Raw genomic sequence first — 53,652 nt, forward strand, 5'->3', positions numbered from 1 at the left:
GTGAAATGCGATTACCAGCCCTATCCCGAACACCTTCTTGCCCGGCTCTTGCTGGTGATTTGAAAAATCCATACCTAACATCCTCCGAATACCACAACATATTATTTGTTGCTAATCGACCCAAGTAGATGAATAAACATCAATCTAAAAGAACCATAAAAAAATACAATTTACGCAGTCCTGACAGAACAATATTACTTAATTTTATGCAGCATATTTTTACTAAAAAAATGCATTATATGATTAAGCAACCGTTTGCGTACCCTTTCTTTCATCTTATTTTAAGCAAATAGAACAAAACAAACCTCCAGGAAATTGTTACGCTTTTTCCTTTATTTAGATTTAAATGCTTAGCAAAATACGCGCCATATCAAATCTGATCAGCTATTGATTCATAAGAAAGCATTTACGGCTTATCAATATGTAAAAAAAGCTGTGTTTTTGCCTAAAAAGTGAAAATGAAAGAATCAAAAAATTTCTGATGGCGCATGGAACCACTTCTAAGCTTGGCCTGTCAATACTCGATTTTTTTGATTTCCCTAAAAAACAACAGGCCACTTTTCATAGCTAAATCTCGACTTTAGCGACGCATTTAATTTGTGCTGTGCAGCAAAAATTTGGTGCGTAGATAGCAGAATTTTAAGAGAAGTCGTTTTTATTTTGCTGTGCACAAACAATCAGAATAAAATTTTTTTTCTCGCCTAAAACACTCGATAATCAGTTGTATATTGCGCGCTCTCAAATATTCATTTTGGTGCAGAACAACATCAAAACTTAGTCAACGGCTCTCTAATGTGATGTGTTTTTAATATTTCTGTTTAAATCGCGCTTTTTTAGTGCGGAAAAATAAGATAAATATTTTTACAGCATGTGTCACATCGCCGTGACTTACGCTATGGTTACGGATTTTTTAGGTTCTAAGTATTGATGCTCCTCCATCACGTCTATTACATAACACCTCAAAATAGCGTACGAAGTATCAGGATCGCAGCATCAAAGTCGGCATATTAGAGCCATGTTCATAATAAATGCCCGTTGCAGTAAAAGAGCCACAACCAATTAATCAAGAGGTGTTGCAAGATGCTGTATCAATTCAAATCAAAACTGCATGTACTTAGCCTCATAGGATTAATTTCTTTGAGCTACGCAACCGGGATTACACCAGCATCAGCAAGCAACCCAGCAGATCCCAATAAAATTGTGCGGCAAGCTTTTGAGGGTGCAGATGATGGTTTTGATATGGCAAAAACACAAAATCACTATTCTGGTTGGGTAGTTGATGCGATTTTTGAACCACTACTTGGTTATGACTATCTGGCACGTCCAGCTAAGTTAGTACCGAAGACGGTTGAGGCAATGCCGGAGGTAAGTGATGAGGGTAAGGTATTTATCTTCAAAATCATTCCTGGTATTTACTTCTCACCGGATGAGGCGTTCAAAGGTAAAAAGCATGAGTTGACTGCGCAAGACTATGTCTACAGCTTTAAACGCATACTTGATCCCGCTAACCGGTCGCCTCACGCCAGTTTCATTGATGGCAAAATTGTGGGCATGGATGAAGTTCAGGCGAAAGCGAAGAAAACTAACAAATTTGACTACGACATGCCAGTTGCCGGACTAAGGGCAATTGATAAATACACGTTGCGCATTGAACTGAAAAAAACTGACTATAACTTCTTATATGTAGTCGCCTACTCAGGCTTTGGTGCGGTGGCAAGGGAGGTGATTGAAAGTTATGGTAATCAAACTGGCATGCATCCAGTCGGTACCGGTCCTTATATGCTGGAAAAATATCTACCGCGTAGCAAAATATTTCTGAGCGCAAACCCTGAATACCGCGGTTATGTCTGGGACTTCAAGTCCTCTGGTTCAGACTGGGACGATCAAATAGTCAAAGTCATGAAGGGTAAGAAGATGCCGCAAGTCGGCAAAGTGGAAATCAGCATCATCGAAGAAGAACAATCGCGCTGGCTAGCATTCCAGGATAAGCAAATCGATGTCGACAAAATGCCGCAAATCGCTGCACCGGTTGTACTGAATGGCGATAAATTAAAAGCGTCTTTTATCGAAGAAGGCGTGAAGATGGAGCGCGTAGCAGATGCAGGCACGACATTCAGTTTCTTCAACATGCGTGATCCCATCGTTGGTGGTTATACCAAAGAAAAAATTGCCCTTCGGCGTGCGATTGCGATGGCATATAGCAACACAGACGAGATTGCGCAAATGCGTTTAGGACAAGCGATCAAAGCTGAAAGCCTGATTCCACCCGATGTCGTGGGCTTTGATCCCAAATACCGCAGCAGCCTGGCTTACGATATTCCCTTAGCAAATAAACTATTAGACTATTTCGGCTATAAACGCGGTGCTGACGGCTTCCGCACGATGCCCGATGGCTCACCATTAGTCATTAAAAAAACGATGGAGCCAGCTAATATTTATAAAGTACAGGCCGAGATATTTAAACGTGGGATGGATCAACTCGGCATTCACATGGATTTTTCGGTCAGCAATTTTGCAGACAATTTAAAAGCAGCTAGTGCTTGTAAACTCGTGATGTGGAGCGGCGCGTGGCTCGCTGACTATCCTGATGGCGAAAACTTCCTTCAATTACTGTACGGACCAAAATCTGGTCAAGGCAATCACGCTTGCTATGAGTCACCAGCCTACGATGCCCTATATACGAAAGCGATCTCATTACCGCCAAGTGAAGAACGCAACAAATTGTATTCACAAATGAGTCGTCAAATGGAGGCTGATACGCCGTGGATTATGCATTCCATCAGGGTGCGGAGCTATTTAATCAGACCTTGGATACAAGGATTTAAAAAACATCCTATCGTCCATTCAGACTGGATGTACCTTGACGTTGCTCCACATTAAGTACGAATTGTTAATCAAGTTAAACACAATCATAGTTAATATGCTGGCAGGCGAAAATATGTATGCCGCCCATATATGAAACCTATATATGACACCTATATTTATGCCAGCAAACTGTTGTATCAAATGTCCTAATCGGTCACTTAAGCAGGAGACCCAGTAATAATGAAATCCCAGTCAGTTATGCACACTTTCTTTAAAAAGTATCAACGCCATCTCAGCAAAATAGCGCTCTCTGCTAGCCTCATTTCCATCGGCTCATCACAACTAGCTGTCGCCGCTACTAATCCTGCAGATCCTGACAAAGTGTTGAAATGGGTATTCAATGTCGCTGAAACTGGCTTCGACCCCGGCGCGGCAAAAGACTTGTACTCAAACGGTGTCAACTATGTCATCTTTGAAACTCTGTACTCCTATGACTACCTGGCAAGCCCGGTCAAACTGATCCCCCGCGCAGCGGAGAGCATGCCAGAGGTTTCTGCCGACGCAAAAACCTACACCATCAAATTAAAAAAAGGGATTTACTTTACGCCTGATGATGCCTTCAATGGCAAAAGACGTGAATTGACCATGGCGGATTACATCTACACGCTAAAGCGATTGATGGACCCCAAATTATCTTCACCTCACTCCTGGTTATTGTCGGGGAAAATTGTTGGATTAGATGAATTGGCCGAGCAAGCCAAAAAGGCCAACAAGTTTAATTACGATACAAAAATCGCTGGTCTGGAGCTGGTAGACAAATACACTCTACGCATTCATCTCACCCGCCCGGACTTCAATCTTGGTTTGATCTTGGCACACAACCCGACCGGGGCGGTCGCGCGGGAAGTAATAGAAAAATATCAGGACTTACAAGGTCAAGTTATGGGCCACCCCGTTGGCACCGGCCCCTATATGGTGGCATTGGATGAATGGGTACGTGGCTCCAAAATCATTTTGTTAGCCAATCCAGATTATCGGGGCGATGTTTGGGACTTCAAAGGCGGAGCTAGTCCTGAGGATCAAAAAATCATGGCGGCGATGAAGGGCAAGCGCATGCCGCAGATTGGACGCATAGAAATTAATGTCATGATAGAAGATCAGTCGCGCTGGTTAGCTTTCCAAGGCGGTGAAATCGACATCTTTGAACTCGAAGGTCCGCTGGCACCTCAGGCGCTAGACAACGGCAAATTAAAACCTGCATTAGTCAAAAAGGGAGTCCAGTTATCACGCATCCCGGATCCGGAAACCAGTATTTATTACTGGAATATGCAAGACCCGGTTTGGGGCGGATTAAGTAAAGAAAAAATTGCCTTACGCCGCTCGGTAGCACTTGCACATAATATTCAGGAAGAAATCGACATCGTTTATAACGGCAATGCGGTCAAGCTTGATTACCCGATTCCACCTGGCGTTGTTGGATATGATGCCAACTATAAAAATAGCATTCAATATAACGTCGCAGCAGCCAATGCTTTACTAGATAAATTTGGCTACAAAAAAGGCCCGGATGGATTTCGTACCCTGCCCGATGGTAAGCCACTAGAAATCCGCTACACAGCCCGCTCCGGAGCAGTCGGCAAATTACAAACCGAGGTCTGGAAAAAAACCTACGACTCGATTGGCATCAAAATGAAAGAGGACTTAGTCCAGTTCTCTGAGATGCTAAAAGCGGAAAAAACCTGTCAGCTTCAAACTCGCAACTCGCCATGGATTGCTGACTACCCCGACGGTGATAATTTCATGCAACTGTATTACGGCCCGAATATTGGTAGCACTAATAATGGCTGCGTCAAACTGCCTGAATACGATAAATTGTATGAAGAATCTCAGAAACTCCCTCCCGGAGAGGAACGCGATGCGCTTTATCACAAGATGGCACGCATCATGGAAGTCAATACCGCACAAATGATGGGTTTCGCACGCTATAGAAATATGCTGGCACAAGCACGCGTTATCGGCTACAAGAAGCATCCCATCATTTATGGTGAATGGATGTTTTTCGATGTCGAAAAAAGTAAATAAATAAGCTCCTTTAGATCGTTAGAAAGTATTCCATGACAGCCTATATCCTGCGTCGCTTATGGCAAATGGCTCCCACTATGCTGGGGGTAATTTTGCTGGTGTTCTTCTTATTCAATTGGGTGGGCGGCGATCCCGCCTACATCCTCGCAGGCAAAATGTCGAACGCCGCACAGATCGCCAATATCCGTACTCAGCTTGGGATAGATCAGCCCTACTACGTACAACTGGGTATTTTCATTAAGCAAATTGTGACCTTTAATTTTGGTACCAGTTGGAGTACCGGTGAAGCCATCTCATCCATCATTACTACGCGCCTGGGACCATCGCTGACGGTATTAGTACCATTAACTATTCTCGAAACGCTATTTGCGATTGCGCTGGCGCTAGGCATTGCATTCAAACGCGGCAGTCTGACAGACCGTAGTGTGATGGTGGCATGTACGGTTGGCATGTCGATCAGTATTCTGGTCTATATCATTGTTGGCCAATACTTTTTTGCTTACAAGCTAGGATTGTTTCCTGTGCAGGGTTGGGGCAATAGCTTTGCAGAAAATCTTTTCAAGTATTCCGCCCTTCCGATCTTGATCGGACTGGCAGTCAGCGTCGCGCCGAGCTTGCGTCTATTCCGCACTTTTGTGCTGGACGAAGTTAACCAGGACTATGTGCGCACAGCACGCGCCAAAGGTGTATCCGAGAGCCGGATTAAGTGGGTGCATGTGTTACGCAACGCCTCTATTCCTATCATTACTCATGTGATGTCAAATTTGCCTGCCCTACTTGTTGGCTCATTTTTGATTGAGCGCTTTTTCTCCATCCCAGGCATCGGCCGCGAGGTGATTGCTGCCGTAGATAGTAGCGATTTTCCGCTGATCAAAGCAGTGACGGTGTACGTCGCCGCAGCCGCGATGTTATTTAATTTGTTAGCCGATCTGTTGTATCAAGCGGTTGATCCACGAGTTCAGTTGAAATAAGGCCAAAAAAGAATGTCGACGTCAATATCAACAAATTCAATGAATTCAAAAAATTCAACTGATCAAACAGTTTCTCCAGGTTTGTGGGCCTTAGCATGGCGTCGCTTACGAGCAGACAAAATCGCCATGATTGCCCTGTCCGTTGTGGCAGCTTTTTTAGTCGTGCTGGTGCTATCCGCCAGTGGCTTAATCGCCTCTGACTGGGAGCAAGAAATTGCGGTGAGCTATGCGCCGCCCGGTTTTATCGGTGCTGATGCCGTGAAAACTGAAGCAGTAAAAGCCGAAGCACCACCACCAGAAAATCCGCTTGATCCGTTAGCGGATGTTTTGCGCGAACTGCGTAAAACGCCGGGCAACCAACAACCACCTAGCGTCAATGAATACGGTGTTCCCGATCCTCTGGCAACAGAGATGAAAGAAATTTATACCGAGCTGGCGAAAAAAGGCAAAGCGGTCGTCGCAGAACGGGTACCAACCCTCCCCTTTGGTGCAGATAAATGGGGTCATGACATCATTAAGAAAACGATTAAGGGAGCAGAAACCTCGATTGTGGTCGGTCTGGTAGCGGCTTTTCTGGCGACTTTGCTAGGTACCTTATTCGGTGCTATCTCCGGTTATTTTGGTGGTCGTGTGGACGATCTGTTTAACTGGTTCTATAGCATCTTTACCTCTATCCCTTACTTGCTATTGATCTTGTCGGTCGCCGCCGTGTTGCAACAAAAAGGTGTGACGACCATCATTTTGATTCTGGCATTTACCGGCTGGACTGGACCTTTCCGTCTGATCCGGGCTGAATACATGAAGCATAAAAATCGTGAATACGTCTGGGCAGCCGACGCGATTGGTGCATCACATTTCCGTAAAATGTTTATTCATATCTTCCCTAATGTCAGTCATGTGGCCCTGGTGCAAGTATCTATTCTGGTAGTCGGATTTATTAAGTCTGAAGTGATTTTGAGTTTCCTCGGTTTTGGTGTCCCAGTCGGTGTGGTGTCATGGGGCAGTATGCTCAATGAAGCACAAAACGAACTAATCTTGGGTAAATGGTGGCAGCTAGTGGCTGCGACCGCAGCCATGGCGGTGCTGGTAACAGCCTTCTCGCTGTTCACCGATGCCTTGCGCGATGCGCTCGACCCTAAGCTGAAATAAGGACAGACCATGAGCCAAGAATCATTATTAAAAGTAGAAAATCTGCGCGTCTCTTTCCGTATCAATAAAAAAGAAAGCGTAGAAACTGTCAAAGGGATTTCCTTCGATATTCCGCGTAACTCTACCGTCGCTCTGGTCGGTGAGTCTGGTAGCGGCAAATCCGTCAGCTCGCTGGCGATTATGGGTCTGCTACCACCCGATACCTCCAGTATTGCGAAAGACAGCAAGATCACATTTGAAGGTCGCAGCCTGCTTGATTTAAGCCTCGCAGAACGTCGCCAATTATGTGGCAAAGACATCTCCATGATTTTTCAGGAGCCCATGACTTCGTTGAATCCGGTGTTTACGGTCGGCTTCCAGATCGGCGAAGTCTTGCAACTACATATGGGGATGAACGCCAAGCAAGCACGCGCAAGATCCATCGCCTTATTGGAAGAAGTCGGCATCCCCGACCCTGCTAATAAAATTGACGCCTACCCTAGCCAGATGTCCGGCGGGCAGCAACAGCGCGTAATGATTGCGATGGCAATTGCCTGCGAACCTAAATTGCTGATCGCGGACGAGCCGACAACCGCGCTCGACGTGACGATACAAAAACAAATCATCGATCTGATCGAGGCATTACGGGTAAAGCACAATATGTCCGTGCTGTTTATTACCCATGATCTGGCCTTGGTTGGCGAGATTGCCGATAAAGTGATCGTCATGCGCAGCGGCGAAATCCGCGAAGCGGGCGACGTCAAACAGATATTCCAGGCACCAAAGGATACCTATACCCAGGCGCTGCTGCATTGCCGTCCATCCTTATATTCGCGTCCATGGCGCTTACCGGTAATTGCAGATTTTATGAGCCATATCGAGAAAACCGGCAGCATCGTTATCGAACATAAAGAGCGGCCGCGTGGATTAAACGGCGACGAAGATATCGTGCTCGATGTGCGCGGTTTGGGTAAAAGTTTTTACACCCGTGAAGGCTTCTTCGGCAAAAAAGAATTTCGGGCAGTAGAAGATGTTTCCTTCAAACTGGCGCGCGGAAAAACTCTGGGTGTCGTCGGCGAATCCGGTTCTGGCAAGACAACCGTGGGCCTCACGCTGATGCGCTTGCACCAGGCAACGGCCGGTCAGGCGATCTTTGAAGGCAAGGATATTTTGTCCATGTCCAACAAAGATTTTATGCAGTACAAGCGCCGCATCCAGATCATTTTCCAAAACCCTTATGCGTCGCTCAATCCACGCTTCACGGTTGGACAAATTTTGATGGAGCCAATGCAAATCCATAGCATCGGTGCCAATGATAGTGAACGCGCAAAAATGGCCTATACCTTGCTGGAAAAAGTCGGTCTGCCAGCAATCGCCTTCCATCGCTATCCACACGAGTTTTCTGGCGGACAACGCCAGCGTATTGCCATCGCTCGCTGCCTGACGATGAAGCCAGAAATACTCATCTGCGACGAATCGGTATCCGCTTTAGACGTCTCAGTGCAGGCACAAGTACTGAACCTGCTGCAAGATTTACAGGAAGAATTTGGCCTGTCGTATATCTTTATCTCGCACGATCTGGCCGTCGTGAAGTACATTGCAGATCAGGTAATGGTGATGAATAAGGGCAAAGTCGTGGAGCTGGCAAATTCAGATGAGCTTTATCGCAATCCTACGCAGGCTTATACCAAGACCTTGCTGAATGCGATCCCCCGCGGCTTACACGCTTAGTTTGCAGACTTGTGTGTAAACTAAACTGAGCACTTCGGCAATCCGCTGGCATCGGACTTAGGGGGAAGTAGGAACTTGCGTAAAACGGACAATCTCCTTTAGCACCTCATTTTTTTGCACAAGTTCTATTGAAGAAATTAAGGATACTCCCCCTATTTTTTATAAAATACGCCCTATTGTCCAATAATTCTGTGGACAATTAAATATACTAATAGGGAGTATCAATATTTACCTGTATATAAGCTGATGAATACCACCTCAGATTCACTGCTGTAGTAGCTAACGCCAATTTTGGGCAGATACAAGAGTGAAAAAATTTGCCGACTAGACGACTACCATCTACAATTCCGTCCTGTTGAGGAGTTACTCTAATTTGTTCACAGTTGCATGCGAGTAAAACGAAGGCAATCTCAACGCTGAATACCCAAGGAGTTTTTTTAAAACCTATTGATCGAGATCGATTACTAACTGATACTCGATATGGATTTTAGAAGTTCCCATAACCTTAGTCCAATCAATATGCGCCTCCACAAGCCATTTTGGCCTGTAAGCCGCAGAAACAATGGACTACCCCATGGAGTTAATATGGCATTTCTGCAAGGCAAAAAAATCCTGATCACTGGTTTGCTCTCAAACCGCTCTATTGCTTATGGCATCGCCAAAGCCTGTCATCGTGAAGGCGCGGAGCTGGCTTTTACTTATCAAGGTGAGCGTTTCAAAGACAGGATTACCGAATTTGCGAAAGAGTTTGATAGCGCGCTGGTATTTGATTGCGACGTTGGTAGCGACGAGCAAATCAATGCAGTATTTTCAGATATAAGCAAATCCTGGGATGGTCTGGATGGTCTGGTGCACGCAATTGGCTTTGCCCCGCGCGAAGCAATTGCAGGTGATTTTTTAGATGGCTTGTCACGTGAGTCATTCAAAATCGCCCACGATATTTCCGCCTACAGTTTTCCTGCACTGGCCAAAGCCGCATTACCGATGCTGCGTAAAGATGCTGCTCTGCTGACCTTGTCTTACCTTGGTGCGATCAAAGCGATTCCTAACTACAACACAATGGGTTTAGCTAAAGCATCGCTGGAAGCATCGGTACGTTATCTGGCGGAATCAATGGGCAAGCGCGGCGTCCGCGTGAATGGTATCTCTGCCGGTCCGATCAAAACTTTAGCCGCCAGCGGTATTAAAGATTTCAGTAAATTATTAGGATTTGTGGCGGAACATTCACCCCTGCGCCGCAATGTGACCATCGACGACGTGGGCAATACCGCAGCCTTCTTGCTATCCGATCTGTCAGCTGGCATTACTGGCGAAATTACGTATGTTGACGGTGGCTTTTCGCATGTAATGGGTATCATCACCGAATAAGCAGTCCAGCTAAAAAACAAGGGAGCAAAGGCAAAGTAAATTCGCCCGCTCCCTTTTTTATTTGACCTAACGTTTGCGTTCAACCTAAAAACGGCAATAAAACACGAAACAGACTGTTCAGATCAGACTTGCCTAAAGTACACGATGCCTCGATCACTGACACCGGTAAATTCTGTAAGCCAGACTGCAAAGGATGCACCATCAACGGCAAGCTAAAAATCACCGGACCAGCGACCAAGCCAACAAAACTAAATATCAGTGTCCACCTAGCGCGATTTCCAGCCAGTGACCAAATACGTTGGGTGGGCTAAACTTTCGAAATCAAATTTCAAATCATCAAATGCAGATTGCACATTAGCCGCAACTGCGACCGAAATCGTATCAGCGGCAGCGACCTGCGCCACCGGGCTGGCGAGGGCAAAAAATATCACCTTAAAAAAGCTAGGGAAGATTTTATTTTCAGACTCTTTCAATATAAACTAGGTCAAACTTACGAAAATTTATCCCGGCAAAGTGTAGCGGCGAAGACGGTCTTTAGTACGACTAAACGCTGCAACGCAGTTGAATGCTTTTTCTTCAGTCGTTTTTCCGCAAACCCCTTTGCGTATGCCGTTTTGCGTAAGTTCGACTAGACGCTAAATGCCAACAAATGCCTTTGCATGCGACCAGACCAAGCAATTTCCTGAAACAAGATAATGACTGCTGCACCAGCCCCTCGATTTGGTACGAAGAACATGAAGAGCGCCAAGCTCAAACAAGCATTGCTCGTGCTGCACTACGCATATGGAAAATTTTTTGCTCGCTTACGACGATTACTATTCGCTATGAAGAGTTTTAGTTTATTGGTTTTATTCATTTCATTCTTGCCACAGACAGCGATCGCAGCCGGTAATTGTGAAAAAAACTGGCCAGCTTGGGATGCGTTCAAAAAGAATTTTATTAATGAAGGCGGACGGGTCGTTGATGCCAGCACACCGCGATTTCATAGTTCCTCCGAAGGGCAAGCTTATGGACTATTTTTTTCCCTGGTCGCTAATGATAAGAAGAGCTTTGATTTCTTATTAAAATGGACAGAAGCAAACTTGGCCGGCGGCGATCTTACCGCGCGTTTACCGGCCTGGTATTGGGGTAAAAAAGACGATGGTAGCTGGGGGGTAATTGATCAGAATTCTGCATCAGATGCCGATCTCTGGCTCGCCTATACCTTGGGTCAAGCAGGCACTCTCTGGAACGACAAACGATACACGGCATTATCAACATTGATCGGTAAACGTATTCTGCGGGAAGAAACCGCAGACCTGCCAAAGCTAGGACTGAGTCTATTGCCAGCACCATCGGGGTTTACGCCGACAACAACTAGCTGGAAGCTCAATCCTAGCTACACACCAATCCAAGTCATGCGCTGGTTTGCCAACAATGGTCAGGATGAGCGTTGGGAAAAGTTATTACATTCCTCGGCGCAAATCATTATCGGTGCGTCACCCAAAGGTTATAGCCCGGACTGGATTCTTTATGACAGCGCGAAAGGATATGTTATCGATAGCCAAGGTCAGGAAAAAGGTAACGGCGGCTACAATGCGATCCGTGTCTATTTATGGGCAGGAATGTTGCCAGAGAAGGAACCGTATAAAAAAGCGCTTCTTACAGCGCTCAAACCGATGGCAAGTCTGGTGGAGAACAAAGCGTTTCCGCCAGAATTTATTAACGTGAGCACTGGAGAAATCAACAAACCCGGCTCCACCGGATTCTCGGCTGCGATGCTACCGTTTTTAAAAACTACCGGTTATAAAAAAGCATGGGAAGAACAAAATCTGAGAATTTCTGCCTTGCTCATTAAACCAGACGCCTATTACGATCAAGTGCTTGCGATGTATGCACTTGGCTGGCAAGAACAGCGTTATCAATTTCACGCAAATGGCAATTTAATGCCTCAATGGAAATCCAGTTGCGGAAAATAAAACTGTTAATCTGACAAATTGGATTTATTCATTGCCTTCAATCACAAATCCGTGCTTTTTCTACAGAAATACTGTATTATAGCGTCCTTGCACTGCAGCACAAGTTTCAGTGTACTAAGTATTAATTTGCAGCACCGCAAACCCTGCACATTTGTGACATCACAAATGATGCGATGTAAAAGCCCTCCCGCCCTGCATGTCCAGTACGACCTTTTGGACATCATCCCGGCGCAAAGCTTTTTGTGCCGAAATTTCATCGTTTCCTTCTTGGTATTCTTTGTTCATTTCGTTTGGTTAGCGTTGCTTTTTTATGCGCATTGTATTTGCACTGCGCTGATTTTTAACGAAAGATTAGAATGACTTTTGAAGCATTAGGCCTACACACGTCCGTTATCCGCGCCCTGACTGACGCTGGTTATACAAAACCTACAAGCGTTCAGGAACAAGCTGTTCCTGCTGCGATTAGTGGTCGTGATTTGTTGGTATCTTCACAAACTGGTTCAGGCAAAACTGCCGCCTTCATGTTGCCAGCCTTGCACAAGTTCGCAAGTGCAGCAGAAACCGACTTAGAAACAGCCGGCAAAACGCCAAATCAAGCACAACAATCAGCACGTGCACGCGGTGATCGCCCACGCTTTGTTGCCGCGAAACCAAAAATGTTGGTACTGACACCGACACGTGAATTGGCTCTGCAAGTAACGACAGCAACTGATAAATACTGCGCCTATATGAAGCGCGTTAAAGCAGTGTCGATTTTGGGTGGTATGCCTTATCCAAAGCAGATGCAATTATTGTCCCGCAACCCAGAAATTCTGGTCGCTACTCCAGGTCGTTTGATCGACCATATGGAATCCGGCAAAATTGATTTCTCCGAATTAGAAATTTTGGTATTAGACGAAGCTGATCGCATGTTGGATATGGGCTTTATCGATGACATCGAAAAAATCGTTGCAGCAACACCAGCAACACGTCAAACCATGTTGTTCTCTGCAACATTGGATGGCGTAGTCGGTAACATGGCACGTCGCATCACTAAAGATCCTATGGTCATTCAGATCGCTGGCTCTGCAAGTAAGCATGAAAACATCAAGCAAAAAGTTCACTTTGTCGATGACATGTCTCACAAAAATCGTTTGCTAGACCACTTGTTACGTGACGAAACGGTTGATCAGGCTGTTATCTTTACTGCGACTAAACGTGATGCAGATACCATTGCTGATCGTTTAAACATCGCCGGTTTTGCTGCTGCCGCTTTGCATGGCGACATGCATCAAGGTGCACGTAACCGCACATTAGATTCTCTGCGCCGTGGACAAGTCCGCGTATTGGTGGCAACTGACGTCGCTGCTCGCGGTATTGACGTTCCAGCGATTACACACGTATTCAACTACGACTTGCCTAAGTTCCCGGAAGATTACGTCCATCGTATTGGCCGTACTGGCCGCGCTGGTCGCAATGGCGTTGCAATTTCTCTGGTAAATCATGCTGAAGGTATCAACGTTAAGCGTATCGAACGTTTCACTAAGCAATTGATTCCTGTCGAAATTATCGAAGGCTTTGAGCCGAAGAAAACAGCATCTACATCGCATAGTGCTGCACGCAAGCCAAGCGGCTGGCGTCCAGGCGACAGCCGTGGTAACAGCAGTGGTGGTGGCTATCGCGGCAATAACGCTGGCTCTGGCAACAGCAGCAGCGCGAACGGCAATCGTAGCGAAGGTAGTGGTTATGGCGCGAACAAACCAGCACAACGCACATTCAGCAAACCAGCTGGCAGCACGAGCGGCGCGCCACGTAGCGAAGGTGGTTACAAAGGTAATCGTACTGGCGATACTGGCAATGCACGTCGCTCATTTGGCGATCGTTAATACTGGTAAATGCATCGGCAAATATTTGTCGGCAGCGAACAAAAGCGACCCTTGTGGTCGCTTTTTTTATGGACATCAAAAGTAAACGTAAAAAAGTAATCTCGCCCGTCTCAGAGTATCCGCCAAGACTCAAAACTAATATACTCCCCTACCAAAATACATAAACACTGCCTACTGTCCAATTATTATATGGACGATTAAAATATACATACCCATAGTATATTTAATACCAAAAATAATTGCGGCATATCGACTGACGCACACCTCATCAAAAAAAACTCATAAACTGCTCCTACTACAAGCTTGATAACATCAATACACTATAAGATTTACGCAAAGTTATCCCGGCAAAGGCGCAGCGACGAAGGCAGTAGTTTAATGTATAGCTAGGTGCCGCAACACAGCTAGGGCGTTTTTGCGTAGTCCTACCTTGCCAGGTGCTTCAACTATGCTCTGCAAGCACTTATAGTGAGTATCACTGTGCAGCTTTGGACAGAGGCTGTGCATCTCGTTTAGTATGGTGCCTGTAATTCAACTTTGTCATCACTGATAAAACCAACGCGATTCTCTTTACTCAATTTATATGACATCAACAGTATTATCCGAGGCACCAGCATCCCCGATACGGCTTACCTCTTTTTCACACGGTGGCGGTTGCGGCTGCAAAATCGCGCCAGGCGTCTTGTCTGAGATTTTAAAAAAATCGACTGGCTTCCCCGTGCCGACTGCCCTGATGGTTGGCATAGAAACCGCCGATGACGCTGCCGTGTATAAACTCAATGACGAGCAAGCACTGATCGCCACTACGGATTTTTTCATGCCGATCGTGGACGATCCATATGACTTTGGTCGAATCGCTGCCACCAATGCTATCTCCGACGTCTATGCGATGGGCGGCACTCCGATTATGGCGCTGGCACTGGTTGGCATGCCTATCAATCAATTGCCAATTGAGGTCATCGGTAAAATCGTTGCGGGTGGAGAATCCATTTGTGCTGAAGCAGGTATCCCGATTGCGGGCGGTCACACGATTGATTCAGTCGAACCAATTTATGGTTTAGTCGTACTCGGTTTAGTGCATCCATCCAAAGTCAAACGTAATGCCGATGCCAAAGTCGGCGACAAACTCGTCCTCGGCAAACCGCTGGGTGTGGGCATTTTGTCAGCAGCGCTCAAAAAGCAAGCACTAGACGAGGCAGGTTATGCCAGCATGATTGCCAATACCACCAAGCTCAACCGGCCCGGCATGGCATTATCCAATATGAGTGCAGTACACGCAGTCACCGATGTCACAGGCTTTGGTTTGCTTGGACACCTGTTAGAAGTCTGTCGTGGCGCGAATGTGTCCGCCCAATTGACGATGTCGCACATACCGCTTTTACCGGATGTGCAGCAATTGGCAGAGGCCGGATTTATCACGGGTGCCTCCGCTCGCAACTGGGATGCTTACGGACATGATGTTGTGTTGGCGGAGGGTATCAGCCCAGTTCAACAGGCGCTGCTCAGCGATCCGCAAACCTCGGGAGGCTTATTAGTTTCCTGCTCGGCCGATGCGGTGGAGGATGTATTGGCTTTATTTAAAGCAGACAATTTTTTTGATGCTGCCGTCATCGGTGATATCGTTGCAAAATCTGGTGATGCAGCAAATGTCTTTGTTGGCTTATAGGAAGTATCTCGGTTTTTTATTAATCTTAGGACTCACGCAAAACCGCCCCAGCTGCGTTATAGCTCCTAGCTGCACCAAAGTACTATCTTCGTCGCTACGCCTTGCTGGGACAATTTTGCATAAGTCCTAAATCTTAATTTTTCAGAGCTTTAAAATAAATCATGATGAGTCAGCTAGAACAACTTAAAAAGTACACAACTGTAGTTGCCGACACAGGCGATTTTCAGTCCATGAAAGCCTATGCGCCGCAAGACGCGACGACCAATCCGTCGTTGATACTAAAAGCCGTCCAGAAAGCAGAATATCGTCCCTTGTTAGAAAAAATTGTCAGCGCGCATGCTGGCAAAGCAAGCGATGACATCATCGATCATTTGCTCGTCGCTTTCGGTTTAGAAATTTTGAACATCGTCCCGGGCCGGGTCTCCACTGAAACCGATGCACGTCTATCTTTTGATACAGAAGCCACGGTTGCGAAAGGGCGCAAACTCATTGCTTTATACGAAGCAGCAGGCATTACCCGCGAACGTATTCTGATCAAAATTGCCTCTACCTGGGAAGGCATACGCGCAGCAGAGATTCTGGAAAAAGAAGGTATACGCTGCAACATGACTTTACTATTCTGCTTGCCGCAAGCAGTTGCATGTGCCGAAGCTGGTGCGCAATTGATCTCCCCGTTTGTAGGCCGCATCTACGACTGGTATAAAAAGCAAACAGGACAAGAAATTTTCGGTGCCGATGATCCTGGCGTTCTGTCGGTAAAAAAGATTTATACCTACTATCGCAAGTTTGGCTATGACACAGAAATCATGGGCGCGAGTTTCCGTAATACATCACAAATACTGGAGTTAGCCGGTTGCGATTTACTGACGATCAGTCCAGATTTGCTGCAAAAATTAGCCGATACGACCAATACGATCAGCGCAAAATTAAACAAAGAAGCGGCACTAGCATCTGATCTGCAAAAAATTAGTCTTAATGAAAAAACTTTCCGCTTCCAGTTAAATGAAGATGCGATGGCAACCGAAAAATTATCCGAAGGGATACGTGCATTTTGTGCAGATACAGTGAAGCTGGAACAGATCATTGCTGAAATGGCTTGAAAACAATAGCTTAAAAATATGACTGTTTAAAGTAAATGGGGCAAACACTGCCCCATTTTTTCGTCTCAGTTTTTAACTATCTTTTGACTAAATTAAATGTAGTGGACGGAAGAATACATGAATAAAATCATAGAATTATCCACCTGGAACAGGCGAGAACACTTTAAGTTTTTTTCAAAACTAGATGAGCCTTTTCATGGGTTGGTAGCCAATATCGATTGTTCTCTCGCCTATCAACATTGCAAAGAGCAACAGCAATCTTTTTTTCTTTTCTACCTGCACAGCATATTACAAGCAGTTAACCAAACCGAGGCAATGCGCTACCGGATTGAGTCGGGCAAGGTGATTGATTATGCGGCCATCCACGCCAATGCGACGATTAATCGTGCTGATCACACTTTTGGTTTTTGTCAGATCAATTTTGATACCGACTTCATCAAGTTTACGCTTAGGGCAAAAGAGTCTATGCAAAAAATTAAAGAGACGAGTGGCTTGTGTTTGAATGAAGATACCAACCGTAACGACGTGATCCATTTTTCAGCCATGCCGTGGATCAGTTTTACAGGGTTGACACATGCCCGACATCTGGATGGTAAGGACAGCGTCCCCAAAATTTCAGTTGGAAAGTGCTTTCAGCAAGATGGCAAACTCATGATGCCTGTTGCGACTTTTGTGCATCATGGCCTGGTCGATGGCTATCATGTGCATCAGTTTTTACAAGGGCTGGAGCATTTGTTTAATACTGAGTATTAAACCGAATTTGCGCTAAGTTTGAAATAAACCGAGATTTTCCATTAGGATTTGAGTTGATGACGGATGTATTTTTCGAGGCAGTTTTGATCTGAGTTTATTGTAAATAAGACGCTCATGGCTAGCCATGAGCAGTAACGAAGAGCATCGAAAATGACCGAAAATGCGCCGTCAGCACTCAAATAGCACCTTTGGTACGCCTAATGGGAAATCTCGGTTAAATACCAGTGACGACAAAATGAAAAAGGACTATGAATTTTCATAGTCCTTTTTACCGATATGAACCGACAGTCAATCATCCCCGGCGAATTAAACCGCCAGCAGATAAGCTCCCGTCAATGCAATACCGCAGCCACCAAGCTGGATCAGTGACTTCATCCGTACGCTCTTGGCAAATAAACCGATACTCAATCCAGTAATATGCAGCAACAAAGTCGCTAGTACAAAACCTGCACCAGCCATCGCAATCGAAGCATTGGGCGACATTTCAGCACCATGTGCATAGCCGTGTAATGCGCCAAACACAGACACCATCGTTGCAGCCAGCCAGACCGGCATCTTGACTGCAAATGCAATCAGCAAACCTAGTATGGCAAGTGAACTCGCGATCCCCGTTTCTACCATCGGTAAAGCGACACCGGATCGCCCGAGCAGTGCACCTGCGATCATCATTAACGGAAAACTCAATGGTAAAACCCAAAGCGCCGATTGCCGGTTTTGTGCAGCCCATAAGCCAACCGCTACCATTGCCAGCAAATGATCAAGACCAGAAAAGGGATGCATAAACCCTTCCACAAAACCCATGGTGTCATGATGCACACCATCATGCGCAAATGCAGAGACGCTAATCAGGCACAATAGGCCGACAACGATCCCTCGGACTGAACTAGTTTGTGTCTTACTCACTTAGATCTCCTCAATAAAAATGCACCGGGTCGGCGCAAACGAATGTGATTTTGCAGAATGCAATTAACTTACGCAAAAAACGTGCCGCTGATTTCTTACAAATTTTTCGCTGGCCTCTCGCTAGCTTCTCGCTGATTGCGCATTGCGCCCTTCATCTCACAGTTTCTACACCACGGTTCGCCAGTTGATCCGCACGCTCATTACCCGGATGCCCGGCATGTCCTTTGACCCATTTCCATTCGATCTGATGAACACTGCGGGCGGCATCCAGTTGCTGCCATAAATCGACATTTTTTACAGGTGCCTTAGAAGCGGTTTTCCAACCTTTCGCCTTCCAGCCTTGTATCCATTCCGTAATGCCTTTTAACACGTACTGACTATCTGAATGCAGCACAATCTGGCATGGTCTTTTCAGCACAGCCAAAGCTTGGATCACAGCCATCAGCTCCATCCGATTATTGGTGGTATCTCGCTCACCGCCAAATAATTCCTTCTCTTTTTCGCCGGCGATTAGTAACGCCCCCCAACCACCAAGACCAGGATTACCTTTGCAGGCACCATCTGTAAAAATTTCTATCTTATCCATTTTTTTTGCTGCGATTGGCCACCGGCACGGCATTGCCTAAGGCTGCTCGTTTGTGCTTCCATGCAGGGCCAATCAAATGCATTCCTTTAATTCGTTTAATTGCTTGTATTGCGTATACCGCGCCGAAATACGGCCACCAGCGCTGGCCAGCATTCTCTATCAATCTGGCACGGTTGAGCCATTTTTCTGTGCGAAATGGAGGCGCATAACATCCGAAATCCGCATGATTGACTTCCATATTTAATAATTTTAGCCAATCCTTCATACGCGGCACACTAATAAAATCGCCTTCTTCCGGTAAAAAATAACTTTTACCGATGCGTCCGGCTGCCTGCCTTGCGCCCCATAAACTTGCGCGATTAAAGCCACAAATAATGACGCGCCCTTCTGGTATTAAAATCCGCTCTACTTCGCGCAATACCTGATGAGGCTCGGCCACAAATTCCAGTACATGAGGTAACACCACTAAATCGATGCTTTGCGAATGAAATGGTAATTCGCAAAAATCATGTGTCACAACAATAGGCGAGCGGCTATTTTTCTCTTCCGTTTGAGTATTGCCTGTGATGACAATAGTATTCTCTTGGAGTGGAACTAAGACGTTATTGGTGCGCCATTTATTCGGCATCCGGCTGGCGCTTAAGGCATCGATTTGTGGCAAACCAATCTGCAAAGCATTGAAGCCAAAAATATCCACCGTTAAACGATCCAGCAAAGCTTGCTCCCATTGCATGATGTAAGCACCGGACGGCTGTGCTAGCCAGGTGCCTAGGTCTATAATGGAATTTTTATCTGTATTCATTGTGGAATTTATGCTTAGTGCAACTAGTACAAATGGTGCAATTATGTCCGCCAGCGAGCTTACAAAAAACCGAGCCCTTAGTATATTGACTGTCCCGGCATTTGACGACAACTATCTATGGCTAATACACAATGGCACCTATGCAGTAGCAGTTGATCCTGGTGATGCAACGCCAATTTTGGCCGCATTGGATGAACACAATTTACGCTTGTCAGCAATTGTGCTAACCCATCATCACCAAGATCATATCGGCGGCGTCCCGGCCTTGCTCAGACATTTATCTGTACCCGTATTCGGCCCCGCAAACGACAATATACAAGCGGTAACTCAGCACTTAAATCAAGGTGACGAAATTACGCTGCCCGGCATCAATTTAAAGCTACAAGTGTTAGAAGTGCCCGGACATACTTTGGGTCATATTGCTTACTTCGCCAAAGAGCAGCACTGGCTGTTTTGTGGTGATACTTTGTTTGCCGGCGGCTGCGGCCGTTTATTTGAAGGTACGCCAGCACAAATGTTGGCGTCACTCGATCAATTAGCATCATTACCAGATGACACTGCTGTGTATTGCGCACACGAATACACGATGTCTAATCTACGTTTCGCCAAAGAAGTCGAGCCTGAGAATCTCGCTCTACTTGAACGCATCCAGCGCGAGCAAGATAAGCGCGATCATGGCATTCCGACCGTCCCTAGTCAGATCGGATTAGAAAAACAAACTAACCCTTTTATGCGTGTCCGAGAGGCATCTATTCAAGCGCGCCTGATCGCCGCTGGAAAAATTACTGCCGGTCAAGGCAATGCTAGCAATTTTGGTGCTTTACGTGAATGGAAAAATCATTACCGATGAGAGTATTTGAAATGGTATTCAAAACAGTATTTCAAATAGCGCTTGAGAGATCGGCAAAGTAATCAATTTAAGCATCAAAAATCCAACCATCAAAAATGTCTTCAGAAATCCCCTCAAAAAAACATCCGGCGACAACTCTCGCATTGTTTTGCAAAGTCGTAGATAACTATGGAGACATCGGGATTTGCTGGCGCTTTGCCAAACAATTAGAACAAGAGCATGGCATCCAAGTCACTTTATGGGTCGACGATCTACGGAGTTTTCAGCGGATTTGCCCTGAGGTTGCCATTGACCTAGACCGACAAAAAATTGCGAACGTGACAGTACAACATTGGCGCGATCAAGATGGTGTATTTGTCGCCGATGAGATATCAGATATTGTGATTGAATTTTTTGCCTGTGACATACCGCCTGCGTATATTGCGGCGATGGCAGAATGCAATCCGCGTCCGGTATGGCTCAATCTGGAGGGTCTTACCGCTGAAGAATGGGTGGAAGGTTGCCATATTCTGCCGTCCCCGCATCCAAGACTGCCGCTGACCAAATATTTTTTCTTCCCGGGATTTACGAACAAAACTGGCGGTTTGCTACTGGAATCAAACTTGGAGCAACAACGTCAAGAATTTCAATCTGATCAAACTGGCATGGCAGCTTTTCTTGGGCAATTTGGCGTTACAGAGAGCGAGATGAGCTCGCTGAAAGTATCGCTGTTTTGCTATCCGCAAGCGCCAGTGTCAGCATTGCTTAATACCTGGCAACAAAGTGACGTGGCAATGACTTGTCTGGTACCAGATGGTGTTGCTGCCGATGCGATTGCTGCATTTATAGGACAAGAGCCAAAGGCTGGCGCATCCTCAACGCGAGGCGCATTAACGGTGCGTGTGTTGCCATTTATCCCTCAAGCTGATTACGATAAATTACTGTGGGCATGTGATCTGAATTTTGTCCGGGGAGAAGACTCTTTCGTCCGTGCACAATGGGCGGGCAAACCTTTTATCTGGCATATCTATCCACAAGACGAAAACTTACATCACGTTAAATTGAAAGCGTTTTTGCAACGCTATGTAGGCACAGCAGCAGAAGCAGGTGCAGAAACTAATGCAGAAACTACAGCAAAAAGTTTGATTGAGTTCTTCCTAGCCTGGAATGGCGCTGCAAAAACGGAAAATAGTCATTTACCCGCCAATAGCTGGGAAAATCTCTGGCCACGATTCCAGGCTGACATGCCCAAAATTGCTGAAATATCTAATCATTGGCGACAGCAATTATTAGAAAATGGGGATTTAAGCACCAATTTGCTCAGGTTTGCTAAGGCGATTCAGCAAGCGGCAGTTTAGCTGCGGCTAAAATAGGTTAAAATACGCGGTTAATTTTCGACGTATTTTAAAACGACTTATCTAATTCAGTCAGATGTAGGCTTGCAAGGCTCATTATCTATCGTAGCCACTAAGTGACGACAGTAAGTGACACCAGCAAGTGACAGATGATTTTTATGCAACCACCTTTTTACGTATATTCACTATGAAACCTGCAAAAGAAATTCGTGTTGGCAACATTATTATGGTCGACAGCAAGCCGATGATCGTTCTGCGTTCTGATGTCAATGGCTCCAGCCGCACGGGCTTCACCTACAAGTGGAAGATGAAGAATCTGCTGACCAACAGCCCTCAGGAAAACGTATTCCGCGGCGACGACAAATTTGACGTTGTTGTACTGGATAAAAAGCCTGTCACATATTCTTACTTCGCTGATCCTTTGTATGTATTTATGGACGCTGACTACGAGCAGTTTGAGATCGAAGAAGAAAATTTGGGCGATGCCCTGCATTACCTCAAAGATGGCATGGAATGCGAAGCAATTTTTTATGATGGCAAAGCGATTTCGGTCGAATTGCCAACAACGATCGTTCGCCAAGTTGTCTATTCAGAGCCAGCAGTGAAAGGCAATACATCAGGCAACGTATTGAAAGAAGCCAAGATTGAAAATGCGATTGAAGCGCATAGCCACAGCGTTCAAGTACCGTTGTTTGTCAGCCAGGACGATATGATTGAAATCGATACCCGGACTAACGAATACAAGCGCGTAATTCGTAACTAAGACGTGATTAAGCTTTACTGAAGCTACAATCAAGATATAGCAAAAAGGCGATTCATTTCGCCGCAAATAAAAAATGCCACCGGTCGTAATAGCTAGACCGGTGGCATTTTTTTCGTCTTTTTTTACCAGAAAAAAATTGATCGCTAATTAGTGAAAAAATCGTAAAAAAACATCAATAAAAACAGCTAAATAATAGATACTCCCCCTCGATTTTCATAAATATAGTCGATTGTCCAGACTTTGATTGGACAATAAAATATACTAGATGAGAGTATATTCATTATCACTTTACAGCTTCATAAAAAATCCGTACTGAAAATCTGAATCAAAACCGCAAGCGTTTTACCTCGCAGCGTCCGCTTTACTCATCATGATTTCAGCCTTATACGCCTCGGGCGCTACATTCTCTCCGGCGACTTTCTTCGGCTCCAGATTCACTAAAGAAAATCGATATCCGCCGTAATTAGCGTCTGCCGGCAAATTCATTGCCGCTGGTGCGGGGGTGCCAATCACCAGCAATGCTTCCGGCGTGCCGGGCTGGCTGACTTTAAAACTCACTGTTGCCTGCCCTGCCCAAACACAACGCGTATTTGGCGGGCAACGACTATCAGTAACCTCGGTCACCTCTATCGTCATGCCCTGTTTGGCAAGCTTGGTTGCTTGGCGATAGCTCAGTATGATCGTCGTTGGCGCAACGTCAGACAAGGCAGAAGTGGCGGTGGCGGCGGGGGGGGCAACTGAAGCAGCTTTTTTATCGTTCATGTCAGTAGCAGGAGTAGCGCTGCAAGAAATTGTGGATAAGAGCAAACCAGCCATAGCAACACTGGTAACTAAACCTTGCACATTAGTTTGTGAGCGAGTTTTTAAGCGAGATACTATTTGAAGAGGCATTTCATATTCCTAGATGTCGGCTGTATTAATCAATGCTAAAAAATAGCGGCGTATTACAAAAATGATCGGCGTACACAAAGAAGAAATTCTGTAGCGAAACTGGAGCAAAACCAAAGTAAAGCATGAATAAGCCACCACACTACCACAAGCCAAACTCATTGCAAATTCAACATGACTAGGTTTGTCTAAACATCAACAGGCGCAAACACATACGTCAACCCATAGTCGAAAAATGGTTATCGCAAAACATATTTGGTCTTTTACTTTATGCTGGCGACAAATTAAGATTATTTTCAAAAGAAATAGTCTCACTAGGAGTTACGAAAAAAGCCTGCAGCAGTAGCGCCCACGTGCATCATCAAAAATACGCCTGCATGAACCTGCATGTGCACGCATATGACGAAGAAGCACAGGCTCGCTGAGGCAGTTTAAGTAAGTCCTGATAACGATAAAAACCTCAATGCTCAGCAACGGCCAATCAACATTCTGGCACCAGCGGGCATAGTCTTAAAAAGATAGAGAACCCTATGCGTATTTTTAAACGAATCACCTCTGCATTAGCCCGAGCCATCCAGCTCAAACAAAAAACGTACTTAGCTATTTGTACGGCCAGTTTGTTGGCCTTAACGCTGGGCTGGAGCACCCCAGGTATCGCCGCAGATTTACATTTACGTGTAGGTCTGGCTGCGGACGTAACGTCCTTCGATCCGCATTATTTAAATAGCGGCCCGAATAACGCATTCGCTTTCCATATTTTTGATGCTTTGGTCAATCTGGATAGCAATGGCCAACTGGTTCCCGGCTTGGCAACCTCATGGAAAGCGATTGACCCACTGACATGGGAATTCAAATTGCGCCATGGAGTCAAGTTCCACAACGGCACAGAGATGACTGCAGAAGACGTCATTTTCTCACTTGATCGCCCCGCCACTATCCTCAATAGCCCCGGCTCATTTACCAGTTACACCAAACAAATTATCAGCAAACAAGCGGTTGATGCTTACACGGTACGCTTGAAGACTGCGACCCCATACGGCCCCTTGCCTTTAGATGTTAATTCGATTTTTATCGTGTCAAAAAAAGTCGCACAAAATGCCAGTACAGACGACTTTAATACAGGCAAAGCGCTGATCGGTACCGGGCCATTTAAATTCGTTAGCGCCAAGCGTGGTGATCGTATTGAACTGGTACGCAATGACAATTATTGGGGCGAAAAACCTCATTGGGACAAAGTGACTTTGCGCATACTGACCAGCGGCGCACCCCGTGTAGCAGCCCTGCTGGCGGGCGATGTAGATGCAATTGAAAGTGTGCCACCCGCCGATTTACCTAAATTAAAAACGAACGTCAAAGTTAAATTAGAACAAAAAATTTCTTGGCGTACGATTTTTTGGGCGCTCGATCAACAAGCCCATGTGTCTCCTCATATCACGGATAAAGCAGGCAAGCCTTTAACCACCAATCCACTACACGATATCCGCGTGCGCAAAGCAATTTCTAAAGCGATTAATCGCCAGGCCTTAAGTGACCGCGTTTTAGAAGGTTTGGCAGTACCTGCTTCTAACATCGTAGCGCCAGGCATTTTGGGGTATGACGATACCGTTAAGGTCGAAGCTTACGACCCCGAAGGAGCAAAAAAATTACTGACAGAGGCTGGTTATCCCAATGGTTTTAATATCACTCTGCATGGCCCGAATAATCGCTATATCAATGACGAACAAATAGTACAAACCGTGGCGCAATTTTTAAGCAAAATCGGCATACAAGCCAAAGTAGAAACGATGCCGCTGGCGGTATATTTCCCCAAAGCCTCCAAGGGCGAATTCAGTATTGCCTTGTTAGGCTGGGGCAGCGTGGCAGGTGATTTTGCTTTGCGGACTTTGCTCGGAACAGCAAATCCAGAAACAGGCTGGGGCAGCTGGAACTGGGGCAAATACAGTAATCCGGCACTGGATGAATTAATCCGTAGCTCCTTAGCATCAGTGGACGACACCAAGCGCCGTGATTTTGCTAAAAAGGCCATGGGCGTGGCTTTGCGCGATTATGCGGTTATCCCGCTCCATCATCAATATGCTACATGGGCGTTGCGAAAAGGCCTCAAATATGCAGCCAGAACAGATGAATTTACCTTTGCGCAGGAGTTCAAACCCGAGTAATTATCATTTTTTCCCCAAATAAGGAAAATTTATGTAAATAATTTACCCGTTTCTAAGCAGCAAGAGTATTTTAGGAGGTGTACCAGTTTTTTACTGCAAGCAAGACTACAAGATTCAGGATCGTAATCGATGTGCCAGCTACTTGGAATGAATTGCAATAATCCCGCCGAGATCACTTTCTCATTTGAAGGTTTCTCAGCGCGGGGCGGCCTTACCGATGAACATAAAGACGGCTGGGGCATCGCTTTTTATAACGACACTGGCTGCCGCCTGTTCACCGACCATTTATCATCGATCAGCTCACCGCTGGCAGAAATGATCAAACGCAATCCGATCAAATCCTGCAACGTCATCGCCCACATACGCAAAGCGACACAGGGCAATATCATCCTTGAAAATAATCACCCGTTTATGCGCGAGCTGTGGGGAAAATCTTGGATTTTTGCTCACAATGGCGATCTGAAAAACTTCCATCCAACGCTTAATGGCCTCAATGGTATATATCACCCGGTTGGTGAGACGGATAGTGAGCGTGCGTTTTGTTATTTAATGGAAGGTCTGCAGCAGCGCTTCCCTTCTGCCAATGCGGATGATCTGCCGCCGACAGAAGCTTTGTTCAATGCGATTACCGAACTGACCAAGTACATAGCCTCGCACGGCATATTTAACTTTATGTTATCTAATGGCGATGCTTTGTTTGCCCACTGCTCCACCAATTTGCATTACGTCGTGCGCGAGTATCCATTTTCTACTGCCGCACTGATCGACTGCGACAAGAGCATCGACTTCAGCAAGTTTAATAAACCCGACGACAAAATCGCTGTCATCGCCACCAAACCGCTGACATCGGACGAATCCTGGTCTGCCTTTCATCCGGGTGAATTAAAAATGTTTTTAGAGGGACATCCAACCAAAGACATCTTGATCTCCGCAGAGCTGTATGAAGTCGCTGAAGCACTTGATTAGCATTAGGACTTACGCAAAACCAGTCCAGCTGCGTTGAATCTGCTAGCCGTAAACTAATGTCTTCGTTGCTGCGCCTTGCCGGGACAATTTTGCGTAAGTCGTAGTATTTCGTTAGGTCTTTAAAATCCAAGATGAGTGTTAGTGAGTGACGCGCGTTGTTCTGCCGTTAGACAACAAGCGGATACGATCACCAGACCGGAACAGTTCATCAGCATCCTGAGTAATTGCCTTCATCTCACCATTATCGAGTCTGACGGTAATCTCCAGTCCCATGGATTTATTCATATTGCCTTCAACTTTTTGACCGATTAATCCGCCTGCAATCGCACCAACGATACCTGCTGCGATAGCACCGTTACCACCTCCTATACTAGAACCAGCAGCAATCCCACCCAGCGCCGCACCAGCGGCAGTTCCAACACCGCTTTGGCCTTTGTCTATCGTCACCTCACGAACGGATTCGACCACGCCCATTCGCACTGATTGTTCATTTTGTGTTTGTCCGGGACGGTATACGCTATTGGACGTTGGAGGCACAGCACAAGCGCTGAGAGCGAGGACAGTACTTAGAACGAGTAATTTTTTCACGACAATCTCCAAATAGGGTCACAAATAGGAATGCATATAAATTTTGATTTGCCTAAAACTTTAATCAGCATTTTTTTGACAAGCACCAAGGACAGTGGTTCCAATTTCTGAGAGATTTTGCCTTAAATTCGATTTAGGATTTGTGACAAATTAATACCGTATGTTAAAACGACGATATAGAAATCCGAGGACAAACAAAGGACCAATCAGCAAGAAACGAATATCGTCAAAAAATGACGGCTTTTTACCTTCAATTTTATGTCCGATAAATTGACCTATCCACGCCAGTACAAAAATACACAATGCAGATGGCAATACCCAGGAAGGTGGCAAAAAATATATAGTGCCTAACATGCTACTTGCCATAAAAACCATACCAATGGCAAATGGAATGGATAATGATGCATAATAAATAATAGAAAGCCATGCGACGCCTACCGCAGCTAATGGATGAATTGCCCATAGCAGTCCCAATATCGTCCAGACAATCACTGGGACGCAAACAAAATGAATGATTTCGTTGGTAGGATTTTGATGACTTTCCGCATATCGCGCTAACAGTTGTTCAACTGTTCTGGTATTGCTCTTAGATAAAGACTGAAAAGGCGTATTTAGTTCGTTCACAACGGTTCTCCTGGATATTATGATGATGAATTCCTAAGGTCTTTATGCCTTATCTATGATCATTTTAATCTTAATTTTTACCAAGAAAAATTATTTAGTCTAAGACCTATGACCATCCTATTATCAGGATTTCCGCCAGTAATTGATCATCAAACGCATACGTTAATATTGGGTAGTTTTCCGGGTGCAAAATCACTTGAAATACAACAATATTATGGCTATAAACATAACCAGTTCTGGCGTTTAATATCGTCCGTACTGCATGAGAATCTGAGCGTATTACATTATGAAGATCGCCTGCCACGTTTGCTAGCGCATGGTTTTGGTTTATGGGATGTGATTGATGCTTGCGATCGAGTGGGCAGTCTGGATTCGAATATCCGACATGCCAGAAGCAACGATTTTTCTTTTTTACGAGACCGATATCCTGCTTTAAAACTGATCGGATTTAATGGCAAGACTTCCGCTAAGTTTGAGTCTCAATTCTTAGCGGCAGGGTTTAATACAATCGTATTACCTTCTTCTTCACCAGCGTATGCTATCCGTACTTTTGAACAAAAGTTGGTTGACTGGAAGCAGTTATCTCGCTCGTCTGAGTAAAAACAAAAATGATAGTTGATTAAAAATAAAACTCGGACTAGCCGCCCGAGTTTTTCATCAATCGAATTTAACCCAGATTTTCCATTGGAACAGCGACAAGTGTGCCTTTGGCGAACTGACTGGCTAGACGCGACGACGACGCAAGCTGCATCTTGCTAGGAGGAGCAACAACGCCAGGCAGTTCGCCAAAGGGGCAATTGTCGCTGTAGCGTTTCCACTCAAATCGCGGTGGTGCTATCCCTCTGAAGACCGCACGCCGTCTGCGTTTTTTGCGAAGTGGTAGCGGTCCAATGGAAAATCTGGGTTTAACTTACCAAAGAATGACGCGCTTTTCCGGCGGCAAATACATCTTGTCACCCTGTTTGACATCAAACGCTTCGTAAAAGCCTGGCTGATTTACCATCGTTCCATTAGCACGAAATTGTCCAGGAGAATGAGGGTCAGTTTTCACTTGCACAATCTGTTGCTGATCGCGCATTTTGCTACGCCATACTTGACCAAAACCCATGTAAAAACGCTGGTCACCCGTAAGACCATCAATCACGGGTGCAGGCTTACCATTGAGCGATAATTTATACGCCTTAAACGCAATCGCAATGCCCGAGTTATCTGCGATGTTTTCGCCTAAGGTCAATTCACCGTTGACGTTATAACCAGGTAACGGACTATAGCTGTTGTATTGCGCAACTAGCATGTCAGTCTTGGTGGAGAAATTTTTACGATCTTCTTTCGTCCACCAATCACGCAAATTACCGTCACCATCAAATAGACTACCTTTATCATCAAAACCGTGACTGATCTCGTGGCCAATTACTGCACCGATTGCACCATAATTAACCGCATCATCAGCACCCATATCAAAAAATGGTGGCTGCAAAATAGAGGCCGGAAATACAATCTCATTCATACTCGAATTATAGTAAGCATTGACGGTTTGTGGTGTCATGCCCCATTCTTCCCGATCAATTGGCTTACCTAATTTATCGACACGACGCTGATATGAAAAGGTATTGGCACGCATCACATTGCCGACCAGGTCGCCATTTTTTATGCTCAGCGCAGAGTAGTCACGCCACTTATTTGGATACGCGATCTTAGGCGTAAATTTAGCAAGTTTGGCTTGTGCTTCTCTCTTAGTTTCTGGACTCATCCAGTCCAACGTATCAATACTTTGTTTGTAAGCGACCAACAGATTTTTAACCAATTCTTCCATGCGTATTTTGCGCTCAGCAGGAAAGTACCGGGCAACGTATTTCTTCCCAACCGCTTCACCCAAAGCAGATTCGACAACGGTAACCCCGCGTTTCCAACGTGGGCGCATTTCTGTCACACCCGTGATCGTGGTACCGTAGAAATCAAAATTAGCGTCTACAAAATTCTTGGATAAATACTCAGAATAGCTGCGCAATAATTGCCATTCAAAATAAGATTTCCATGTTGCCAAATCAGTTGTCTGTATCAATTGATTCAGACCCGTAAAGTAGCTAGGCTGACCGACGATGACATAATCCACCTTACTTGCGATACCTGCAGCACCTAGTGCCATTTGCCAGTCATAGCCTGGAGTAATCGTATCTAAATTTTTTATTTCTATCCGGTTATAGCGCTTGACTGGATCACGATTTTCCACCTTCGTCCACTGCACTTCAGCGAGGGCTGTCTCTAGTCCAATAATAGCCTTAGCGTTAGCTGCCGCATTTTTTTCACCGGCTAAACTTAGAATTTTTTCTATATGACGTTCGTACTTGGCTCGCACATCAGCCAGCTTGGTATCATCTTTCTTAAGATAATAATCACGATCGGGCAAACCTAGTCCGCCTTGGCTAATATGAGCCGCATATTTAGTAGAAGCACTGGCATCTTGTCCGACATAAATTGAGTACGGTGCAGCTACGCCGATCTGGTTCAGATGGGCAATCAATGCAGGGATAGCTTTTTTATTTTTGATGACGCGAATGTGCTGTAATTCTGCTGCCAATGGCTGATAGCTAAGTGCCTCTAGTTTTTTTTCATCCATATAACTGGCGTAAAAATCACCCATTTTTTGCTCTTCAGAACCGATCTTTTTATGCGTATCTTTTTGTGCCGCTTCGATCAAGTCACGCAGTTGTGGTTGCGTGTCGTCGCGCAATTTAGCAAATGCGCCCCAACTCGATTTGTCGGCAGGAATTTCTGTAGTTTTAAGCCATTTACCATTCAAGTAACTAAAAAAATCGTCCTGTACCCTGACAGAAGGATCAATATACTGAATATCAATACCAGAGCTGGTTGCAGAGCCAACGGGTTTAGCTGGTTCATCAGCGATTACAAGGTTGGAACATAGAGCCAATACACTTAATGTAACGCTACTTAAAGCAAAACTACGCAGAAGGTGTTTTTTCACGAATTAATCCCTGTCAAAAAAGAAAAATGGCAAATAGCCATTACAAAAATATAGCATGGGAATAACTTTCTCACAGTTCAAGTAACTATCTCTCTGTCCAAAATTGGTCTTGGCAAGGACTTACGCAACATTGCCACGACAGAGCTTGGCAACTAAGACCTTACTCTGGTCTGTAAAAAATCCGCTGATATTTCTATGTAGTTTTTTGTAAAGAGTAGAGATGAAATATTTTTTTATTCTCTGGACTAGGTAAAATACTTACATGCTAATCAAACGAAAATCCATAGAAGCCGAAGCCAACTATCGCTCCGGCCCCAGAGCTGCTGGTAGTACAGCACAAAAACCAGCACGTAAAGCCAAATTTGCCCCAATCACTTTGTCTGAACTGGATGGCGTGCGCTATCTGCATTTTGGTACGGAGTGGGTACAAGGTGCGATGCGCTTGCGCAAACCCGACTGGCTGGAGCTGGAATACGCGCAACAAATGATGGCCTGGATGTTGTTCGCCACCGACCCTAAGTACATTGTGCAATTAGGTCTGGGCACGGGTGCATTGACCAAATTCTGTTATCGCCAGTTTCCCATGGCGCGGATTACCGCAGTTGATCTGAACCCGGCTGTCATCGCCATTTGCGAAAGCATGTTTAAGTTGCCGGCCAATGATGAACGTCTTCATGTTGTTGAAATGGACGCCTTAGATTTTGTCAATGATCCGTCCAATGAAGGACAAATCGATATCATGCAAGTCGATTTATATGACGCGACGGCTAAAGGTCCGGTATTAGATACCGCAGAATTTTATGAAGCCTGCGCTGCTTGCCTGACACCAAACGGACTCTTAACGGTGAATTTATTTGGCGACCATCCAAGCTATGCTAAAAATTTAAAAGCACTACGATTTGTTTTTGATCGCGTACTTTGTTTGCCAGAAGTACACGATGGTAACGTCGTCGCTATTGCCTTCAAATCTGCCATCAAACTCGATTTTCCGGTACTGTATGAGCGTGCAGCAATCATCAAAGAAATCAGTAAACTCCCCGCAAAATCTTGGGTGGATGGATTAAAAGAAACCACAAAGTCCGCCTGAACATTGTCTAGATCGAGTAAAAAATGACTAAGTCGCCACAGCAATCTCTGAACATGCAGCAAATTTTCACATGGTTGATGGCAGACGGTATTATCCTCAAGGAAAATGCAAAGGCAGAATTCAATAGCGCCCAAGCGATTCTGAGAAATGGTCCTGCAGCGATGCACACGCTAACAGCAATCGCGCAGGCCAAGCTGCACTCGGTTAAAAAACCAAACCAGCAATTAACTTTGGATTGGCTAACAGAGTGGACTGCGCACAAGGTTCAGTTACCTTTTTATCGGATTGATCCTCTAAAAATTGACTTCACCAAAGTATCTGATGTGATGTCGTCCAACTACGCGACTCGCTTCAATATTTTGCCCGTAGAATCCACTCTGGACAGCGTCACGATTGCGACTACAGATCCTTTTAATACCGAGTGGCAGCCAGAAATTGCCAAAATCACGCGTAAAGAAATCCGTTTAGTGCTCGCCAACCCGCTCGATATTTCTCAGTATATTGCGCAATTTTTCTCATTAGCGAAATCAATTAAAGACGCTAAAAAAGCCAGCAAAAATGACCTTTCACTCAGAAGTAATTTTGAACAACTAGTCGAGCTAGGTAAGGCTAATAAGCAAGTCGACGCCAACGATCAGCACATCATCAATATTGTTGACTGGCTCTGGCAATTTGCATTTGATCAACGCGCCTCCGATATCCACCTCGAACCCAAGCGTGAAATGGCCTTAATCCGTTTTCGGATCGATGGTGTACTGCATCAGGTGTACCAAGTCCCTGCAGCGGTTATGATTGCGATGACTGCGAGGATCAAATTGCTGGGACGTATGGATGTGATTGAAAAACGCCGGCCACAGGATGGTCGTATCAAAACCCTTACCGCTGACGGACAAGAGGTCGAGCTCCGTTTATCCACATTACCAACGGCGTTTGGTGAAAAAGTGGTAATGCGTATTTTTGATCCGGAAGTGGTGGTAAAGACCTTACCAGAACTGGGTTTCCCACCACTGGACGCTGGTCGCTGGGATCAGCTCACGAGTAAACCGCATGGAATTATTTTGGTCACTGGTCCAACCGGCTCTGGCAAAACCACAACGCTCTACACCACCTTAAAAGCCCTCGCCACTTCAGATGTGAATGTCTGTACGGTAGAAGACCCGATCGAAATGGTAGAGCCTTCTTTCAACCAAATGCAGATACAACCATCGATTGACCTGAACTTTGCCGATGGCGTGCGCGCTCTAATGCGGCAAGATCCCGATATCATTATGGTGGGTGAGATCCGTGATTTACAAACGGCTGAAATGGCCATCCAGGCAGCATTGACCGGGCATCTGGTGCTATCAACCTTACATACCAATGACGCGCCATCCGCCATTATGCGTCTGCTGGAATTAGGCGTTCCCTATTATCTACTGGAGGCAACCATCATCGGGATTCTGGCGCAACGACTGGTGCGAACGCTATGCTCGCATTGCAAATCAGGTGATGGTGAAATAGCTGATGCTGTCTGGAAAAGTCTGACCGAAGAATGGAACCTACCAAAACCGACAACAATTTATCGACCAGTAGGATGCCCTGAGTGTCGCTTGACAGGCTACAAAGGTCGTACCGGCTTATATGAATTGTTGACTGTAACGCTGCCATTCAGCAAACTCATCAAAGAAGAGTCAGATATTCATGCACTGAGAAAGCAGAGCATTGCAGATCAGATGAAACCTTTGCGTATCGCAGGTGCTTATAAGATTATCGAGGGACTCACCACCGCAGATGAGGTATTAAAAGTAACTTCATCATTGATTTAAATAGCGAACTGACGCAAAACTATCCAAGCTGGGTTGCAAGCTCTATCCGGAACAATCTTGCGTGAGTTTTAAATACTGCTTGGCTAATATAATTATCAGACAAATTATTGATAAACTCAGCAATAGAGCAATATATACTCCACGTAGGTATATATTGATCGTCTATATATTTAATGGTCAGAACGGCATATTTAAAAAAAATAATGGGGAGTATATTTATTCTCTATAAAATATGTGACACAAATATCGCTCTGGGTGCTCGAAGTTTTGAATATTTCTCAGCTCTCGACCGCGGAAAATACTGATAACAAATACGCTAAAAGAATAAGCAAAAATAAATAGAAGTTCATAGCAACATCACCGCCAAGGAATCCCAATGCAGGTTGCTGTAAAACGCATGTCTGACGGTCTAAGATCCAGCTTATTGCTCCAAATTTTATGTTTGACTTTGGTGTATGCCATATTGGGACGCTTGTCTCTGCTTCTAGCGATTCCTCCTGGTTATGCCGTTGCGATCTACCCACCAGCAGGTATTGCGCTCGGCATAATTCTGACCCGAGGATATCGTCTGCTACCTGGCGTTGCACTGGGTTCACTGATTGTGAACTTGCTCATCGCTTGGGAACCAGCTCACAAGATTACAAGCAACAATTTGCTGCTTGCCACAGTACTAGCCAGCGGCGCTTGTATGCAGGCTTTCCTCAGTAGCTATCTAGTTCAAAAACAATTAAATAAGCAATTACAGAAACATACAAAGAAACCAATACAGTTCAGCAATGAACTTGCATTAGATACCGATCAGGATATTTTTACCTTTTTTATCATGGGTGCAGTTTTAGGTTGTCTGGTTAGCGCTAGCTGGGGTGTAATCGCTCTCTATGGATTTGGGATCATATCCTTATCCGATATCAGCAGTCATTGGCTGACATGGTGGATAGGCGATACTTTGGGAGTTTTGATTACCACGCCACTCATCCTGATTTTGTTTGCCAGACCAAGAGAAATTTGGCAATTCAGACGCTACGGAGTCATGCTCCCTTTGGTTATTTGTCTGATTACTGTCATCATCGCCTTCGTTTTTATCCGTAACAGAGAAGACCAAAAACAGCGACTTGAGTTCCGTTTGGAAGCAGAGAGAATTAGCCAGAAACTACAAAATAACCTTAATGCGCATGCAGATGCGGTCAAAGATTTAGAACGCCTGTATTCAGCATCAGAAAAAGTATCCCGCACTGAATTCCATATTTTTACTGAACATCCGCTCACCACACTAAAAGAAATTACTGATCTGCTTTGGGTGCCTAGAGTGCTACGCGCGGATAAAACGAAGTTTGAAGAATCCGTATTACGTGAAGGCTTTATCAGCTTCCAAATTACTGAAAAAAATAGTAACGGAAAAACTGTCCCCGCAGAAGACCGTGAGGATTACTTCCCTATCACCTACATAGAGCCATTTGAAAACGGTAAAAGAGTATTTGGTTTTGACATGGGCAGCACCGCCATCAGGCGCAATGCGATAGAAGAAGCGCGAGATAGCGGCAAACTTGCCGTCACCGATCCCCTGGTACTTCTGTCGGGGGACGACAAGTATTTTTCCGTCTTGTTATACGCACCTATTTATGCACGGGGCAAGTCCGTGACCAATATACAAGAAAGACGTGACGCATTTCGGGGTACCGCAGTCAGCGTTGTAAGAATAAAAAATCTGGTCGGTGATTTATTGAATGAAGAAAAAAAAGCCAATCTCTTACTTGAATTTTATGACCTGTCTTACCCTGGAAGTAATGGTGTTTTTTATGACTCAATCAAAGTCATCGACGCCGCTCATGTTTTCCAATCCACGATTGATTTTGGTAGTCGACAATATGCGTTTCTGGCGCAACCATCAGCGACCTATTGGGCGGCTCATACATCATGGATCACCTGGTTCACCAAATTTGGCAGCTTACTGTTTTCCGCCTTATTAGCTGTTTATGTACTGGTAGCGACCGCACATACTTTTAATGTAGAAAAATTAGTCGCGCAACGCACCAGTCAACTGCATGAAAGTGAAGCCCGCTTGCGTGCCATCTTAGCCAATGCCGCAGAGGGGATCATCACAACAGATGCGCACGGACTAATCACATCCGCCAATCAATCCGCAGAGATATTGCTCGATTATTCAACAGGTGCATTATTTGGACGTAATATTCTGGAGCTTTTCCCAGAAGTAGAATCAGCCACTTTTTTAGCAGCCTATCTGAATGACCATATAGAATCTGACATGACAGGCGACAACACCATCAGCACCGCCACAGCGGCACGTAAAGAAGTGGTCGCTAAAAAAAGAACTCATGAAGAAATTCCGCTAGAACTAGCGATGGCTAAAGTAGCGTTAGGAACACAAAATTTAGTGGTTTTAATTTTGCATGATTTGTCTGAACGAAAACGCATAGAAAAACTTAAAAGCGAATTTGTCTCCTCTGTATCGCACGAGTTACGTACACCACTCACCTCCATCCGTGGTGCACTTGGCTTGTTGGCGGGTGGTGTTGGCGGAGGATTGTCAGATCAGGCAAAAACTTTAGTCACGATGGCAAACAACAATGCTTCTCGCCTGACCTTGTTGATTAATGATTTGCTGGATTTTGAAAAATTAGAATATGGCGGTATCCAATTCAATATAGAAAAAATTATCTTGCGTGACCTAGTCAAACAAAGCATTGAAGCGAACCAGGGATATGCTCAAAACTTCTCCATCAAAATGCAGTTTTTCTACGAAGCCTCACCAGCGTCGATGGTCAGTGTTGATACCCAGAGATTAATGCAAGTATTGTCCAATTTACTTTCAAACGCGATCAAATTTTCCCAACAAAATGGCGTAGTAGAAATTCATATCCGTCAGATTGCAGATTGGGTCAGACTAGAAGTTGTGGACTTTGGGATTGGAATTTCTGCGGACTTCCAAAAAAACATTTTCCAAAAATTTAGTCAGGAAGACGCTAAAGCAACCCGTAAATATGCGGGCACTGGCTTGGGACTGAGCTTGTCTAAGTCAATGATAGAAAAGATGTCTGGCAAAATTGGCTTCTATAGTGTGGAGGGTCATGGCTCCACTTTTTACGTTGAATTACCGTTGGCGTCGTAGTGCCTTTGAATGCACTATTCTCTGCATCAGACTATCCGGTTAAAGATAATTTTTTCGCAGCTCTTACGTGAAGTATTCGCTTCAAAATTTCTCTTTTCTACATCTCCTTCAATACCCATTTCAAGCACCTACTCCAGAAATTTGCTAAGCCGCTCGACTTTATATTTTGATCAAAATATGGTTACAGTAATGTCATCGCGCTGTCATAGCAGCACTTTATATTTGCTGCCTTCGCAGTATTTTTTTGTCAATACTGTGATATTTTTGCTAGCGCTTATTCTTAAGCTCATTTCTTAAGAATAAGTTTCCCCTCCCCCCTAACATTCGTTTTAGGAGAATCACATGTTGAAGCTTTTCATTAAAACTGTAGTGAGCTTGATTGCTGTCGTTGCCATCAATACAGCGGCGCAAGCGCAGACGTACGACTATTTTTTGTTGGCAGCACAGTGGGAACCAGGATTTTGCGCAACTAGTAGCGGCAATTCTGAATGTGCCAATTTAAAAGGCAGCTATGCGGCAAGTAACTTCTCTCTGCACGGTTTATGGCCTAATGACTACACCGGAACGCAACCGTTTTATTGTGGAGTATCGCAGAAAGAAATTAATTTAGATAAGTCCAGTACATGGTGCCAAATGGATGCTTATGGTGTCACCGCAGCAGGCTTTAAAAAACTGACGCCGTATATGCCGGGCGTTGCAGAATGTCTGGATAAGCATGAGTATTACAAACATGGATCTTGCTCTGGCATGGCGACACCAGATGCATTTTGGGGTGCGGCAGAGCAATTAGTACAAGGTCTAAACAGCACAAGCTTTAACAGTTTTATACAAACGCATTTGGGTCAATATGTCACTCGTGCACAAATGTTAACCGCGTTTGATAATGCTTTCGGTAGCAATACACACACGGCAGTGTCATTGAAATGCGTCACAAGTGGCGGTAAAAATTATTTTACTGAAGCGTGGATTTCGATCAATAAAGACCAGTTGGCACAATTCCCTAGCGGCTCGTCTTTAGTCCTGGATGGAAATGTTGCCAGCACTTGTCCTAAATCGAATATCTATATTGTGAAGCCATAATTTATTTTGTCGTAATTAGAGTTACGACATCGTTTTATGTTGGAATGAAACAGATGCTCCGGTTCATTCCAAATACGTTCTTATAAATGAATATGTCCCGCTCTGTTTAAAGCGGGACATATTTTTTTAGAACATTGACCGTCACACTAATTCGGCATGCAGCTTAGTTTTGATTCAGCGCATTCTCATCATGTTTACGCTCGGACTTATCACGGTTCAATGTTTTTCCATCATATTTCACAGCTTGCTGATCACGTGCAACACCAGCCGTATTTCCGGCAGCTTGATCCGCCACTAAATCCTTACGATCACGATTTAAATCATGGCGATCATGTACGACGGCAGTTTGATCACGGTTGATATCTTTCTCTGCATGGCCAGCCTGGCGTGCCGAGTTATAGACACCGTTAGCAGCGTCTTGTTTGTCTTTTGACAGATTGCTGCGGTCGGCATTCAGATGCGCTTTTTCACGACCGACTTGTCTGCTGTCTAATTTCAATGCAGTTTGATCACGTTGGATTGCCGCTTGATTACCATTGGCTTCCGCTGCATTAAGATCTTTTTTGTCGCGGGCAACATCATGGCGATCATGCGTTAAATCAGTCTTGTCGCGATGTACATCAGCGCGATCATGATGTTCGGCTTTTTTATCGCGCTGTACGTTGGTTGCAGTATCTGCAAAACTTGGGCTGCTATATAAACCAAGCATGCCAACAGTGAGGATTGCTGTGAACAGTGTGGATGTAGCGAGGCGATTTTTTTTCATGATTTTTCTCTTTTCATGTTGAGTGGGTAGTGCTCATAAAAACGCGGGCTGGCATGGGATCGTTGACCCGATCCGGTTTGAACACTGTAAGAAGTGCAACAAACTGAAACAAGAAATGCGTATGTTCAAGTTGCGTAGATTGCTTAGCAAAGGTTCACAATCGCAAAAGAATAAAGTACAGTCTGCGTTCGATCGCTGTTCATCAAGAAGAAACGTATGAGCCTGAAATCAACTGAACTGCTGCGCCCGGTAAAAGTAACGGTAAAGCGCGGTGCTATACCAACTGACGAAAAAATCTATAACTCTGTACTAAAAGCCGTCATGAGTCAGCGCTTGCCGCCGGGTACAAAGATGACTGAAACCAGTCTTTGTGAACTTTTTTCTGTCAGCAGAACGGTGGTAAGAAAAGCGCTACAACGACTAGCGCATGACCATATTCTTGAGATGCGACCCAACCGGGGCGCCATCGTGGCGCAGCCAACTCATCAGGAAACTCGCGACATCTTCGCCGCTCGCAGAGCAATAGAGGCAGCGATTGTGCCCCTGGCGATTAACCGTGCGACACCTTTGCAAATAGCCAGATTAAGACAATTAATTATCGACGAACATCATGCTTATCACACACAAGACTACCCAAAGTGGATACGTCTTGGAGGCGATTTTCACGTCTTGCTAGCGGAAGTCGCCGGTAACACTGTGCTAATCCGTTTTTTGCAAGAACTGGTTTCTCGCTGTTCGCTAATTATTGCGTTATACCAATCGCCAGAGACGAATACCTGCCCTAACGATGAGCATAGTCGTTTGATTGATGCGATTGCCGCAGGTGACGTGACGCTGGCATGCCAGTTAATGGATCAGCATTTGTTAGATATAGAGAATGCTCTACAACTCAAAGATGAGGAGCCAGAAATTAACTTAGCCGAAATATTGGAAATCAGCTGATGGTTCGCTAAATGATCACTTAAAAATTGAAACCACTTAGATCACTTTCTATTGTGTCTTATATTTATTTAGTCCTGATCGAACACTTATCTGCATCCAGAGAGATCTTTGAACAATTGTATACAATTGTTTTTTCCATAAAATCATTCTTCTTCAAGAATATTTTCTCTTTGCACCAAAATCAAACAATAAGTAAGCCTTACTTGGTCTAAATTGATGCGGACTCTAATTATCTGAATGCCTGAATCGATAAAATTTTAGATTTAAGTGAAGAAAATTTAGCAAGCCAAATGTAGTTTGGCGAATAAAAATACAACTAACTTGTATACATTTTTTAGTTTTCATTTATTTTCCTCCCCAATTCTGGCATGCTATTTGCCTATATAAAATTAACTTGTGGTTGCACAATAAAAAGCGCGAAACGAGTAAAAAAGTTTTTTTACTTATAAAAAAGTGAGGGTTGGGAAATGAGCAAGAAATCGAAAACTTTGCGTCGGTTAAACCGAACGCGCGGAATGATGTTGACACTAGTCGCATTGCCGTTTGGTTGTGCAATGGCACAAACAGCGGTGCCAGCAGACCCAGTGAAGGCACCAGGACAATTAGAAATTGTTACCGTAACTGCCGAGCGTCGCCAAGAAAATATGAAAGATGTTCCAAGCTCCATCTCGCAATTGCGTGGAGAAAAATTGGACGTTCTGACATCTGGTGGCGGCGATATTCGCTTGTTGGCAGCTAAAGTGCCAAGTTTGAATATTGAGTCATCTAATGGCCGCACTTTCCCACGTTTTTATATCCGTGGTTATGGTAATACCGATTTCAGTACATTCGCTTCCCAGCCAGTTTCTTTGATTTACGACGACATCGTGCAAGAAAATGCTGACTTAAAAGGCTTCCCGATTTTTGATCTGGCCGGCGTTGAAGTTTTGCGCGGGCCACAAGGTACTTTGTTTGGACGTAACACACCAGCCGGTGTAGTTAAGTTTGACTCAGCCAAACCAATCCTGAACCGCACTGAAGGCTACTACAGCGTATCTGAAGCTACCTACAACACGGTCAACGTTGAAGGCGCCGTCAATGCGCCAATCAACAAAGAATGGGCAATGCGTTTTTCGATGTTAGGTCAACATCGTGACAATTTTGTGGATAACACATTCACTGGTCAAAAGAAATCTCTGGAAGGTTATAACGAGAACGCAGAACGTCTTCAGTTTTTGTATGCCCCTAACACGACCTTCAATGCACTGTTCAATATTCATGCCCGCGATACTGATGGCAGTGCCCGCTTATTCCGCGCCAATATCATCAAAAAAGGTAGCAACGATCTGGTCGATGGTTTTGACCCAGACAAGATTGCTACTAACGGCAAAAACTACCAAACTTTGCGCACCAACGGCGCGAGTGCACGTTTAACCTGGAATCTGGACGGCATCAAACTGTTCTCCATCACGGGTTATGAAGCTATTGGCAGCTATTTCAGCCGTGGCGACATTGACGGTGGTAATCCAACTGGACCTGGTTTCATTCCTTTCCAATCAGAGACTGGTGGCGGCATCCGCAATCATCGCCAACTCACGCAGGAGTTCCGCGCAGAATCTAAGAATGTCGGCCCTCTGAACTGGCAAGCAGGTTTGTACTACTTTAATGAAGGTACAACCGGTTTCAGTAACGGCTATAACAGTACGACTGGTGCTCAAACTAGCGCCGTTAATAGCCGCCAGGAAAATGATGCATGGGCGATGTTTGGCTCACTCAATTACGATTTGACAGACCAGATCAAATTACGTGGCGGCTTACGCTACACCGAAGATAAAAAATATTTCAATGCCAATGTAGTAGGTTCAATAGGACCTAGTGCAGTGCAAGAATCTGCTTCCAAAGTAAGCTGGGATGCAAGTGCAGCCTATGCATTGAATAAAGATATCAATCTATATACCCGTATCGCCACTGGCTTTAGAGCACCGAGTATTGCAGCACCGTCGACGACAGTACCAATCACCGTTGCCAACGCAGAAACCATCTTATCTGCCGAAGTTGGTATCAAGGCAGATCTGTTTAACCGCCGCGCGCGTGTTAATGCCAGTATCTATGATTTTGATATCAAAAATCAACAGTTGACTGCAGTCGGTGGGCAATCAAATACCACCATGTTGCTGAACGCAGCCAAAACAGTGGGGCATGGTGTGGAAGTTGATTTTGAAGCCTTGCTGACAGATAGATTGCGTGCAACTCTGGGGGGTAGCTACAACTTTACAGAAATTCAAGATCCAAATCTGGCCGTCGCTAAATGTGCTGCGTGTACGATTACCGATCCAATCAATTCAGCTAATCGTGTCTTGATTAACGGAAATCCTTTGCCACAAGCACCAAAATGGATTGCTAATGCAACACTGCGCTATGGCATCCCGATGAGTGACGATAGTGAGTTGTTTTTCTATACCGACTGGTCTTATCGCAGCAAAATCAACTTCTTCCTTTATGAAGCCAAAGAATTCACTGGCAAACCATTGGTCGAAGGCGGCTTACGCGTTGGATATAGCTGGAAAGACGGCAAATATGAAGTAGCCGCTTATTCCCGCAATATCACCAACACAGTACGTGTAACCGGCGGTATTGACTTCAATAACCTGACTGGCTTTATCAACGAACCACGCATCTTTGGTGTCCAGTTCAAGGGTAATTTCTAATAGAAAATTGCGTCATACTGCATAACTGATTGCATGTATGGCGCATCTTTTTCAATAGAAAACTGATATTTTATTTTTGATTATGTTGGGAGAAGCGGTAACGCTCCCAGCATTACTCTGAGCTAGTAAGCACTGCCCTCTCAAGCACTTCAACTCCCTGCATCAAACAACGATATTTTTGGTACACGTAGCTACCAACGCACCATATCTGGTCTGACTTCTGATATTTATTCGAGCCTCAACACATGATTGGCGCACCGGCAAGGTGGACTATTCTTTTGGTAATTGAAAAAATATCGATTTAATATACTCCCTCCTATTTTTACGTAATATCGCTTATTGTCCAATGATTCTATGGACAAATAAATATACTAATTAGGGGTATCTATAACTGTCGTGATTAATGGTCTAGCTTTAATGAGATAAATATCAGCTATCTTGCCCATAAATAGAATTTTAAGATCATCGACAGTACAAAATAAAAGCCCTTGATTCTCACGAGGAAAATCAAGGGCTTGCTACATAGAACGATCTAGTGCAACAAAGCACTGGATGAGTTTTACATATTTTCGATCATTACATCGCCAAAGCCGGAGCAAGATACTTGTGTTGCGCCTTCCATCAAACGTGCGAAATCGTAAGTAACTTTCTTCACAGTGATCGCTTTTTCTGTAGCGCTGATCAACAGATCCGCCGCTTCAGCCCAACCCATGTGACGCAACATCATTTCTGCGGACAAGATCAATGAACCTGGGTTCACATAATCTTTACCGGCATACTTAGGCGCTGTACCGTGAGTGGCCTCAAACATCGCGATAGAGTCAGATAAATTAGCGCCTGGAGCAATACCGATACCACCAACTTGTGCAGCTAATGCATCAGAGATGTAATCGCCGTTCAGATTCAATGTTGCGATCACACTGTACTCCGCCGGACGCAACAAGATTTGCTGCAAGAACGCATCAGCGATGGAATCCTTGACGATAATATCTTTACCCGTTTTTGGATTCTTGAACTTACACCATGGACCGCCATCGATCAATTCTGCGCCGAATTCTTTTTGTGCCAAAGCATAAGCCCAATCACGGAAGCCACCTTCGGTGTACTTCATGATGTTGCCTTTGTGGACGATCGTTACGGATGGCTTGTCGTTGTCGATCGCGTACTGGATCGCTTTACGTACCAAACGCTCAGTACCTTGACGGGATACTGGTTTAACGCCAATACCTGAGGTATCTGGGAAACGGATTTTTTTAACGCCCATTTCGTCTTGCAAAAACTTGATCAGTTTTTTAACTTGATCAGAGCCTTCTTGGAATTCAATACCCGCATAGATATCTTCCGAGTTTTCGCGGAAGATCACCATGTCAGTTTTTTCTGGCTCACGCACTGGGGATGGCACGCCTTTGAAGTAGCGAACCGGGCGCAAGCAGACATATAAATCTAACTCTTGACGCAGCGCCACGTTCAGGGAACGGATACCGCCGCCAACTGGTGTAGTCAATGGGCCTTTGATAGAAACGACATAGTCTTTCAAGACTTTTAGGGTTTCTTCTGGCAACCAGACATCAGGACCGTATACTTTTGTCGATTTTTCACCAGCGTAGATTTCCATCCAGCTAATCTTACGCTTGCCGCCGTAAGCTTTAGCTACAGCAGCATCCACCACTTTGATCATGACAGGGCTGATATCTACACCAGTGCCATCACCTTCAATGAACGGAATAATTGGATTATCTGGAACGTTTAACGAGAAATCAGCATTGACGGTAATTTGCTTACCTTCGGCAGGAACTTTAATATGTTGATACATCTTTTTCTCCGTAGATTGGGGCGATTAAGCGGATCGCGCTTCGCTCGTAACAAGCCTTGTTGGCCGAATATACATATTCAAGTAAATACAAATATAAAAATGCAAATAAATTTATTCTAAATTTACTCCGAATGTACTCTGAATGTACTCTTATATAAGACACAAGACTACCATTTCGTATTATGCACTAGTATTTTACTAGATGCCATCACTTTGCAATACTAGGCATACGCAGATTATCATAGCGCCATGAAACTGATATTACTCAATAAACCTTACGACGTGATGTGCCAGTTCTCGGCGCATCCAACGCGCCAGACATTAGCCGACTATGTCGATGTACCGAATGTCTACCCTGCTGGACGCCTTGACGCAGATAGCGAGGGGCTTGTATTGCTTACCGATAACGGGAAGTTACAACATTCGATTAGCCATCCAGATTTAAAACAGGCTAAAACTTACTTGGTCCAGGTCGAAGGTCAGCCGTCACCAGAATCATTGACGAAGTTAAGAAATCCCCTGGATTTAGGCGATTTTGTCACCAAGCCATGTCAAGTTAAGCATATTTATGAACCAGACTGGCTATGGGATCGCACCCCGCCAATACGATATAGGGAGGATAAGCCTACGAGCTGGCTCAGCATAAGCTTAACGGAGGGGAAAAATCGGCAAGTGCGACGCATGACAGCCGCAGTTGGTCTGCCAACTTTAAGATTAATACGCAGTGGAATTGCCAATTTCACACTAGAAAGTCACGCACTAATGCCAGGCTCATGGCAAGAAGTCAGTGCAGAATGGCTGGCGCGCATAAAATCAGGAAATCTTGGAAATCGTAGCTAAAGAATGAGATTTTAAGGACGCAAAAAAACCGCAATAATTTATTGCGGTTTTTTATTCATTACTGACTTTATAATTAACTCGTTAATATTATCAAAGACAATACCAAAAAACCAATTATCGCTTAAATATTAAGCAGACAAAGCCTTCAAAGCGGAAGCCAAACGGCTTTTATGACGAGCTGCTTTGTTTTTGTGAATGATTTTTTTATCTGCGATGCGATCAATCGTCGAAACGGAAGTTTGGAAGATTGTAGTTGCAACAGCTTTATCACCTGCTTCAATCGCTTTACGAACAGCTTTGATTGCTGTGCGCAGCGTCGAGCGCAGGCTGGAGTTGTGTGCGTTTTGTTTTACTGCTTGACGAGCGCGCTTGCGTGCTTGTGCGGTATTTGCCATGAGATTTCCTAAACGTGGTCGAGAGCGACGGGTTCAAAGTGAACTCACAAATTTCCACGCCGCATAATTCTGTACAGCTTTGCAGTGTAACTGTTTTTTCAAAAGTTGGCAAGCATCTCACTGGATTGACCTGAATTCCCTGCATTTTTGCTGATAGTTAATAGAAACAATAACAAACAATGAAAGAATTGTTGTATTCATCCCCAAAGTGTCGTTCTGTATCTGGGAATCATCACAAAATATTGACACACTAAGCACCTAAGCTCACTTATTTATTTGAAGGACTTCTTATGCAATGCACGCCCATCACACTTCAAGGTCGCCATGTTAGCTTAGAACCATTGCATCAAGAACATTTTGCTGAGATTCAGGCGGCAGCGGCTGACGGTGAATTATGGAAGCTATTTTTCACCTCGGTACCTAGCCCAGAAAACACGCAAAACTGGCTTGATCTTGCGTTAGAAATGCAAGATCAAAAAAAGGCAATTCCTTTTGTGATCAGGGAAAAACAGACTGGCCAGATCGTCGGTTCTACACGTTACTGCAATATCGATCATAATAATAAACGCTTAGAAATCGGTTACACCTGGTACGCCAAGCGAGTGCAAAGAAGCGCGATCAATACCGAGTGCAAGTTGCTATTGCTGTCACATGCGTTTGACATGCTTGAGTGTATCGCCGTTGAGTTTCGCACGGACTGGTTTAACCGTCGCTCGCAAGCAGCAATTGAGCGTCTAGGGGCGAAACGAGACGGCGTATTACGTAACCACACGATTTTGCCAGATGGACGGATTCGCGACACGGTGGTGTATAGCATCCTGCAAAACGAATGGGCTGGCGTAAAACAGAATTTGCAGTACATGCATGAAAAATATCAGGGCGGTAGTTAACTAATTTAATTAATACGCCGATTGCAGTAAACCTAAACCAAGATTTGCAGGAGCCAGCCGTGCTGATTGATTTTTTTTACACTCTTAAAGATGCAAAAATTCCTGTTTCGATCAAGGAATTTCTGACGCTGCTCGAAGCGCTGGACAAAGGATTGATTAGCATGTCGATGGATGATTTTTATTTTCTGTCCCGCACGATTATGGTTAAAGACGAAGCGTATTACGACAAGTTCGACAAAGCCTTCGGTCTTTACTTTAAAGGAATAGAAACGATTTTTGAAAAGAATCCTGAAATTCCTCTGGAATGGTTAGCCAAGCGCATGGAGCGCGAACTAACGGATGAGCAAAAAGCAGCGCTAGAAAAATTTGGCTACGACAAGCTGATGGATCGCTTGCAAGAATTACTCAAAGAACAAAAAGAACGCCACGAAGGCGGCAATAAATGGATAGGTACTGGCGGCACATCACCGTTTGGTAATGGCGGACAAAATCCAGAAGGCATACGCATCGGCGGCAAAGGCGGCAACCGCACTGCCGTCAAAGTATGGGAAGCGCGCGCCTTCCGCGATTACGATGATGAGCGCGAACTCGGCACACGTAATATCAAAATCGCCCTGCGTCGTTTGCGCAAATTTGCCCGTCACGGAGCAGAAGATGAGTTAGCACTGGACGCGACAATCAAAGCAACTGCCAACAATGCCGGCTACCTAGATATAAAAATGCAACCGGAGCGAAAAAACAATATCAAGGTTTTGATGTTGCTGGATGTCGGTGGCACGATGGACGACCACATTGCAAGGACCGAAGAGTTATTTTCAGCCGCAAAAACAGAATTTAAAAATATGGAATTCTTTTATTTCCATAACTGCGTCTACGATCATTTATGGAAAAACAATCGCCGTCGTCATGCAGAAAAATTTCCTACATGGGATGTCTTACGTAAATATACGCCAGATACGAAAGTGATTTTTGTTGGCGACGCCACCATGAGCCCGTATGAAATTTTACAGGCTGGTGGTTCCGTCGAATATAACAATGAAGAAGCGGGAGCAGCGTGGCTACAACGGTTTACTTCGGCTTTTCCGAAGTTCATCTGGCTCAATCCAGAACCAGAGGGATTATGGCAATACCGTCAATCGGTGTCCATCATTAAGCAAATTATGAACAACCGCATGTTCCCAGTCACCATCGAGGGACTGGAACGCGGCATGCGCTTATTGAGTAAATAAATAAGTGAATCAATAACGAATTAGCACGAGCTGGGAAGGACGAAACTTCCGAAACGATAGGCGAAATCGCCGAAGCTCACCGAACCTAGTAGGTCAACCATTATTGGTCAGCTTAAGTGAGCTGCAAAAATTTCTGTATCGTTGATAAAACCAGTTTGCGCGACAAAGGCTTATTTAAAAACCCATCGCAACTCACGCTTTGCGCAAACTCCTGGTTATACACAAACGTCTTATCGATCAAAAACATCACATTCGTTTTTCGGTGTTCATTTTGACTTTTGAGTGACCGACATAAACCATACGGATCAATATCCGGCGTCGATGTATTAATCATGGTCAATCCATATTGATATTGCGCATCCAAGCTTAAAGCTGTCTCCGCATCATTACTCATACCCACAGGAATGTTATATCGCTCCATAATTGCCGCAACATAATCTCTGAAACGCATGTCCTTATCAATAATCAAAATGCCGCCCCGTGGGGTCGCGGAGTTGCGCATTTTTTGATATACCGACGCATCGGTCAAATCAAAATCTAATCGTTCACGACGACGACGTTCGGGTATCGCCACGTCGCCATAGGCACTTAAAGTTGTCAACAACAACTGGCGCTCATCCACTAATTCATCGAGCACATCAAATAATTTACGCCAGCGAATCGGACGTGGCATGACTGCGTAAGGCAAGCTCACCTTAGTTTTACCAATTAACAAAACGGGTTGCGCGTGGCCGGGGTTGATATCAGACAGTGTTGCCAATGCTTTCATATCTTCGGCATTAACAATAAAAAGATCGGGGTCTTGCAGGCTGCCATCTCTTAAGCACAGATAGCTATAGCCCTTCTCGCGCATCACCGCAAGAACGGTAGAAAACGTGTCGTTTTCTTTAGGAGTAAATCCAATCAGTCGGATTGCGATTGTTGGGTTTTTTTCTGACATCGTTTATCCATCAACACATAACAGCTACAATGGTCGCAAATTACTTGCAAAGAAATTGTAAAAAAATTGCAAAAAAACTGAAAATAAGATCGCAGCAAAAAAGTCCCTGAGCTAAGTTAAGCTATCCTCAGCTATGATCGCATCATTCATTACCCGTTACTATTGGATAGCGATCTTATTGCTCTGATGATTGGCTCTGATGACTTTCTACCAAGCCTATTTAAAATGATTGCCAGAATACAGGCAAACCTTGCCAGCAAACAAAAATTTTGTGGAATAATTTGTCTACATGGTACCTAATTAGTACCTAATTTCCAACATCAGCGACAACCAACACGTATTTATTGCATGGCCACTAAAAAAAATACCACACCATCCGACTACAGCGAATCATCCATCCGTGTCCTTAAAGGGCTGGAACCGGTCAAACAAAGACCGGGCATGTACACCCGCACTGAAAATCCACTGCATATTATTCAAGAGGTGATCGACAATGCCTCGGATGAAGCCTTGGGCGGTCACTGTAAAAATATTGTTGTCACCCTCAATGCAGATAACAGCGTAACGGTGGAAGACGATGGGCGTGGCATTCCAGTTGGTATGCATCCGGAAGAACACGTTCCTACCGTAGAAATCGTCTTTACGCGCTTACACGCTGGCGGCAAATTCGATAAAGGCTCGGGCGGTGCGTATGCGTTTTCTGGTGGTCTGCATGGGGTTGGTGTATCAGTCACCAATGCATTATCGACACGACTGGAAATCACGGTCTGGCGTGAAGCAGGTGTGCATAAGCTAACCTTTGCCAACGGCGATGTGATTGAACCTTTGACGTCGCAAGCACTGGCACGTGGTGAGAAGAAAAACGGCACCAGAGTGTCAATCTGGCCAGACGTAAAGTATTTTGATTCGCCGACGATTTCTGCGACTGAATTAACCAGACTGTTGCGATCTAAAGCAGTCTTGTTGCCCGGCGTCAAAGTGACGTTGATCAATGCCAAAACTGGCGACACTCAAACCTGGCAATACGATCAAGGTTTGCGTGGCTATTTAACCGAGGCCTTGGCGCAATCATCCCATGGCGAGCCATTAATACCGCTGTTTGAAGGCGAACAATACGCCATTGGCGAGAGCGATGGCTTTGCAGAAGGTGAAGGCGCGGCATGGGTGGTCGCATGGACAGAAGAAGGCGCAGTCGTGCGCGAGTCTTACGTCAATCTGATCCCTACGCCAGCAGGCGGTACGCATGAATCCGGTTTGCGTGAAGGTTTGTTTGGCGCAGTCAAGAGCTTTGCCGAAATGCATTCTCTGCTACCCAAAGGCGTTAAATTATTGCCAGAAGACGTGTTTGCACGCGTCTCATTTGTGTTGTCCACTAAAGTGCTTGATCCGCAATTCCAAGGTCAGATTAAAGAACGCCTGAACTCCCGTGATGCGGTTCGGCTGGTGTCCTCCTTCACCAAACCACCACTAGAATTGTGGCTGAACTCACACGTTGATTACGGCAAAAAACTCGCCGAACTGGTGATCAAACAAGCCCAGTCACGCTTGCGCTCAGCTCAAAAAGTGGAGAAGAAAAAATCCTCAGGCGTTGCAGTCTTGCCAGGCAAACTGACCGACTGCGAATCGAGTGACATCGCCCGTAACGAACTGTTTTTGGTTGAAGGTGACTCGGCTGGTGGCTCTGCAAAAATGGGGCGTGATAAAGAATTCCAGGCGATTTTACCTCTGCGCGGTAAAGTTCTTAATTCATGGGAATCCGAACGTGATCGTTTGTTTGCGAACAATGAGATCCACGACATCGCCGTCGCAATCGGTGTTGATCCGCATGGCGTCAACGACAATCCCGATTTAACTAATCTGCGTTACGGCAAGATTTGTATTCTGTCGGATGCGGACGTTGATGGTTCGCACATTCAGGTGTTGTTACTGACCCTATTTTTCAAACACTTCCCAAAATTGATTGCACAAGGTCACGTCTGCATTGCACGCCCGCCGCTGTTCCGGGTGGATGCACCAGCACGTGGTAAAAAGCCGATTCAAAAAATGTATGCACTGGATGCAGGTGAACTGATCGCGATTGAAGACAAGCTGCGCAAAGACGGCGTTAAAGACGGTGCCTGGGCGATTTCACGCTTCAAAGGTCTGGGTGAGATGAATGCCGAACAATTGTGGGAAACCACGATGAACCCGGATACGCGTCGCCTGTTGCCAGTGGCTTTGGGTGAGTTCGATCAAGCCTTCTCCGAAGCTCGTTTCAATATGCTGATGGGCAAAGGCGAAGCCGCCGCTCGTCGCGCCTGGTTGGAAGAACATGGTAACGAAGTAGAAGCAGACATTTAGATTTCCGCCTTACAGGCGGAAAATATACTACCCATAAGTATATTTTTATGTCCATATAATTAATGGACATTAGGCGTGAAATTGGCAGATACTCCCCTATTTTTATAATTTAATCGACAAAATTAAGCACAATGAGCGAACAAGCGAATTTATTTGATCAGGCACCTGATGACGACAAAGGCGGAGGCGATGGCGGAGGCGATGGCGGAGAAACTCTGACGCTGGCCAGCTTCGCCGAACGCGCCTACCTTGACTATGCGATCTCTGTCGTTAAAGGTCGCGCCTTGCCAGATGTGTGTGATGGTCAAAAACCCGTACAGCGGCGGATTTTGTTTTCGATGAACGAACTGGGGCTGAGCTCCACTGCCAAACCGCGTAAGTCGGCAACGGTAGTAGGTGATGTTTTAGGTAAGTTACATCCACACGGCGACCAATCCGTATATGACGCGATGGTGCGTATGGCACAGGATTTTTCGCTACGCTATCCCTTGATCGATGGACAAGGTAACTTCGGCTCACGCGATGGTGATGGTGCTGCGGCGATGCGGTATACCGAGGCACGTCTAACACCAATCTCGCGTTTATTGCTCGATGAGATCGATCTCGGAACCGTGGATTTTCAACCTAACTATGATGGTTCATTTGAAGAACCGAGTTTGTTGCCAGGTCGCCTTCCGTTCGTCTTGTTAAATGGTGCATCCGGTATCGCCGTTGGCATGGCGACGGAGATTCCTTCACATAACCTGACCGAAGTCGCCAAAGCCGCAGTCGCGCTGATACGCAATCCGAACATGCAACATGCTGAGCTAATGAGCATGATTCCGGGTCCGGATTTTCCTAGTGGCGGTCAAATCATTACTCCAGCTGCCGCAATTGCCGATATCTATGCAGCCGGTCGCGGTAGCATGAAAGTACGCGCTTGCTGGAAGATTGAAGAACTGGCTCGTGGTCAATGGCAAGCCGTGATTACCGAATTGCCGCACGGTGTTTCTTCCCAAAAAATTCTGGAAGAAATCGAAGAAATCACCAATCCGAAAATCAAGTTAGGCAAAAAAACGCTGACGCCGGAGCAGGCTTCGCTCAAGCAAGTCGTATTGTCTATGCTCGATGCCGTGCGCGACGAATCCGGCCGGGAGGCTTCGGTACGTCTGGTGCTGGAGCCAAAATCCAAAAATCAGGATCAGGCGGAGTTTATGCAGATGTTGCTGGCGCATACCTCGCTCGAAACATCGACCTCCATCAATCTGGTAATGATCGGCGGCGATGGTCGTCCGCGTCAAAAAGGCTTGCTCGATATTCTCAAGGAGTGGATTACTTTCCGCTTTGCTACAGTCACCCGCCGCACTCAGTTCAAACTGAAAAAGGTCGATGACCGCATCCATATTCTGGAAGGACGGGAAGCCGTTCTGTTAAATATAGACAAGGTCATTAAGATCATCCGCGAATCGGATGAACCTAAACCGGCGTTGATGGATGCCTTCAGGCTATCCGATATCCAAGCGGAGGATATCCTGGAAATACGCCTGCGCCAGCTGGCTCGTTTAGAGGCGATCAAGATTCAGCAACAACTGGAAGAATTGCGCCTGGAAAAAACCGGCTTGCAAGATTTGCTAGACAATCCATCCTCGATGAAAAAATGTATCATCAAAGAAATCGAAGCCGATACCAAACAATATGGTGATACGCGCCGCACTCTGATCGAAGAAGCCGCTCGGGCATCCGCAGAACAGAAAGTCATCGACGAACCTGTCACCGTCGTCATCTCCGAAAAAGGCTGGGTGCGCGCACGCACAGGCCATGGTCATGACAATGCCCAGTTCACGTTTAAAGCGAGTGACAGTCTTTACAATACGTTTGAGTGCCGGACGATCGATCAGTTGCTAGTGTTTGGCTCCAATGGACGGGTTTATTCCGTCCCAGTTGCAGCGCTGCCCGGCGCACGCGGTGATGGTGTGCCGATCACTACATTGATTGATCTTGCGAGCGGTACGAAAATCTTGCACTACTTTGCAGGCACAGCCGATTCAACCCTGTTACTGGCCTCCAGCGCCGGTTATGGATTCACCGCCAAAGCCACTGACATGTTTGGCCGTATGAAGGCCGGCAAAGCCTTTATGACGCTTGACGATGGCGACGAACCATTGAAGCCGACGCTAGTCGCAGAAGAAGCCAGCGCGATTGCCTGTTTATCAGAAAAAGGTCGTTTGCTGGTATTCGGCCTGGCAGAGATCAAGCAACTCACCAGCGGCGGCAGAGGCGTGATTTTAATGGAGTTAGAACCCAAAGAAAAACTATTGGCAGCACAGGCCATCAGCCAAAGAGGTGTTCGCGTTGCCGGCATAGGGCGCGCAGCCAAACCGCAAGAAGTGGTCTTAAGCGCGTCGGCCTTGAGTATCCACATCAACAAACGTGCTCGCAAAGGTAAGGCGCTGGAATCCAAGCTCAAACCAAGTGGGATTTTTAGTGTAGGTTGAGAGAGTAAAGAATAGTTGTATCTGATATTTTAAAAATATTAAATTACATCGTCCAATAAAAATGCGGCTTACCAAAGGAAAATGCTTGGTAAGCCGCATTTTTATTGGACAATACTAAAAGGAACTTCTGAAGGGAAATCTAAAGAAATTTATAAAATGACTTAAACAGAGGATTACATTTTAAGTAGTTATCGCGGAGCGCGGCATTGCGATCACCCTCACCCTCGATCCCTCTCCCGCATGCAGGAGAGGGACGCTTGAAAGGCTTTAGATTGGGGACAACGAGGGAATTTGAATTTGAATTTGAATTTGAATTTGAATTTGAATTTGAATTTGAATTTGAATTTGAATTTGAATTTGAATT

40 protein-coding genes are annotated in these 53,652 nt (G+C 45.2%); 28 read left to right on the forward strand and 12 right to left on the reverse strand.

Annotated elements, in window-relative coordinates:
* The first annotated feature begins 1,137 nt into the window (after positions 1 to 1,137).
* The 6 genes from QN395_RS15525 (at position 1,138) to fabI (ending at position 10,085) form a co-directional block, all read left to right on the forward strand.
* Positions 1,138 to 2,880, forward strand: a complete 1,743-nt coding sequence (locus QN395_RS15525) for an ABC transporter substrate-binding protein (RefSeq protein ID WP_322118041.1) — start codon at positions 1,138 to 1,140, stop codon at positions 2,878 to 2,880.
* A gap of 165 nt (positions 2,881 to 3,045) precedes the next feature.
* Positions 3,046 to 4,887 (forward strand): ABC transporter substrate-binding protein, encoded by a 1,842-nt coding sequence (locus QN395_RS15530; protein ID WP_322118040.1) that lies wholly within the window; start codon positions 3,046 to 3,048, stop codon positions 4,885 to 4,887.
* A 32-nt stretch (positions 4,888 to 4,919) separates the two neighbouring features.
* Positions 4,920 to 5,858, forward strand: a complete 939-nt coding sequence (locus QN395_RS15535; protein ID WP_322118039.1) for an ABC transporter permease — start codon at positions 4,920 to 4,922, stop codon at positions 5,856 to 5,858.
* A gap of 39 nt (positions 5,859 to 5,897) precedes the next feature.
* Positions 5,898 to 7,007 (forward strand): ABC transporter permease, encoded by a 1,110-nt coding sequence (locus QN395_RS15540; protein ID WP_322118038.1) that lies wholly within the window; start codon positions 5,898 to 5,900, stop codon positions 7,005 to 7,007.
* Between the two features lie 9 nt (positions 7,008 to 7,016).
* Positions 7,017 to 8,717, forward strand: a complete 1,701-nt coding sequence (locus QN395_RS15545; protein WP_322118037.1) for an ABC transporter ATP-binding protein — start codon at positions 7,017 to 7,019, stop codon at positions 8,715 to 8,717.
* Positions 8,718 to 9,302: 585 nt separating this feature from the next.
* Entirely contained in the window at positions 9,303 to 10,085 is a 783-nt protein-coding gene (fabI, locus tag QN395_RS15550; RefSeq protein ID WP_323492349.1) for an enoyl-ACP reductase FabI, read from the forward strand.
* Between the two features lie 266 nt (positions 10,086 to 10,351).
* Here fabI and QN395_RS15555 read toward each other — a convergent pair whose 3' ends face one another.
* Positions 10,352 to 10,558, reverse strand: a complete 207-nt coding sequence (locus QN395_RS15555; RefSeq protein WP_323492350.1) for a hypothetical protein — start codon at positions 10,556 to 10,558, stop codon at positions 10,352 to 10,354.
* Positions 10,559 to 10,780: 222 nt separating this feature from the next.
* Here QN395_RS15555 and bcsZ point away from each other — a divergent pair, with 222 nt between their 5' ends.
* The 5 genes from bcsZ (at position 10,781) to QN395_RS15580 (ending at position 17,427) form a co-directional block, all read left to right on the forward strand.
* On the forward strand, positions 10,781 to 12,043 hold the full coding sequence (bcsZ, locus tag QN395_RS15560) for a cellulose synthase complex periplasmic endoglucanase BcsZ (RefSeq protein ID WP_322118034.1): 1,263 nt from the start codon (positions 10,781 to 10,783) through the stop codon (positions 12,041 to 12,043).
* Between the two features lie 356 nt (positions 12,044 to 12,399).
* Positions 12,400 to 13,908 carry a DEAD/DEAH box helicase gene (locus QN395_RS15565; protein ID WP_322118033.1) on the forward strand — a complete coding sequence of 503 codons (1,509 nt, stop codon included), beginning with the start codon at positions 12,400 to 12,402 and terminating at the stop codon, positions 13,906 to 13,908.
* Positions 13,909 to 14,491: 583 nt separating this feature from the next.
* Entirely contained in the window at positions 14,492 to 15,574 is a 1,083-nt protein-coding gene (gene selD / locus QN395_RS15570; protein ID WP_323492351.1) for a selenide, water dikinase SelD, read from the forward strand.
* A gap of 164 nt (positions 15,575 to 15,738) precedes the next feature.
* Positions 15,739 to 16,674, forward strand: coding sequence for a transaldolase (gene tal / locus QN395_RS15575; protein WP_323492354.1), 936 nt, complete (start codon positions 15,739 to 15,741; stop codon positions 16,672 to 16,674).
* Between the two features lie 117 nt (positions 16,675 to 16,791).
* Positions 16,792 to 17,427 carry a chloramphenicol acetyltransferase gene (locus QN395_RS15580; protein ID WP_322118031.1) on the forward strand — a complete coding sequence of 212 codons (636 nt, stop codon included), beginning with the start codon at positions 16,792 to 16,794 and terminating at the stop codon, positions 17,425 to 17,427.
* Positions 17,428 to 17,733: 306 nt separating this feature from the next.
* On the opposite strand, the gene QN395_RS15585 is transcribed toward QN395_RS15580, so the two are convergent.
* The 3 genes from QN395_RS15585 to QN395_RS15595 all read right to left on the reverse strand — a co-directional run bounded on the left by QN395_RS15585 (position 17,734) and on the right by QN395_RS15595 (position 19,718).
* A complete protein-coding gene (locus tag QN395_RS15585) occupies positions 17,734 to 18,330 on the reverse strand; it encodes a HupE/UreJ family protein (RefSeq protein WP_323492352.1) in 597 nt (198 codons plus the stop codon).
* A 151-nt stretch (positions 18,331 to 18,481) separates the two neighbouring features.
* Entirely contained in the window at positions 18,482 to 18,916 is a 435-nt protein-coding gene (gene rnhA / locus QN395_RS15590; RefSeq protein ID WP_322118029.1) for a ribonuclease HI, read from the reverse strand.
* On the reverse strand, positions 18,909 to 19,718 hold the full coding sequence (locus QN395_RS15595) for a class I SAM-dependent methyltransferase (protein WP_322118028.1): 810 nt from the start codon (positions 19,716 to 19,718) through the stop codon (positions 18,909 to 18,911). The genes rnhA and QN395_RS15595 overlap by 8 nt, the downstream gene beginning before the upstream one ends.
* Before the next feature lie 43 nt (positions 19,719 to 19,761).
* Between QN395_RS15595 and gloB the strand changes: the two genes are divergently transcribed.
* From gloB to QN395_RS15610, 3 genes are all read left to right on the forward strand, one after another.
* Entirely contained in the window at positions 19,762 to 20,568 is an 807-nt protein-coding gene (gene gloB, locus QN395_RS15600) for a hydroxyacylglutathione hydrolase (protein WP_322118027.1), read from the forward strand.
* A gap of 95 nt (positions 20,569 to 20,663) precedes the next feature.
* Positions 20,664 to 21,905: an elongation factor P maturation arginine rhamnosyltransferase EarP gene (gene earP / locus QN395_RS15605; RefSeq protein WP_322118026.1), complete on the forward strand. Its 1,242-nt coding sequence runs from the start codon at positions 20,664 to 20,666 to the stop codon at positions 21,903 to 21,905.
* Between the two features lie 184 nt (positions 21,906 to 22,089).
* Positions 22,090 to 22,665, forward strand: a complete 576-nt coding sequence (locus QN395_RS15610) for an elongation factor P (RefSeq protein WP_322118025.1) — start codon at positions 22,090 to 22,092, stop codon at positions 22,663 to 22,665.
* A 342-nt stretch (positions 22,666 to 23,007) separates the two neighbouring features.
* On the opposite strand, the gene QN395_RS15615 is transcribed toward QN395_RS15610, so the two are convergent.
* Positions 23,008 to 23,556 (reverse strand): hypothetical protein, encoded by a 549-nt coding sequence (locus QN395_RS15615; RefSeq protein WP_322118024.1) that lies wholly within the window; start codon positions 23,554 to 23,556, stop codon positions 23,008 to 23,010.
* Positions 23,557 to 24,083: 527 nt separating this feature from the next.
* On the opposite strand from QN395_RS15615, the gene QN395_RS15620 reads away from it, so the two are divergent.
* Together QN395_RS15620 and QN395_RS15625 are read left to right on the forward strand one after the other, a co-directional pair.
* The gene (locus tag QN395_RS15620) at positions 24,084 to 25,712 is read left to right on the forward strand and encodes an ABC transporter substrate-binding protein (protein WP_322118023.1); all 1,629 of its coding nucleotides are present in this window, start codon (positions 24,084 to 24,086) and stop codon (positions 25,710 to 25,712) included.
* Between the two features lie 129 nt (positions 25,713 to 25,841).
* Positions 25,842 to 26,678, forward strand: a complete 837-nt coding sequence (locus tag QN395_RS15625) for a class II glutamine amidotransferase (protein WP_322118022.1) — start codon at positions 25,842 to 25,844, stop codon at positions 26,676 to 26,678.
* Positions 26,679 to 26,816: 138 nt separating this feature from the next.
* On the opposite strand, the gene QN395_RS15630 is transcribed toward QN395_RS15625, so the two are convergent.
* Both QN395_RS15630 and QN395_RS15635 read right to left on the reverse strand, forming a co-directional pair.
* On the reverse strand, positions 26,817 to 27,266 hold the full coding sequence (locus QN395_RS15630) for a hypothetical protein (protein WP_322118021.1): 450 nt from the start codon (positions 27,264 to 27,266) through the stop codon (positions 26,817 to 26,819).
* A 150-nt stretch (positions 27,267 to 27,416) separates the two neighbouring features.
* A complete protein-coding gene (locus QN395_RS15635; RefSeq protein WP_322118020.1) occupies positions 27,417 to 27,890 on the reverse strand; it encodes a DUF962 domain-containing protein in 474 nt (157 codons plus the stop codon).
* Positions 27,891 to 27,998: 108 nt separating this feature from the next.
* On the opposite strand from QN395_RS15635, the gene QN395_RS15640 reads away from it, so the two are divergent.
* Positions 27,999 to 28,490, forward strand: a complete 492-nt coding sequence (locus QN395_RS15640; RefSeq protein ID WP_322118019.1) for a DNA-deoxyinosine glycosylase — start codon at positions 27,999 to 28,001, stop codon at positions 28,488 to 28,490.
* Positions 28,491 to 28,800: 310 nt separating this feature from the next.
* On the opposite strand, the gene QN395_RS15645 is transcribed toward QN395_RS15640, so the two are convergent.
* Positions 28,801 to 30,873, reverse strand: coding sequence for a M13 family metallopeptidase (locus QN395_RS15645; RefSeq protein WP_322118018.1), 2,073 nt, complete (start codon positions 30,871 to 30,873; stop codon positions 28,801 to 28,803).
* A 262-nt stretch (positions 30,874 to 31,135) separates the two neighbouring features.
* On the opposite strand from QN395_RS15645, the gene QN395_RS15650 reads away from it, so the two are divergent.
* From QN395_RS15650 to QN395_RS15665, 4 genes are all read left to right on the forward strand, one after another.
* On the forward strand, positions 31,136 to 31,960 hold the full coding sequence (locus QN395_RS15650; RefSeq protein WP_322118017.1) for a methyltransferase domain-containing protein: 825 nt from the start codon (positions 31,136 to 31,138) through the stop codon (positions 31,958 to 31,960).
* Between the two features lie 23 nt (positions 31,961 to 31,983).
* The gene (locus tag QN395_RS15655; protein WP_322118016.1) at positions 31,984 to 33,765 is read left to right on the forward strand and encodes a GspE/PulE family protein; all 1,782 of its coding nucleotides are present in this window, start codon (positions 31,984 to 31,986) and stop codon (positions 33,763 to 33,765) included.
* Between the two features lie 376 nt (positions 33,766 to 34,141).
* The gene (locus QN395_RS15660) at positions 34,142 to 36,892 is read left to right on the forward strand and encodes a CHASE domain-containing protein (RefSeq protein WP_322118015.1); all 2,751 of its coding nucleotides are present in this window, start codon (positions 34,142 to 34,144) and stop codon (positions 36,890 to 36,892) included.
* A 342-nt stretch (positions 36,893 to 37,234) separates the two neighbouring features.
* A complete protein-coding gene (locus QN395_RS15665; RefSeq protein WP_322118014.1) occupies positions 37,235 to 37,972 on the forward strand; it encodes a ribonuclease T2 family protein in 738 nt (245 codons plus the stop codon).
* Positions 37,973 to 38,135: 163 nt separating this feature from the next.
* Here the strand turns inward: QN395_RS15665 and QN395_RS15670 are convergent, their stop codons facing one another.
* Entirely contained in the window at positions 38,136 to 38,738 is a 603-nt protein-coding gene (locus tag QN395_RS15670) for a hypothetical protein (RefSeq protein ID WP_322118013.1), read from the reverse strand.
* A 216-nt stretch (positions 38,739 to 38,954) separates the two neighbouring features.
* Between QN395_RS15670 and QN395_RS15675 the strand changes: the two genes are divergently transcribed.
* Complete coding sequence (locus QN395_RS15675; protein WP_322118012.1) at positions 38,955 to 39,680, forward strand: GntR family transcriptional regulator; 726 nt, start codon at positions 38,955 to 38,957, stop codon at positions 39,678 to 39,680.
* 467 nt (positions 39,681 to 40,147) lie between these two features.
* Positions 40,148 to 42,367, forward strand: a complete 2,220-nt coding sequence (locus tag QN395_RS15680) for a TonB-dependent receptor (protein WP_322118011.1) — start codon at positions 40,148 to 40,150, stop codon at positions 42,365 to 42,367.
* Between the two features lie 559 nt (positions 42,368 to 42,926).
* On the opposite strand, the gene icd is transcribed toward QN395_RS15680, so the two are convergent.
* On the reverse strand, positions 42,927 to 44,180 hold the full coding sequence (gene icd / locus QN395_RS15685; protein WP_322118010.1) for an NADP-dependent isocitrate dehydrogenase: 1,254 nt from the start codon (positions 44,178 to 44,180) through the stop codon (positions 42,927 to 42,929).
* 249 nt (positions 44,181 to 44,429) lie between these two features.
* Here icd and QN395_RS15690 point away from each other — a divergent pair, with 249 nt between their 5' ends.
* Entirely contained in the window at positions 44,430 to 45,020 is a 591-nt protein-coding gene (locus QN395_RS15690; protein WP_322118009.1) for a pseudouridine synthase, read from the forward strand.
* A 128-nt stretch (positions 45,021 to 45,148) separates the two neighbouring features.
* Here QN395_RS15690 and rpsT read toward each other — a convergent pair whose 3' ends face one another.
* Positions 45,149 to 45,415 carry a 30S ribosomal protein S20 gene (rpsT, locus tag QN395_RS15695; RefSeq protein WP_322118008.1) on the reverse strand — a complete coding sequence of 89 codons (267 nt, stop codon included), beginning with the start codon at positions 45,413 to 45,415 and terminating at the stop codon, positions 45,149 to 45,151.
* Between the two features lie 290 nt (positions 45,416 to 45,705).
* Here rpsT and QN395_RS15700 point away from each other — a divergent pair, with 290 nt between their 5' ends.
* Together QN395_RS15700 and QN395_RS15705 are read left to right on the forward strand one after the other, a co-directional pair.
* Positions 45,706 to 46,305 (forward strand): GNAT family protein, encoded by a 600-nt coding sequence (locus tag QN395_RS15700; protein WP_322118007.1) that lies wholly within the window; start codon positions 45,706 to 45,708, stop codon positions 46,303 to 46,305.
* A 59-nt stretch (positions 46,306 to 46,364) separates the two neighbouring features.
* Entirely contained in the window at positions 46,365 to 47,534 is a 1,170-nt protein-coding gene (locus QN395_RS15705) for a VWA domain-containing protein (protein WP_322118006.1), read from the forward strand.
* A 112-nt stretch (positions 47,535 to 47,646) separates the two neighbouring features.
* On the opposite strand, the gene QN395_RS15710 is transcribed toward QN395_RS15705, so the two are convergent.
* Positions 47,647 to 48,474, reverse strand: coding sequence for a response regulator (locus QN395_RS15710; protein ID WP_322118005.1), 828 nt, complete (start codon positions 48,472 to 48,474; stop codon positions 47,647 to 47,649).
* 348 nt (positions 48,475 to 48,822) lie between these two features.
* Between QN395_RS15710 and QN395_RS15715 the strand changes: the two genes are divergently transcribed.
* Positions 48,823 to 50,814, forward strand: a complete 1,992-nt coding sequence (locus tag QN395_RS15715; RefSeq protein WP_322118004.1) for a DNA topoisomerase IV subunit B — start codon at positions 48,823 to 48,825, stop codon at positions 50,812 to 50,814.
* A 131-nt stretch (positions 50,815 to 50,945) separates the two neighbouring features.
* Positions 50,946 to 53,288: a DNA topoisomerase IV subunit A gene (parC, locus tag QN395_RS15720; RefSeq protein WP_322118003.1), complete on the forward strand. Its 2,343-nt coding sequence runs from the start codon at positions 50,946 to 50,948 to the stop codon at positions 53,286 to 53,288.
* The last annotated feature ends 364 nt before the right edge of the window (positions 53,289 to 53,652 follow it).

This window comes from Undibacterium sp. RTI2.2 (assembly GCF_035018705.1).
Taxonomy (GTDB): Bacteria; Pseudomonadota; Gammaproteobacteria; order Burkholderiales; family Burkholderiaceae_D; genus Undibacterium.

Excerpts from the sequence above, each read along its gene's own strand:
- QN395_RS15530 (WP_322118040.1), top strand. The coding sequence starts at position 3,046 with ATGAAATCCCAGTCAGTTATGCACACTTTCTTTAAAAAGTATCAACGC.
- QN395_RS15535 (WP_322118039.1), top strand. The coding sequence starts at position 4,920 with ATGACAGCCTATATCCTGCGTCGCTTATGGCAAATGGCTCCCACTATG.
- QN395_RS15540 (WP_322118038.1), top strand. The coding sequence starts at position 5,898 with ATGAATTCAAAAAATTCAACTGATCAAACAGTTTCTCCAGGTTTGTGG.
- QN395_RS15545 (WP_322118037.1), top strand. The coding sequence starts at position 7,017 with ATGAGCCAAGAATCATTATTAAAAGTAGAAAATCTGCGCGTCTCTTTC.
- fabI (WP_323492349.1), top strand. The coding sequence starts at position 9,303 with ATGGCATTTCTGCAAGGCAAAAAAATCCTGATCACTGGTTTGCTCTCA.
- bcsZ (WP_322118034.1), top strand. The coding sequence starts at position 10,781 with ATGACTGCTGCACCAGCCCCTCGATTTGGTACGAAGAACATGAAGAGC.
- QN395_RS15565 (WP_322118033.1), top strand. The coding sequence starts at position 12,400 with ATGACTTTTGAAGCATTAGGCCTACACACGTCCGTTATCCGCGCCCTG.
- selD (WP_323492351.1), top strand. The coding sequence starts at position 14,492 with ATGACATCAACAGTATTATCCGAGGCACCAGCATCCCCGATACGGCTT.
- tal (WP_323492354.1), top strand. The coding sequence starts at position 15,739 with ATGAGTCAGCTAGAACAACTTAAAAAGTACACAACTGTAGTTGCCGAC.
- QN395_RS15580 (WP_322118031.1), top strand. The coding sequence starts at position 16,792 with ATGAATAAAATCATAGAATTATCCACCTGGAACAGGCGAGAACACTTT.
- rnhA (WP_322118029.1), bottom strand. The coding sequence starts at position 18,916 with ATGGATAAGATAGAAATTTTTACAGATGGTGCCTGCAAAGGTAATCCT.
- QN395_RS15595 (WP_322118028.1), bottom strand. The coding sequence starts at position 19,718 with ATGAATACAGATAAAAATTCCATTATAGACCTAGGCACCTGGCTAGCA.
- gloB (WP_322118027.1), top strand. The coding sequence starts at position 19,762 with ATGTCCGCCAGCGAGCTTACAAAAAACCGAGCCCTTAGTATATTGACT.
- earP (WP_322118026.1), top strand. The coding sequence starts at position 20,664 with ATGTCTTCAGAAATCCCCTCAAAAAAACATCCGGCGACAACTCTCGCA.
- QN395_RS15610 (WP_322118025.1), top strand. The coding sequence starts at position 22,090 with ATGAAACCTGCAAAAGAAATTCGTGTTGGCAACATTATTATGGTCGAC.
- QN395_RS15615 (WP_322118024.1), bottom strand. The coding sequence starts at position 23,556 with ATGCCTCTTCAAATAGTATCTCGCTTAAAAACTCGCTCACAAACTAAT.
- QN395_RS15620 (WP_322118023.1), top strand. The coding sequence starts at position 24,084 with ATGCGTATTTTTAAACGAATCACCTCTGCATTAGCCCGAGCCATCCAG.
- QN395_RS15625 (WP_322118022.1), top strand. The coding sequence starts at position 25,842 with ATGTGCCAGCTACTTGGAATGAATTGCAATAATCCCGCCGAGATCACT.
- QN395_RS15640 (WP_322118019.1), top strand. The coding sequence starts at position 27,999 with ATGACCATCCTATTATCAGGATTTCCGCCAGTAATTGATCATCAAACG.
- QN395_RS15650 (WP_322118017.1), top strand. The coding sequence starts at position 31,136 with ATGCTAATCAAACGAAAATCCATAGAAGCCGAAGCCAACTATCGCTCC.
- QN395_RS15655 (WP_322118016.1), top strand. The coding sequence starts at position 31,984 with ATGACTAAGTCGCCACAGCAATCTCTGAACATGCAGCAAATTTTCACA.
- QN395_RS15660 (WP_322118015.1), top strand. The coding sequence starts at position 34,142 with ATGCAGGTTGCTGTAAAACGCATGTCTGACGGTCTAAGATCCAGCTTA.
- QN395_RS15665 (WP_322118014.1), top strand. The coding sequence starts at position 37,235 with ATGTTGAAGCTTTTCATTAAAACTGTAGTGAGCTTGATTGCTGTCGTT.
- QN395_RS15670 (WP_322118013.1), bottom strand. The coding sequence starts at position 38,738 with ATGAAAAAAAATCGCCTCGCTACATCCACACTGTTCACAGCAATCCTC.
- QN395_RS15675 (WP_322118012.1), top strand. The coding sequence starts at position 38,955 with ATGAGCCTGAAATCAACTGAACTGCTGCGCCCGGTAAAAGTAACGGTA.
- QN395_RS15680 (WP_322118011.1), top strand. The coding sequence starts at position 40,148 with ATGAGCAAGAAATCGAAAACTTTGCGTCGGTTAAACCGAACGCGCGGA.
- icd (WP_322118010.1), bottom strand. The coding sequence starts at position 44,180 with ATGTATCAACATATTAAAGTTCCTGCCGAAGGTAAGCAAATTACCGTC.
- QN395_RS15690 (WP_322118009.1), top strand. The coding sequence starts at position 44,430 with ATGAAACTGATATTACTCAATAAACCTTACGACGTGATGTGCCAGTTC.
- rpsT (WP_322118008.1), bottom strand. The coding sequence starts at position 45,415 with ATGGCAAATACCGCACAAGCACGCAAGCGCGCTCGTCAAGCAGTAAAA.
- QN395_RS15700 (WP_322118007.1), top strand. The coding sequence starts at position 45,706 with ATGCAATGCACGCCCATCACACTTCAAGGTCGCCATGTTAGCTTAGAA.
- QN395_RS15710 (WP_322118005.1), bottom strand. The coding sequence starts at position 48,474 with ATGTCAGAAAAAAACCCAACAATCGCAATCCGACTGATTGGATTTACT.
- QN395_RS15715 (WP_322118004.1), top strand. The coding sequence starts at position 48,823 with ATGGCCACTAAAAAAAATACCACACCATCCGACTACAGCGAATCATCC.
- parC (WP_322118003.1), top strand. The coding sequence starts at position 50,946 with ATGAGCGAACAAGCGAATTTATTTGATCAGGCACCTGATGACGACAAA.